This window comes from Variovorax sp. YR752 (assembly GCF_943372545.1).
Genome location: NZ_CALRZC010000001.1, coordinates 56,004 through 99,618 on the forward strand (window position 1 = coordinate 56,004; position 43,615 = coordinate 99,618).

A 43,615-nucleotide genomic window follows, 5' to 3' on the forward strand; every position below is an offset into this window, starting at 1 on the left:
CAGCACCGCCGAGACGTCGCTGCGCACCAGCCCGCGGCCGAGCGAGATCTTCTGCTTGGCGTCGGCCGCCAGGCCCGCGGCGCGCTGGTTGAGTTGGCCGCTCATGTCGAGCATTTCGGCGATCTCGCCAACGCGCTTCTTGATCTGGTCTTCGGGCACCTTGCGGTTGCGCAGCGGGAACGCGAGGTTCTCGGCCACGGTCATGGTGTCGTAGATCACCGGGAACTGGAACACCTGCGCGATGTTGCGTTCCTGCGGCGTGGCGCGCGTCATGTCGCGGCCGTCGAAGCTCACGCTGCCCTGCGAGGGCACGAGCAGGCCCGAGATGATGTTGAGCATGGTCGTCTTGCCGCAGCCCGAAGGGCCGAGCAAGGCATACGCGCCGCCGTCGCGGAAGCTCATCTTGAGCGGGAGCAGCGCGTAGTCGCTGTCCTGCGTGGGGTTGGCGCGGTAGGCGTGGGCCAGGTCGAGATCGATGCGTGCCATGACTAGCTTCCTTTGCGCCATGCCGGCGCGAGCGCCAGCTTTTCGCTGGCATCGAACACATAGGCCTGCGACGCGCTGAAGTACAGCGTGATCGCGGCGCCCAGCTCGAAGCGGTGCACGCCGGTGAGCTGCGCCACCAGTTCGCCCACCGCCGTGTCGACGTGCACGAAGGTGTCGGAGCCCGAAATCTCGGCCAGCTCCACCTTGCCGGACAAGGCGATGTCGCCCTCCCCTCCACCCACATTCAAGGCACTCGCGCGCAGGCCGACGGTGACGGGGCCCGACACGCTTTCAGGCAGGGCCAGCGTGAGCGCGGGCCCGCCCGCGAGTTGCACCTGGCCGGCGGTGGCCGTGCCCGCCAGCAGGTTCATCGGCGGATCGCTGAAGGCGCGTGCCACGCGCAGCGACTGCGGCGCATGGAACACCTCGGCGGTCGGGCCGTACTGCAGCAGTTCGCCGGCGTCCATCACGGCCGTGTAGCCGCCGAGCAGCAGCGCTTCGCCGGGCTCGGTGGTGGCGTAGATGACGGTCGAGTCGCCGGTGGCAAAGAGCTGCGTGAGTTCTTCGCGCAAGCCTTCGCGCAGCTTGTAGTCGAGGTTGACCAGCGGCTCGTCGAGCAGCATGAGCGGTGCGTTCTTGGCGAGCGCGCGCGCCAGCGCCACGCGCTGTTGCTGGCCGCCCGAGAGTTCGGCCGGCAGGCGGTCGAGGAACATGCCGATGTGCAGCTTGTCGGCCAGCGCCTTCACGCGCGCCTCGATGTTCGATTCGCCGCGCAGCTTCAGCGGCGAGGCGATGTTGTCGAACACCTTGAGCGAGGGGTAGTTGATGAACTGCTGGTAGACCATCGCGACGTTGCGCTCGCGCACCGGCGTGCCGGTGACGTCCTTGCCGTCGACCAGCACACGCCCGGTACTCGGCGTGTCGAGCCCGGCCATGAGACGCATCAGGCTGGTCTTGCCGGCCTGCGTGGCGCCGAGCAGCACGGTCACCGCGCCGCTTTTGGGCGCAATGCTCTGCTCGTAGAGCCAGGTGTGCGCGCCGACCTTCTTGGTGACGCGCTCCAGAGTCAGCTGCATCAGCTCACCTCCACTTCCACGGTGTCGTTGTTGTTCGTCGCGTGGGCCTGCAGCCAGATCGCCACCTGCTCGCGCTCGGCGGGCGTGTAGTGCAGGCCGAGCTTGGTGCGGCGCCAGAGCACGTCGTCCGAGCTCACGGCCCATTCGCGTGCCTGCAAAAAGCGCAGCTCGCGCTCGTAGAGGCCGGGCGCCACCTCGGTGCCCATGTCGGCCAGCGACTGCGCTTCGCCGACCAGTTCGGCCAGGCGCGCGCCGTAGCCGCGCGCCAGCCGCAGCGCGACCTTGGCGTCGAGCCAGGGGTACTTCGCCTGCACGGCCGTCACGAAGCGGCCGAAGTCGTCGTCGGGGCGCTTGGGGGCCCCGATCCAGGCCGACAGGTCGCCGCCCGCGAGGAAAGCGCCGTCGGTCCATGCCGGGCGCTGCGCACCGGACTGGCCGAGCATCTTTCCGACCTCGTCGGCCGCGTCTTCCGCGAGCTTGCGGAAGGTCGTGATCTTGCCGCCCCACACCGACAGCAGCGGCGCGGCGGTGGTGTTCGATTCGAGCAGGTAGTCGCGCGTGACGGCCGAGGGGTCGCCCGAGGCGTCGTCCAGCAGCGGGCGCACGCCCGAATAGGTCCAGACCACGTCGGCCGGCACGATGGCCTTGTCGAAGTAGCGGCTGGCCTGCGTGCAGAGGTAGTCGATTTCTTCCTGCGCGATGCGCGCGCCGCCGGGGTCGTCGCCGCTGATCTCGATGTCGGTGGTGCCGATCAGCGTGAACGCGCCCTGGTAAGGAATGGCGAAGATGATCCGCTTGTCGGGGTTCTGGAAGATGTAGGCGTGGTCGTGGTCGAACAGGCGCGGCACGATGATGTGGCTGCCCTTCACGAGCCGCAGGCTCTTGGTGGCCAGCGCCTCGCCGCGCGCCGACTGGGCCACGCCACGCAGGAAGGATTCGGCCCACGGGCCGGCCGCGTTCACCACGGCGCGCGCACGCACGGTGCGGTGCGCGCCGTCGGGGCCTTCGAGCGTGGCGACCCAGCCGTCGGCGCCGCGTTGCGCATGGATGCAGCGCGTACGCGTGAGCACTTCGGCGCCCTTCGAGCGCGCATCGATGGCGTTGAGCACCACCAGCCGCGCGTCGTCGACCCAGCCGTCGGAGTACACGAAGCCGCGCTTGTACTGCGCCTTGAGCGGCGCGCCGGCCGCGTGCTGGCGCAGGTCGATGCCGCGCGACGGCGGCAGCACCTCGCGCTTGGCGAGGTGGTCGTACATGAACAGGCCGATGCGGATCATCCAGGCCGGGCGCATCGACGGGTCGTGCGGCATCACGAAGCGCAGCGGCCACATGATGTGCGGCGCGCTCTTGAGCAACACTTCGCGCTCCTGCAGCGCCTTGCGCACCAGCGAGAACTCGTAGTACTCCAGGTAGCGCAGCCCGCCGTGGATCAGCTTGGTGGAAGAAGAAGAGGTGTGCGAGGCCAGGTCGTCCTTCTCGCACAAGACCACGCGCCAGCCCCGGCCGGCCAGGTCGCGCGCAATGCCGCACCCGTTGATGCCGCCGCCGACGATCAGCACATCGCAATCGGTGGCCGGCGCGGCCGCTGGAGAAGAGAAATCGGTCACAGGCTGGGGGTCCGTAGGTTCGTGACTTTTGTCAGCAAAGGCCGAGATTGTATTTTCGAGTTTTTTCATTTGGATTCCTTTTGGCGCGATTTTCCTCCGAGTTTTCCCTTACTAAGATTCGTTTTCTTTCGTTTTAAAGTGACGCGGCCTGTACCCTCGAGCCCAGTCTTTCCGCTTTCCACGACGTCTCTGTGAACTCCAATCCGCGCCAGATCAACCTTCTCGACACCGTGCGCGCGCGCGGCTCCGTCACCGTCGAACAGCTCGCCGACATGCTGGGCGTGACGCTGCAGACCGTGCGCCGCGACGTGCAGCGGCTGGCCGACGCGGGCTTGCTGACGCGTTTCCACGGAGGCGTGCGCGTGCCCAGTTCGACCACCGAGAACATCGGCTACCAGCAGCGCGAAACGCTCAACGCCGACGGCAAAGCGCGCATCGCGCGCCGCGTGGCCGAGCTGGTGCCCAACGACTGCTCGCTGATCCTCAATATCGGCACCACCACCGAGGCCATCGCCAAGGCGCTGATGCGCCACACGGGCCTGCGCGTGATCACCAACAACCTGAACGTGGCGACCATCCTGAGCGGCAACACGGCCTGCGAGGTGATCGTGGCCGGCGGCTCGGTGCGCCCGCGCGACCGCGCCGTGGTGGGCGAAGCCACCATCGACTTCATCCGCCAGTTCAAGGTCGACATCGCGCTCATCGGCGTGTCGAGCATCGAGGTCGACGGGTCGCTGCGCGACTTCGACCTGCGCGAAGTGAAGGTCGCGCAGACCATCATTGCCCAGGCGCGCGAGGTGTGGCTGGCGGCCGATGCGAGCAAGTTCAACCGGCCGGCGATGATCGAGCTGGGCACGCTCTCGCAGATCGACCGCCTGTTCACCGACGCCGCGCCGCCGCCGCCGTTTCCCGACCTGCTGCATGCCGCGCAGGTGCGGCTGGAAATCGCGCGCGACATCTGATTCCAGAAACATCCACCGAATGACCACCTACCTGCTCGCCCTCGACCAGGGCACCTCCAGCTCGCGCAGCATCGTGTTCGACCGCGAAGGCCGCATCGTCGCCATCGCCCAGAAGGAACTCACGCAGATCTACCCGCAGCCCGGCTGGGTCGAGCACGACCCGATGGAAATCTGGCGCAGTCAGCTCGCCACCGCGCGCGAGGTGCTGGCCAAGGCCAAGCTGCAGCCCACCGACATCCACGCCATCGGCATCACCAACCAGCGCGAGACCACCGTGCTGTGGAACCGCGCCACCGGCCTGCCAGTGCACCACGCCATCGTCTGGCAAGACCGCCGCGCCGAACCGCTGTGCGCGCAGCTGCGCGACGAAGGCATGACGGACACCATCCGCGACAAGACCGGCCTCGTGATCGACGCGTACTTCTCGGGCACCAAGCTGCGCTGGTTGCTCGACCACGTGCCCGGCGCGCGAGCCCAGGCCGAGCGCGGTGAGCTGGCTTTCGGCACCGTCGACAGCTGGCTCATGTGGCAGCTCACCGGCGGCAAGGTGCACGTGACCGACGTGAGCAACGCCTCGCGCACGATGCTGTTCAACGTGCACACCAACGATTGGGACGCCGACCTGCTCGCCGCGCTGAAGATCCCCGCCGCGCTGCTGCCGAAGGTGCAGCCGTCGAGCTCGCACTTTGCCGACACCGACGCAGCGCTGCTCGGCCACACGCTGCCCATCGGCGGCGTGGCCGGCGACCAGCAGAGCGCCCTCTTCGGCCAGGCCTGCTTCGAAGCCGGCATGGCCAAGAACACCTATGGCACCGGCTGCTTCCTGCTGATGCACACAGGCGGCGCGTTCCAGCCGTCGCACAACGGCTTGCTGGTCACCAGTGCGGCGCAGGTCGATGCGACGCCGCAGTACGCGATGGAAGGCAGCGTGTTCGTCGGCGGCGCGGTGGTCCAGTGGCTGCGCGACGGCCTCAAGGCCATTAAGGGCAGCGCCGAGGTGCAGTCGCTCGCCGAGAGCGTGCCCGACGCGGGCGGCGTGATGATGGTGCCGGCCTTCACCGGCCTGGGCGCGCCCTACTGGGACGCGGATGCGCGCGGCACGATCACCGGGCTCACGCGCGGCACCACGGTCGCGCACATCGCGCGCGCCGCACTCGAAAGCATCGCGTACCAAAGTGCCGCACTGCTGCAGGCCATGAGCCGCGACGCCGTGGCTGCAGGCGGCAAGCCCGTCGCCGAGCTGCGCGTGGACGGCGGCGCGAGCGTGAACGATCTGCTGATGCAGTTCCAGGCCGACCTGCTGGGCATTCCGGTGGTGCGACCCGAGGTGATCGAGACCACCGCGCTGGGCGCGGCCTACCTTGCCGGGCTGTCGACCGGCGTCTACACCGACGCGCGCCAGCTCTCGAAGCTGTGGAAGATCGAGCGCCGCTTCATGCCGACCATGGGCCGCGCGCAGGCCGAGGAATCGATGGCGCGCTGGGAGCGCGCCGTGCGCCAGGCCACCGCGACCTGAACGCCCTCGGCTTCACCAGCCCCAGAGGGAGCGCTTCAGCACCCAGCCGGTGGTGCCGCCTTCGTGGCGCACCTTCACCCAGTCACCGCGGCGCTCGAGGGTGCGCAGCACGTCGCCGTACACGGCCCGCTTCACGACCGGGCTGCGCGCGCCGGGTGCGCGGCGCAGTTGCGCGGTCTTCGCCTTCACCACGTGGTGCGGCGTCTTGTTCGTCATCGAACGGAAGACCCAGGCCTTGTCGTTCTCGAAGTCGGTGACCCGCAGCCAGTCGCCCTTGCGGCCGATCACGCGCAGCGGATAACCCCGGCTCACCGTCCAGTGCGCCTCGGCGCGCTGGCTGGGGGCGGTGCGCATGTTCAGCGTCTTGACCGCGACACTGACCATCTGCGGCTGCGCGGCAAAGGCGGACGGCAGCACCATCCACGAGAAGAAGAATGCGAGCAGGAGCGCGGGCAGTCGGCGGCTGAATCGGGCCATGGGGCGAGGGTTCCTTTCAAGAAGACACGGGTCCGGCAAACACCGGGCGAAGCCCCTCTGGGACGCTGGGCGCGAATAAGTTCCGCGGGGATATCCCTGAGGCGGCACTCAAAGACCCCGCAAGGGTCGGGACACTGAACGTGCAGCGGCAGGGTGCGGGGCAGAATTCGGCCGCCTTCGACTCCCCCACGCCGCGTTTGACACACCCCCACACCGACGCCCCGCGTCACTCCTCCAGTGCCCTGCTGGCCTGCGGCGTGGTCGGCGCGACGCTGCTGGCGCTGATCGCCCTGGGCCATGACGGCCGCCGCATCGCCCAGCTCGCGGTGCTCGCCGCCCCGCCCGTGCTCTGGCTGCTGTGGCCGCTGCACAGCGCGCGCCTGCGGCGCTGGCGCACGGCGCTCGTGTGGCTCTGGGTCATGGGCTTCGGGCTCGACGCCGTGGTGCGCGCTTACCTGCTCGACACCTACCAGGCCGCACCCGACAGCGCCATGGTGCTGGGCGCGGCAGCCAACACGAATGCACGCGAAAGCGCCGAGTACCTGCGCATGCACTGGCGCTCCGCCGTCGTCTGGTCGGCCGCACTCGCGGCGGCAGGCGTGGTGGCGGGCCTGTTCGCGCGGCGCGGTGCCGTGGCGCCGCGTGCGCGTCGGCCGTTCTGGGTGCGCTCTTTGCTGCTGTTGATCCTGCTCGCGGCCTGCGTGGCCTATGTGAGCAAGCCCTGGCGCCGCCTGCACCCGGTCGTCTTCTGGACCCAGTGGTCGCAGTCGCTGCAGGACCAGCGCGCCGCCTGGGCCGGTCAGGAAAAAACCCGCGATGCGCAGCTGGCGCAGGCCCGGCAGATCGCCCCGGTGTTCTCGCGCGAAGGGCCGTCCACGGTCGTGCTCGTCATTACCGACAGCATCAACCGCGACAACATGGGCCTGTACGGCTACGGCCGCCCGACCACGCCGCGCCTGCAGGCGCACAAGGCACAGGAAGGCGACCGCATGGCCGTGCTGCAGAACGCGTGGTCAGTAGACGCAAGCACCCTGCCCGCGCTGCGCAACATGTTCCATTTCGGCCAGCCCGCGAATGAAAGCTCACCCCATCTGCTGGCCCTGGCGCGCGCCGCCGGCTACAAGGTCTGGTGGATCAGCAACCACGACGACCTGGCCATCGAGCAGGAGCACGCGCGCTATGCCGACGTGGTCGACATGGTGAACCGCACGCCGGGCCGCGCCAGCGCCTCGCTCGACGGCGAGATCCTCGACTGCGTGCAGGAAGCCTTTGCCGACACGAGCACCGATCGCAAGCTCATCGTGGTCCACCTGATGGGCGCGCACCCGCACTACAGCCTGCGCTTTCCCGAGAACGCCAACCCCTTCGACGACAGCGTCGATGCGGTCGAGAACGGCCTCATGAAGGACGGCCGATCGGCCTGGGTGCGTCACTTCCGCCAGGAGTACGACGCCGCGCTGCTGTACCACGACTTCGTGGTGTCGGAGCTGCTGCAGCAGACCCGCAGCACGGGCCGCCCCGAGGACTACCGCGCCTGGATGTACCTGTCGGACCACGGTCAGGAAGTTGGCCACGGCAGCGACCGCGCAGGCCACAGCCCCGCCACTGCCTCGGGCTACCGCATCCCGGCGATCGTCTGGCGCAACCGCGAGGCATTGCCCACCGGCGTCGCGGCGCAGCAGCCCTTTCGCGCGGACTGGGCGGGTTGGAGCCTGATGGACCTGCTGGGCATTCGCTGGAGCGGGCAGAAGGCGGAGCGCAATGTGCTGGGTGATGCCTACCAGTGGCGGGCGCCAGAGATTCCGGTGGTGGTGGAGTCGTTCTCCCGCTAGGACGCCGAGGCAGCCGACAGCCTGCGGTGCAGCGCGCTCAAACGGCTTTGCCGTACATCACATCGGAGCGCAGCACGTACTTGGTTCCGGACTCGATGGCGGCGCCTTCGTGCCACGTGTCGTGGATGAACAGCAGGGCCGCGCCGGCTTCCGGCTTGACGCGGAATTCGCGGAAGTCGGTGTCGCCGCCCGTGAAGCCGTCGTTCAGGTAGACCAGCAACGTGAGCTGGCTCGTCAGCCCGTCTTCATGCCACGGCCCATCCTTGTGCATCTTGAAGCGCTGGCCGGGCGAGTATTTGTAGAAGCGCAATTCCTTCGGCAGGCCCTGGGGCACCTGTCCGGCGACCTCGGGCAATGCGACCTGCCCCAACCGCGCCCACAGCAGTTCAACCCAATCCGGCGAGGGCAGCATCGCGCGTTCGTTGTTGCGGATGGCCGGCATGGCCTTCGGTCCGTCGGCGGTGCGAACGCCGGCCGAGGCGAAACCTTCGCGCTCGGCCAGAGAGATCAACTGCTCGCACTCTTCGGGTGCGAGAAAGCCCTCGATGGAAAAGGCCTGTGGCGAATGGGCCGTCACCCGCATCGGCACAGGCGTCGCGATCCGTTCGCTCAGTGCGCCGGCACCAGGAAGTCCTGGCTGATGCGCCCACCCAGCTCGTTCACCCGGTCGAGGAACTGCGTGAGGTAAGCATGCAGCCCGGTCGCCAGGATCTCATCGACCCGCGCGTACTGCAGGTCGGCCAGCAGCTTGCCGGCGCGACGTTGGGTTTCGGCGCTCTGCTCGTTCTGCACCTTCGCGAGGTTGCTGACCACCTCGACCAGGCTCGCGTGCAGCGAGCGCGGCATGTCGGCGCGAAGAATGAGCAGCTCGGCCACGCGCTCGGGCTTGATCACGTCGCGGTAGACCTTGCGGTACACCTCGAAGGCCGAGACGCTGCGCAAGATGGCGCTCCAGTGATAGAAGTCGTACTCCTGGTCTTCCTCGGTGGCGGCACCGAAGAACTCGCTGTTGAGCGCGTGGAACTTCACGTCGACCAGGCGCGCCGTGTTGTCGGCACGCTCCAAAAAGGTGCCTAACCGCGAGAAGTAGAACGCCTCATCCTGGAGCATGGTGCCCAGCGTGACGCCGCGCGACAGGTGCGAGCGGAATTTGACCCACTCGAAGAACTGCCCCGGGTCGCGCTCGAAATCGCCCGCGCGCAGCATGCGGTTCACTTCGAGCCAGGTGGTGTTCTGCGTTTCCCAGGCCTCGGTGGTGAGCGCGCCGCGCACGGCACGGGCGTTCTCGCGGGCAGCCTTCAGGCAGGAGACGATCGACGACGGATTGCTCTCGTCCTTGACCATGAACTCCATGACCTCATTCGGTGCGATGTGGTCGTATTTGTCGTTGTACAGCGGCAGCAGCTCGCTGATGGACAGCACGCCCTGCCAGCCGTACTTGGCGACCTCGGCCGACTGCGGCAGCAGCGAGGTCTGGTAGTTGACGTCGAGCATGCGCGCCGTGTTCTCGGCACGCTCGGTGTAGCGCGACATCCAGTAGAGGTGGTCTGCGGTGCGGGACAGCATCGTGGGTGCTCCTACTGCGATTGGCTTTGCGACTGCGTTCCCGCCTTCGGCTTGGCCGTGCGGTCCGCTTCGAGAATCCAGGTGTCCTTGGTGCCGCCGCCCTGCGACGAGTTGACCACCAGCGACCCCTCCTTGAGCGCCACGCGCGTGAGGCCGCCGGGCACCATCTGCACCTCGCTGCCCGAGAGCACGAAGGGGCGCAGGTCGATGTGGCGCGGCGCGATGCCGGCGTCGACGAAGGTCGGCGAGGTCGACAGGCTCAGCGTGGGCTGGGCGATGTAGCCGTCGGGCTTGGCGATGACGGCTTTCTTGAAGTCTTCGATCTCGGCCTGCGTGGCGGCCGGGCCGATGAGCATGCCGTAGCCGCCGGCGCCGTGCACCTCCTTGACGACCAGGTCCTTCATGTTGTCGAGCGTGTACTGCAGCTCGTCTTTGTTCCGGCACATGTAGGTCGGCACGTTCTTCAGGATCGGCTTCTCGCCGAGGTAGAACTCGATCATTTTCGGCACGTACGGGTAGATCGACTTGTCGTCGGCCACGCCGGTGCCCACGGCATTGCAGATGACGACGTTGCCCGCGCGGTAGGCGCGCATGAGGCCTGCCGTGCCGAGCGTGGAGGTCGGCCGGAACACGTCGGGGTCGAGAAAGTCGTCGTCAACGCGGCGGTAGATCACGTCGACCCGCAGCGGGCCGCGCGTGGTGCGCATGTAGACGAAGTCGTCCTTCACGAACAGGTCTTGCCCTTCGACCAGCTCCACGCCCATCTGCTGGGCCAGGAAGGCGTGCTCGAAGTAGGCGCTGTTGTACATGCCGGGCGTGAGCACCACCACCGTGGGCTCGGCCGTGGCCGGCGGCGCGCTGGCGCGCAGCGTTTCGAGCAGCAGGTCGGGGTAGTGGGCGACTGGCGCGATGCGGTTCTGGTTGAACAGCTCGGGGAAGAGCCGCATCATCATCTTGCGGTTTTCGAGCATGTAGCTCACGCCGCTGGGCACGCGCAGGTTGTCTTCGAGCACGTAGTACTCGCCGTTGCCCTGGGCATCGGGGGCGCGCACGATGTCGATGCCCGAGATGTTCGAGTAGACGTTGTGCGGCACGTTCACACCCATCATCTCGGGGCGGAACTGGGCGTTGTTCAGGATCTGCTCAGCCGGAATGATGCCGGCCTTGATGATGTCCTGGTCGTGGTACACGTCGTACAGGAAGCGGTTGAGCGCGGTGACACGCTGCACCAGCCCCTTTTCCATGCTCTCCCACTCGTGGGAGGGAATGATCCGGGGCAGCAGGTCGAACGGGATCAACCGCTCGGTGCCGGAGCCGTCCTCGTCCTTGGCGCCGTACACCGCGAAGGTGATGCCGACCCGGCGGAAAATCATTTCCGCCTCTTCACGCCGCGATCGCATCACCTCACCGGGTTGCTTCGCAAGCCATTGGTCGTAGCGTTTGTAGTGTTGCCGGATTGCAGCGCCCGCATAGGGGAGCTGCTCATACATCTCGTCGAATTTGTGCATGGAACGACCAATCTCCTTGAGCCATAGCTTAGCAAGTTCAAGGCCAGTAGAAGCCCTAGGTTTGAACGCGATGCGAGGGCATTTGGCGTTTCGGTCCTTCAGGGCATCCGGTGGCGCCAGTAGCGCAGATCATGCGCGCGTTCACACGTCACCTCGGCCGGCCGCGGGCTCGCCCAGTGCGCGGCGCCGCAGCGCGGGCTGTCGATCACCTGCACGCCGCGTTCGACGTAGCGCGCCACCACCTCGGGCGCCGGGTGGCCGAAGCGGCTGCGGTAGCCGGCCTGGACCAGCGCGATGCGCGGTTGGACCGCGTCAAGGAAGGCCTCGCTCGACGAAGTCTTGCTGCCATGGTGAGGCACCAGCAGCACGTCGGCCTGCAGCCCGGGCGTGCGCGCTACCAGCGCGGCCTCCTGCAGCCGTTCGATGTCGCCGGCCAACAACGCCGTGGCGCGGCCATTGCCGATGCGCAGCACGCACGACACGGCATTGGGCCGCGTGAAGCTGCGGTAGTCGCTTTCATAGGGAAACAGCACCTCGAAATCGACGCCGTCCCAGGTCCAGCGCTGGCCGGCCTCGCAGCGCCGCGCGGGGCGCAGTGCCTGCAGCGGATGTCCGGCCTCGATGGAACTCAGCAGCGCGGCCTGCGGCTGCGTGGCGAGCACGGCGGGCGCACCGCCCGTGTGGTCGATGTCGCGGTGGCTCAGCAGCAGCGTGTCGAGCCGTTCGCCGCGTGCGCGCAACAGCGGCACGAGCACGCGGTGGCCCGCATCGCTGTCGAGCCCGTAGCGGGGCCCGGTGTCGTACAGCAGGCTGTGCGTCGCGGTGCGCACGAGGACCGCATTGCCCTGCCCGATGTCGGCGGCGAGCAGGTCGAACTCGCCCACGGCGGGTCGCACCGGCTGCCACAGCAGCACCGGCAAGAGCAGCGGCAGGCCAAGCGCGCGCATCGACCACGGCAGGCGCATCGCCAGCAGCACGCCACCCGCCACGCCGCCCGCGGCCAGCCACGGCGGTGGCGCGGCCATCGACAGCGTGGCGAACGGCAAGCCCGCGAACGCTTGCAGCAACAGGGCGAACAGCTTCACGGCGCCGGCGGCCACGTCCCACAACGGCGGCACCGCCACGCCGAGCATCGCCAGCGGCGTGATCACCAGCGTCACCCACGGGATCGCGATCGCATTGGCCACCAACCCGACGGCCGACACCTGCTGGAACAGCAGCAGGCTCAGCGGCGCGAGCGCCAGCGTGATGGTCCATTGCTCGCGGAAGAAGCGACGCAGCCTCGTGAGCGCCCCCACCCTGCCCTCGCCCGGCACGGCCGTCGCCGAGGCGAACAGCACCGCCACCGCGACGAAGCTGAGCCAGAAACCGGCCTGCAACAGCGCCCACGGGTCGGCGGCCACCACGACCGCCGCCGTCAGCAACCAGACATGCGGCCACGGCCAGCGCCTGCCGGTGAGGCGCAGCAGCGCCACGGCCGCGAGCATCCAGACTGTGCGCTGCGAGGGCACGCCCCATCCGCTGAAGAGCGCATAGAGCGCGGCCAGCAGCAGCCCACCCGCGAGCGCGGCCTGCTGCGCGGGCAGCCACAGCATGAGCCGGCTGCTGCGCCGCCAGAGCGCGCCCACGACATGTGCCGCGAACCACGCGAACAAGGTGATGTGCAGGCCCGAGATCGACATCAGATGCGCCACACCGGTGGCGCGGAACACGTCCCAGTCGGCACGGTCGATGGCGCCCTGGTCGCCCGTGACCAGGGCGGCGATCACGCCGGCCTGCCGCCGGTCGTCCACGCGTGCGAAGACCGCATCGCGCACGGCCTCACGCGCTCGCTCGATGGGATGCAGCCACGTGGTGCCCAGGAGCTGCGGCGCGGGGTCACGAGCCCCAACGCGCACATGGCCCTGGGCATGCACGCCCTGCTCCCACGCCCACAGCTCGCTGTCGAAGCCGTGCGGATTGAGGTTGCCGTGCGGCGCGCGCAGGCGCACGGTCAGTTGCCAGCGCTGACCGGCGTGCACCTCGCCCACGGGGCGCGCCGTGGACGCGCGCCGTTCGACGGGCTGCTCCCACACACCGCTGTGTTCGCCGTACCAGGCAAGCGCGATGCGTGAGGGCACCACAGGCGGCACAGCGCCGCGCGAGGCCTCGGCCCATTGCGCCGTCTCCACATCGAAACGGAAGCGTGTTCCGATCTCGCTGTGCTGCGGCATCTGCGAGACCACGCCCGTGAGCCGCAGGTCGCGCCCTTCGAGCTGCGGGCTCAGCGCCCCATCCGCATAGGCCGTCGCGCGCCATCCGGCCAGCCCTGCACCGGCCATCGCGCCACAGGCCAGCGACAGCATCAGCACGATCAGCCGACTCCCACGCCATCGCCACAACAGCCATCCGCCGCCGAGCCCCACGAGCAGCAACGCGGCGTAAACGCCGGCCTCCCACAGCTGCGGCTGGCGCAGCTGCAAGGCCGCGCCGAGCAGCGTGCCGCCGAGCGCAACGAAGGCCCCCGACCCACCCGCCACCGCGCCGGACGCACGCCGCGACCGACCTTCAGACACCTCTGAAACCATGATGCAAACCCTCCCCCAACTCGCGCTCGATGGCGCGTTAATTGCTTGGCAACTGGGCTAGTATGCGTCTCACCAGAGACATCTTTTCGATGCAACCTCGCTGCACTGCACGCCCCTACGCATGTCCATTCACGCCGCACTCCACCACGTCACCCACTACACATACGACCGCCTGGTGCAGTTGGGCCCGCAAGTCGTGCGACTGCGCCCCGCGCCCCATTGCCGCAGCAATGTGATCTCGTATTCGCTGCGGGTCGAACCGGCCGAGCACTTCGTCAACTGGATGCAGGACCCGTTCGCCAACTACCAGGCGCGGCTCGTGTTCCCCGAAAAAACGCGCGAGTTCAAGGTCACGGTCGACCTCGTGGTCGAGATGGCGGTCTACAACCCCTTCGACTTCTTTCTCGAGCCGCAGGCCGAGAACTTCCCGTTCAAGTACACGGCCTCGCAGGCCGAAGAGCTGGCGCCCTACCTCGTGGCCGACCCGGTCACGCCGCTGCTGGAGGCCTACCTCGACAAGGTCGATCGCAAGGAGCAGCGCACCATCGACTTCCTGGTCGGCATCAACCAGCAGGTGCAGCAGGACGTCAACTACCTCATCCGCATGGAGCCCGGCGTGCAGACGCCGGAAGAAACGCTCACCAATGGCAGCGGCTCGTGCCGCGACTCGGGCTGGCTGCTGGTGCAGCTGCTGCGCCACATGGGCCTGGCCGCGCGCTTCGTCTCGGGCTACCTGATCCAGCTCACGCCCGACGTGAAGGCCCTCGATGGCCCGAGCGGCACCACAGTCGACTTCACCGACCTGCACGCCTGGTGCGAGGTGTTCCTGCCGGGCGCCGGCTGGATTGGCCTCGATGCCACGTCGGGCCTCATGGCCGGTGAAGGCCACATTCCGCTGGCCTGCACGCCCTCGCCGTCGAGCGCCGCGCCCATCGAGGGCGGCGTCGACGAATCCGAGGTCGAGTTCAGCCACGAGATGAAGGTCACGCGCATCTACGAATCGCCGCGCGTCACCAAGCCCTACACCGAAGAACAATGGGCCGAGGTGCTCGCGCTCGGCGACGCGGTCGATGCGCGCCTGAACGCCGGCGACGTGCGCCTCACGATGGGCGGCGAGCCGACCTACGTGGCCACCAGCGACCGCGACGCGCCCGAATGGAACACCGACGCGCTCGGCCCCACCAAGCGCGGCTACGCCACCGAGCTCGTGCACAAGCTGCGCGCCGAGTACGGCCAGGGCGGCTTCCTGCATTTCGGCCAGGGCAAGTGGTACCCGGGCGAGCAGCTGCCGCGCTGGGCACTGTCGATCTTCTGGCGCGCCGACGGCCAGACGCTGTGGCACGACCCCGAGCTGTTCGCCGACGAGCGCGTGCCCACGCACTACACGAGCGAAGACGCACGCCGTTTCACCACCGTGCTGGCGCACAAGCTGGGCCTCACCGAGCGCTACATGCAGCCCGGCTACGAAGACACCTACTACTACCTCTGGCGCGAACGCCGCCTGCCGGTGAACGTCGACCCCTTCGACTCCAAGCTCGACGACGAACTCGAACGCGTGCGCCTGCGCCGCGTGTTCACGCAGAAGCTCGACGCAGTCATCGGCTACATGCTGCCCATCGAACCCGGCAACGCGAACAGCGACACGCCCGCGCTCGCCGGCCCCGGCTGGAAGACCGGCCCCTGGTTCCTGCGCGACGACCGCCTGTTCCTGATCCCGGGCGATTCGCCCATGGGCTACCGCCTGCCGCTCGACTCGCAGCCGTGGGCCAGCAAGGGCGACTACCCCTACCTCATCGAGCGCGACCCGACCGCGCCGCGCGGCGCGTTGCCGAGTGCCTCCGACTACCGCGCGCGCTATGCCACCGCCACCACGGCAGCCGGCGCCGAGCTGGGCGACGTGCCCTACACCTTCGGCACGCCGCCCGTGGTGGCCGCGTCGCTGCGCATGCAGAGCCCCGGCGATGCGGCGAAGGGCGATGCGGCACATGGCGATGCAGCAGCAGCAACGGCCGCTGATGCCGCGAGTGCCTCCGCCACACCCGCCACGCGCCAACCGTTGCGCGGCGAATCCGCCCACTGGGTCACGCGCACCGCACTGTGCGTCGAGGTGCGCGACCCGCGCCGAGCCAACGGCCCCGCGGCCGAGAAGAAGGGCAGCGCCTCGGGCGTGCTCTACGTCTTCATGCCGCCGCTCGCGCGCCTGGAGGACTACCTCGACCTCGTCGCCGCCATCGAAGCCACCGCGAAACAGCTCGGCGTGCGCATCGTGATGGAAGGCTACCCGCCGCCGCGCGATCCGCGCCTGAAGATGCTGGCCGTGACGCCCGACCCGGGCGTGATCGAAGTCAACATCCACCCGGCCCACAACTGGAAGGAACTCGTCGACCACACCGAGTTTCTCTACAACGCCGCGTTCGAAACGCGCCTGTCGGCCGAGAAGTTCATGACCGACGGCCGCCACACCGGCACCGGCGGCGGCAACCACTTCGTGATGGGCGGCGCCACGCCCGCCGACAGCCCGTTCCTGCGCCGGCCCGAGCTGCTGGCCAGCCTGCTGCTGTACTGGCACAACCACCCGTCGCTGAGCTACCTGTTCTCGGGCATGTTCATCGGCCCGACCAGCCAGGCGCCGCGCGTCGACGAAGCACGCAACGACCAGGTCTACGAACTCGAAATTGCGCTGAAAGAAATCGCCAAGAACCGCGAGATCTATGGCCAGAACATGCCTGCGTGGCTGGTCGACCGCACGCTGCGCAACATCCTGATCGACGTGTCGGGCAACACGCACCGCAGCGAGTTCTGCATCGACAAGCTCTACTCGCCCGACTCCAGCACCGGCCGCCTCGGCCTGCTTGAACTGCGCGCGTTTGAAATGCCGCCGCATGCCCGCATGAGCATCGCGCAGCAGCTGCTGATTCGCGCCCTCGTCGCGCGCTTCTGGGACGCGCCCTACCAGGCGCCCGTCACCCGCTGGGGCACCGAGCTGCACGACCGCTTCCTGCTGCCGACCTTCGTCAAGATGGACTTCGACGACGTCATCAGCGAGATGCGCCAGGCCGGCTTTGCCTTCGATGCCGACTGGTTCGCCCCGCACTTCGAGTTCCGCTTCCCGCTCGTGGGCCAGATGCAGTCGATGGGCGTGGAGCTGTCGCTGCGCAACGCGCTCGAACCGTGGCACGTGATGGGCGAGGAAGGCTCGGCCGGCGGCACGGTGCGCTATGTCGATTCGTCGCTGGAGCGCATCGAGGTGCGCGTGACCGGCCTGAACGAAAGCCGCCACGTCGTCACCGTCAACGGCAAGGTGCTGCCGCTGCAGCCCACCGGCGTCACCGGCGAGTTCGTGGCCGGTGTGCGCTACAAGGCGTGGAACCCGCCCTCGGCGCTGCACCCGAGCATCCCGGCCCACGCACCGCTGACCTTCGACCTCGTCGACACCTGGATGAAGCGCTCGCTGGGCGGCTGCCAGTACTTCGTCGCCCACCCGGGCGGGCTCAACTACGACACCTTCCCGGTCAACGCCTACGAGGCCGAAAGCCGCCGCCACTCGCGCTTCACCCGCATGGGCCACACGCCAGGCCTGCTGCGCACGCCACCGGCCACCATCGACCTGCCGGGCAGCCGGGAGTTTCCGTTCACGCTGGACCTGCGGCGCTGATTGAAGATTGAAGTGGACTCTGTTCGCACGCAGCACTTATTTCTGCTGCGCGCGTTCGGGGTCTTCTTCTCTTCAGCGACAACACGCCTTGCCCGGTGAGCACCTAAGGTGCTGTGCGTCGACTACTGCGGCCGTTGTTTGACGTCACAGTTTGTGACCTCAAAGCTGCCCACTCCCTGGACGCGAGCTATGCCTGAAATCGGCCAGAAACCGCTCGGCCTTTCGCTGGACCGCTTCGCGCGCCCAAGCCCCGGTGACGGTGATGTGACAATCCCCCCCCTGTGGAACCCCTGAACGAATCCCTGTTCGACGCCCAGGCCCCGGAGCATCCGGCGGCGCTGGCGTCTTCGCTCGCGCCGGCGGCGCTGCCTGGGCATTTCGATGAATTGCGCGGGCAGGCGACGCCTGCGACGCCCTCGCGACCGGTGTCGGGCGCGGCCCCGGCGCCCGCCGCGGCACCGCTGCTGTACGACGCCGCTGGCGAGCGACCGGCTCCATCGCAATCGCAATCCCAGTCACAGTCCCCCTCGTCCTCCCAATCCCAGTCGCAGGGACCGGAACCCTCCTCTTCCAGCGACCAGCCCCCCCTCACCCCCGCCTGGAACGCCTTCTTCGAACAGCTCGGCCCCGGCGGCTTCAACGACCTGCCGCGGCGTGCGGTCAGCCTCGAGCGGCAGATCCGCGACAACGGCGTCACCTACAACGTGTACGCCGACGCCAATGGGCCGCAGCGGCCGTGGTCGCTCGACCTGTTCCCGCTGATCGTCTCGCCCGAGAGCTGGGCGCAGATCGAAGACGGCGTGCAGCAGCGCGTGCGCGTGCTCGACCGCGTGATGGCCGATGCCTACGGCCCACAGCAACTGCTGGCAGAGGGCCTGCTGCCGCCGGCGCTGGTGCGCGGCCATCCGGGCTATCTGCGCGCGCTGCACGGCGTGAAGCCGGCGGGCGACACCTGGCTGCACATCGCCGCCTTCGACCTCGCACGCGGCCCCGACGGCAACTGGTGGGTGGTCTCGCAGCGCACGCAGGCGCCTTCGGGCCTGGGCTACCTGCTGGAGAACCGCCTCGCCATCGCGCGGCAGTTCCCGCAGGCCTTCGAGGCGCTGCAGGTGCAGCGGCTGGCCGCCACCTACAGCGCCATGATGGAAGGCCTGCAGCGCATGTGCCCCTCGGGCTCGCCGCCGCACATCGCGCTGCTCACGCCCGGCCCGTACAACGAGACCTACTTCGAGCACGCCTACCTGGCGCGCTACCTCGGCCTGACGCTGGTCGAGGGCAGCGACCTCACGGTGCGCGACCAGCGCGTGTACCTGAAAACGCTGCAGGGCCTGCGCCCGGTGCATGGCCTCATCAAGCGGCTCGACGACCAGTTCCTCGACCCGCTGGAGCTGCGCCCCGACTCCACGCTCGGCGTGCCGGGCCTGCTGCAGGCGATCCGCGCGGGCAACCTGCTGGTGGCCAACATGCCGGGCTCGGCCTTTCTTGAGTCGCCCGCGCTGCTCGGCTTTTTGCCGGGACTGGCGCTGCGGCTCATCGGCGAGAAGCTCAAGCTGCCGGCGCTGCCGACCTGGTGGTGCGGCGAACGCGCCTCGCTCGAAGCCGTGCTGCCGCAGCTGGGCGAGAGCGCCATCAAGCCGACCTACCCCGGTTTCGAGGGACGCGCCAGCTTCGACGCGGTGCTCGGCAGCCAGCTCGGCCGCCGCGAACTCGACGAATGGGCCGGGCGCATCGTGCGCGAGGGCGACGTCCACACGGTGCAGGGCTACCTGCCGCTGTCGCAGATGCCGACCTGGGCCAGCGACCTCGGCCCCGGCCACATCGCACCGCGCGCGCTGATGCTGCGCGTGTTCGCAGTGAGCGACGGTCCGCAGTCGTGGCGCGTGCTGCCCGGCGGGCTCGCGCGCCTCGCAGGCCCCGATGCGCAGATCGCTTCGATGCAACGCGGCGGCAGCAGTGCCGACGTCTGGGTGCAGACGCACGGCGAGGTCGACCGCACCACGCTGCTGCAACCGCACGCCACGCCGGCTTCGCTCGCGCGGCACCGCGCGCCGGTCACCAGCCGCGCGGCCGAGAACATGTTCTGGCTCGGCCGCTACACCGAGCGCGCCGAGAACGCGGTGCGGCTGGCGCGGCTCACGCTCAACCTGCTGGGCAGCGAAGACCAGTCGTCGCGCCCGCTGCTCGAATGGCTGCACCGCATGGCGGTGCGCAATTCGCTGGTGCCGGCCGAGGCGCCGGGCAGCGCGCCATCACAAGACACCACGCGGGCGACGCATTCGCGCCGCGTGTTCGAACGCGCACTCATCGCCGAGCTGGGCGACGTCGACGACGGCGGCAGCGTGGGCTACAGCCTGCGCAGCATCCGGCAGGCCGCGGCGGCCGTGCGCGAACGGCTGTCGCAGGACAACTGGAACCAGATCGTGCGCGCCGAAAGCGACTTTCTGCGGCGCGCGGCCGAGCAGGCCGGCGAAGGCAGCTTTGCGGCCGGCGCCGCCTTGCGCGCGCTCGAATCCGCCAGCACCGCATTGGCCGCCATGACCGGCGCGCAGACCGACCGCATGACGCGCGACGACGCGTGGCGGCTGCTGTCGATCGGCCGCCACATCGAACGGCTGGCTTTCTTGTCGAGCGCGCTCGAGGCCGGCTTTGCCAACGGCGCCGTGCACGAGGTGAGCGGCTTCGAGGCCATGGTGGCGCTGTTCGACAGCACCATCACCTTCCATGCGCGCTACCAGCAGCGCCGCGACGTCGCCACGCTGGTCGACCTGCTGGTGCTCGATGCCGAGAACCCGCGCTCGCTGGCCTGGGTCACGCAGACGCTGCGCGGGCGCATCGCGCGGCTCGCAGGCAGCGCGCCGGGCAAGCTCACGGCCCTGTCGTACGAGCTGCCCGACCCCGCCACCTGGACGCTCGAACACCTGTGCGCAGCCGGCCCCGGCGCCGACTACCCCGCGCTGGTGCAGCTGCTCGCCACCTGCGAGACGGCGGCGTACCACGTGTCGGACGCCATCGGCACGCGCTACTTCACGCTCACGTCGGAATCGCTGCGTTCCGTCGGGGCCTGATTCCGCAGACACACACATACAACGATATTTCGAAGGAGGCATTTCCATGCCAGGCATCGCCCTCAACCGCCGTCTCACACTGACCGCCGCCAGCCTGCTGGTCGGCCTCGCGCTCGCCGGCTGCGGCAAGCAGGAATCCACCGCGCCCGCGGCCGCATCGGCACCACCGCCCGCTGCCGCGCCGCGCGTGCTGGTCGTCGGCACCGACGCGGCCTACACACCCTTCGAATCGCAGAATGAAAAGGGCGAGGTCGTGGGCTTCGACATCGACGTGGTGAAGGCCGTTGCGCAGAAGGCCGGCATCGAGGTGAAGTTCGTCAACACGCCGTGGGAAGGCATCTTCAACACGCTCGACCTGGGCGACCGCGACCTGCTGGTGTCGGCCATCACGATCACGCCCGAGCGCCGCCAGACGATGGACTTCTCGCAGCCCTACTTCGAGGCCCGCCAGCTCATCGCCGTGAAGAGCGATTCGACGGTCACGAAGTTCGACGACATCAAGAAGCTCAAGGTCGGCGTGCAGAACGGCACCACCGGCGACGAGGTGGTGGGCAAGCTGCTCGGCAAGTCGAGCACCGACATCAAGCGCTTCGAGTCCACGCCGCTGGCGCTCAAGGAACTCGAAGCCGGCGGCGTGCAGGCCGTGGTGGCCGACAACGGCGTGGTGGCGCACTACCTGGCCAACAACCCGGGCGGCGGTTTCAAGACCGTGAGCGACGCCGGCTTCTCGGCCGAGCAGTACGGCATCGCCGTGAAGAAGGGCAACGCCGAGCTGCTCGCGAAAATCGACAAGGGCCTGGCCGACATCAAGGCCGACGGCACCTACGCCAAGATCTACGCCGCGCACTTCGGCGCCGAATCCAAGTAAGCAACAGGCCCGCGCGATGCTGCTGCACGTCACCCACGAAACGCGCTACGCGTACGCGCCGGCGGTCGAGACGGCGCAGCACCTGGCGCACCTGCGCCCGCTGGCCACCGCGTCGCAGGAGCTCGTGAGCCACCAGCTCACGATCGACCCCGCGCCCGCGCAGCACACCGAAGTGCCCGACCTGTACGGCAACACGCGCGCCTTCTTCGCGCTCGAAGCCACGCACGACCACCTCATCGTCACGGCCGAGAGCGTGGTGAAAACGTCGGAGCCCGTGCTCTCGCCTGCCGTGGCGCGCGAGCTGCCCTGGGAGACCGTGCGCGAGCGCTTCCGCTTTCGCAAGGACGCGCCGTTCGACCCCGCCTCGGAGTTCGTGTTTCCCTCGCCGTACGTGCCGCGCCATGACGACTTCGTCGCCTACGCGCGCGCCAGCTTCGTGCCCGAGCGTCCCACCTTCGACGTGGCGATGGACCTCACCGAGCGCATGTACCGCGACTTCGCCTACGACGCCGACAGCACCGAGATCAACACCCCCGCCGTCGAAGCGTTGGCGCAGCGCAAGGGCGTGTGCCAGGACTTTGCCCACATCCTCATCGCGTGCTTTCGCGCCATGGGCCTGCCGGCACGCTACGTGAGCGGCTACCTGCTCACGCAGCCCCCGCCGGGCCAGCCGCGCCTGGTGGGCGCCGACGCCTCGCATGCGTGGGTGTCGGTGTATTTGCCTGGCGAGGGCGAAGGCCCCGAGAGCGCAGGCGGTTGGGCCGACTTCGACCCCACCAACGGCCGCCAGCCCGGCGAGGACTACGTCACGCTCGCCATCGGACGCGACTACTCCGACGTCTCGCCGATGCGCGGCGTACTGCATGGCGGCGCACGCCACACGCTGCATGTCGGCGTGACCGTGCAACCCGTGGGGGAAGTGGTCGCGTTGCCGCAGTCGCCGGCGCAAACACAGACACAATCACACCTGTCACCGTTATCCCCAGATCAGGAGTCTTCATGAGCGTTTACGACAAGCTTTCCAGCCTCGGTATCACCCTGCCCCCGGTCGCCGTGCCCGCGGCCGCCTACCTGCCCTTCGTGCAGACCGGCAACCTCGTGTTCCTGTCGGGCCACATCGCCAAGAAGGACGGCAAGCCGTGGGTGGGCCAGCTCGGCGCCAACATCACCACCGAAGAAGGCAAGCTGGCCGCACGCGCCATCGCCATCGACCTGCTCGGCACGCTGCACGCCGCCGTGGGCGACCTCAACAAGATCAAGCGCATCGTCAAGCTGATGAGCCTCGTGAACTCGGTCGGTACCTTCACCGAGCAGCACCTGGTGACCAACGGCGCGAGCGAGTTCTTCGCCGAAGTGTTCGGCGCCGAAAAGGGCGCGCATGCACGCAGCGCCTTCGGCGTGGCACAGGTCCCGATGGGCGCCTGCGTCGAGATCGACCTGATCGCCGAGATCAGCTGATCTTCTTTGGGGCGGCTCAGCCTCAATGAATGAGCCGCCCTCCGTTGCCGATCATCGAGAGCGTCACTGGATGCGGACGCACCCCAGGGTCGTCGCCTCCCGACACCGGAATCCCCTCGATCTCACGCCGCAGCATCAGCTTCATGGCGTCCTGCATCGAGCGACGTGGTGAAGCGGCCAGCGCCGTGCGCGCCGCCTCCACCGTCACCATCGCCACCACATACCCTTCCAGCGAAAAGTAGCTGAACTCGTCGCGGCCCATGTGGCTGCGCATGTCCTGCTGGTAGCGCTGCACCAGCGGCGACGTTGCCAGGCGCGGGTTGGGCATGACCTGCGAGATCACGGTGCCGCGCGCCGCCGGGCCCACGCTTTTGGCGAGCGCTTCGCCGTTGACGATCGAGAGCATGTACGGCGTCGGCCGTGCGATGCCAGCCTCCGCCGCCAACCTCGACAACAGCTTCACCCCGCACGGCGTCACGCACAGCGCGAACAGCGCATCGGGCTTCGCCGCACGCACGCTCGCGGCCAACGCAGCACCGTCCATCTGCGCCAGCGCCACGCCCTGCTGCCCCACGAGTTCGATGCCTGCGCCGCGCAGCGCGATCTCGAGCGCAGCAAACGCATCGCGCCCCAGCCCGTCGTCCTGCCAGACCGCGAACGCGCGCCGCTGCCGCACCGACACCGCCTGCGCGACGAGCTGACGCACTTCGTCCGCATAGCTCGCGCGCAGGTGATAGATGAGCGAGCGCTGCGCGCCGTGCAGCGCCGAGGCGCCGGTCATCGCGCCGATCAGCGGCGTGCCCGCCTCGCGCATCGTCGGATAGGCCGCGTCGATGTGCGAGGTGCCGGCCGACAGGCCCAGCGCATCGACCTTGTCCTGCACCACCAGCTGCCGGATGTTCTGCGTGTGGCGCTCCACCGAGTAGCCGTCGTCCAGCGCGCGCCACACCAGCTTGTGGCGCCCGAGCAGGCCGTCGCGCTGCGCGCGCGCGAGGTAGGCGTCGATGCCGTCCTTCACGTTGCGCCCGGCCTCGCCGAGCGGCCCGCTCAGCGGCAGCGACTGCCCCACCACGATCTCGTCGGCGCGGCCCGGCAGGCCGAGGAAGAGAAGACCCAGAAGCGCAAGCCAGCGGTAGACCATCGTCGTGTCGTCCTTGCCAGCGTCGCCGGCCATGGGGCAGCCTGAAGCAGGCGGGCCCCGATCTTGGCGGCGCACCGCACGCCGCGGCCATCGGACATTTCCGGCCGACGCTACGGGGAACCGTGCTGCTCGCAAACCCTCGGGCGCGGGGTGCGTGGCGCGGCCCGCGTCCTATCATGCAGCGCGCCACCGCCCACCCCATGATCGATCCCGCACCCGAGCGCCTGCCGGACATTCCCTTCGACACCATCGTGGAACAGATGGTCGCGGGCATCTACGTGATCCAGGACGATCGCTTCGTGTACTGCAACGCGACCTGGGCCGGCATCGCCGGCTACACGGCCGAAGAAGCGACCGGCATGTCGCTCGCGCAGATCGTGCCGCCCGACTTCCTCGAGGTCGTGCGCTCGCGCATCAGCGCCCGGCTGGCGGGGCTGCCGCCGAGCATGCACTTCATCACGCGCGGCCTGCACCGCGACGGCCGCGTGCGCTTTGTCGAAGTGCACGGCTCGCGCATCACCTACCGTGGCCGCCCGGCCGTGATGGGCGTGGGCGTCGACGTGACCGAGCGCGTGCGCCACGAGGAAGAACGCCAGCGCTCGCGCGAGCAGCTGCAGGCGCTGGCCGCCTACACCGCCAACAAGCTCGAAGAGCAACGGCTGGCGCTGTCGCGCGACGTGCACGACGTGCTCGGCGGCATGCTGACCTCGATCAAGATGGACGCCACGCGCATCCAGCGCCGCGCCGACAACCCCGAGGTGCAGGCGCTCACGCAGGGCCTCATCGCGCTCACGCAGCAGACCATCGACACGGTGAAGCAGATCTCCGAAGCGCTGCGCCCCAGCGCGCTCGACCACCTCGACCTGTCGGTGGCGCTCGCGAACGAGCTGCAGGCCTTCACGCGGCGCTCGGGCGTGCCGCATTCGCTGGACGCCGACGCGCCCGCGCTGCGCCTCGCGCCCAAGCACGCGACCGCGGTCTACCGCATCTTCCAGGAAGGCCTGACGAACGTCTCGCGCCATTCGCAGGCGCAGCACGTCGATGTGCGCTTGCGCGTGGAAGGTGAGCGCCTGCGGCTCACGCTGCACGACGACGGCTGCGGCTTCGACGTCGACGCGCCCGAGGGCAGCGCGCTCGGCCTGTTGAGCATGCGCGAGCGCGCACGCGAGATCGGCGGCGAGCTGCACATCCGCTCGGCGCCCGGCGCGGGCACGCGGCTCGCGCTGAGCGTGCCGCTGCACCAGGAGAGCAGCGCCGCATGATCGACATCCTGATGGTCGACGACCACACGATCTTCCGCTCGGGCCTGCAGCGCCTGCTGCTCGACGAGACCGACCTGCGCACCACGGCCGAGGCCGGCAACGGCGCCGAGGCGCTCGAGCTCGTGCGCCAGCGCCGCTTCGACGTGGTGCTGCTCGACATCAACATGGAAGGCCGCAACGGCCTGGAGGTGCTGGCCTCGATGCGCGCCGCGCAGCCCGCGCTGCCGGTGCTCATGCTGTCGATGTACGCCGAGGAACAGTACGCGCTGGTCGCCATCCAGGCCGGCGCGCGCGGCTACATCGCGAAAGATGCGGAGCCCGCCGAGCTGGTGCGCGCGATCCGCTGCGTGGCGGCCGGTGGTCAGTACCTCAGCGCGCGCGCCGCCTCGCAGGTCAGCGGCCAGCTCGAAGGCCGCGACGACCGCCCCGCGCACCAGCGGCTCACGGTGCGCGAACACCAGATCATGCTCATGATGCTCAAGGGCATCTCGCTCACCGCCATCGGCGACGAGATGCTCATCAGCGTGAAGACCGTGAGCACGCACCGCAGCAACATCCTCGACAAGCTGGGCGTGGCCAGCACGGCGGAGCTGGTGCTCTATGCAGTGCGCCACGGGATCATTCAGTAGATCGATCGCTTCAGGAACTCAGCGTGTGCCGTTGCGCAGCGGATCGACGGAGTCGGGCAGCGCATTGAAGTCGATCTGCTGGAACAGAAACTCGCGCTGCTGCGGCGACAGCAGCGAGTAACGCGGCCAGAAGAACAGGTAGTCGTCGGCCGACATGCGCGGCTGGTTGTCGAAGACCATCCGCTTGCTGCACAGCAGGCACACGAAGTTGGTCCAGTTGTTCCAGGTCGTCTGGCCGTCGAACATGCGGCTCGGTGCGCCGTAGCGGGCAAAGCTCGCCGTGTGGCCGATGAACTTGTCCGACAGCGCCTTGCGGCTGCTGGCGTTCGCGGGGCTCCAGGCAAAGCGCATGAAGTTCGGCTCGTCGGTCACGAAGTTGCCGAACAGCGCCGCCACGTCGATGCCATGGAACGCGCCGAAGGTGTCCTTCCAGGGCTGCGGCGTGTCGTCCCAGTTGTAGTTGTAGCGGTAGATGTCGCCGTTCTGCAGGCGCAGCACGCGGATCACGTTGTCGATCACGTTGTCCAGCGCGTAGCTGATCACTTCATGGGTCTGCGTGTAGATCGGCTGGAACTCAGGCTTGATCAGCTGATTGAAGGTGACCGTGCCGGGCGCCGCGTAGTTGGCGAGGTTCCAGAACTCCTGCTGCGACGGCTGGCCCATGCCGAACAGGAAGGCGAAGTAGGAGCCCTCGTCGTGCGTGGAGCCGATCATCAGCGGCATCTTGTTGTAGTTGCCCGCGAGCAGGCCGGGCAGCCCGCTCGCGCGGATCACGGTGCCGTCGGTGAAGTGGCCCGGCACCACGGGGCTGGGCGTGAACTTCATGATCTGCGCCGCGCTCGCACTGCGCAGCAAGGCGGCGATGTCGGCCTGGCTCATGGTCAGGCGCTGCGCCGCGGCCTGCAGCGCGGTCGAGGCGCGGCCGGTGTCGACCAGCAGGCTGTCGATGAGCGAGTCGGCCGCCAGCGTGCCCACCACCGGCGGGTAGGCGTTGGGCACGCCCGACATGCACACCGCGCGATGGAACTTGCCGTCGGCCAGCGGCGACTGCAGCAGGCCCCAGGTGTTGATGCAGCCGGCCGACTGGCCCGCCACCGTCACCAGCCCCGGGTTGCCACCGAAGGCGCGGGCGTTGGCCTTCACCCAGTCGAGCGCACGCACGAGATCGAGCGTGGTGAAGTTGCCCGAATCGTCCAGCGCGTTGCCGGTCTTCATCGCCGGGTGGTTCAGCCAGCCCAGCATGCCCATGCGGTACTGCACCGTGACCACCACCATGTTGGCCTTCTGTGCCAGGTAGGCCCCGTCGTAGGCCGGCTCGCGCGCCGAGCCCTTCGTGTTGCTGCCGCCGTGGATCCAGAAGAACACCGGCAGGTTCTCGGCGCTGGAGTTCGGGCGCCACACGTTCAGGTACAGGCAGTCTTCGGTGCCCACGGGCTGGCCGAAGGTGGCCGGATCGGGCTCGCCGAAGGGGTTGCCGACCTGCGCGCACATGCCGGCCAGCGTGGTCGCGGCGCGCGCGCCGGTCCACGGCTGCGGCGGCTGCGGAGCGCGCCAGCGCAGGCTGCCGACCGGCGGCTGCGCGAACGGAATGCCCAGGAAGGCGTGCGTGTTGTTGGCGGCAACCTTGCCGTAGATCTGGCCGGCGTCGAGCGCGCGCGTGAGGCTCTGGTTGTAGGCGGCCAGCGCGGGCGCCGCGAGCACGGCGAGCGTCCACAGGACCGTGGTGCGAAGCAGCAGGCGGATGAGGCCTGCGAAAGAAGGGCAGCGATGCATGGCGGTTGTCTCCTCGAGGTGGATGCGGCAGGCTCTGACGGCCAGGGTCATGCATCGATTCTCGTGAGCACCCTGCCCCGCCGCCTCGGTGTCATCGGAGGGCCGCAGCAAGAATCCGCCGATTGACATCCGGGCCGCAAAGGGCCATGCAAGGCCGGTCATCCGTTCGGCATACTCGACGGCGTCCCTTCGTTGCCTTGCCCCATCGCCATGCATTCACACGACGCGCCTCCCGCCCCCGACAACGCCCTGCGCGCACTGGAAGAAAAGCTCGGCACCGCCCTGCCCCCGGCCCTGCGCGGCTGCTATGCCACCGCCAACGGCGGCCGCTTCGGCGATCCGCAGCGGCGCGATGCCGAGTGGCAGCTGCACCCGGTGCGCGACAGCAGCGACCGCAAGCAGCTCAAGCGCACGGCGGAAGACGTTCTGCACTTCACGCAGATCGCGCTGCGGAACACGAGCTTTCCGCGCCACGGCCTCAGCATCGCGCACCACTACACGATGAGCCGCCAGCTGCTGGTGTTGCGCGACGAAGCCACTGGCGCCCTCGGCGACGAGATCTTCCTGTTCGAGGCCCACACCGCCCGATGGTCTGCGCCCTACGCGAGCGACCTGCGTGCGGCCATGGCGCAGCAGCGAATCCCCGAAGCCGTGCAGCCCGACCCGTCGCGCGCGCTGCCGGTCTTCCGCTACTACGCAGACCCCTTCGCATCCGGCGTGATGCGCGCGGCAAGCGACACCTGCGAATGCTGCGACCAGGCGACCGGCTACATCTACGACGGCAGCTTCTACGCCGTGGGCGATGCCTCGCAGTTCTGCCCCTGGTGCATCGCCGACGGCTCGGCCGCGGCGAAGTTCGATGGCGAATTCAACGATGCCGCCTCCGTCGGCATGGGCGAGGTCGCGCTGCCGCCGGCGGTGGTGGACGAGGTGTCCCGGCGCACGCCCAGCTTCTTCAGCTACCAGCAGGAGCAGTGGTGGGCGCACTGCAACGACGCGGGGTGCTTTCTCGGCGAGATCGAGCATGTCGACCGCGCGCTGCTGGCCTCCGAGTCGGCGCGCGCGTTCAAGCAGGACATGCAGGCACACGAACAGCTGCCGACCGAGGCCGAGTGGCAGTGGCTGCTTGCCACGCCCTCGCGCGATCGCCACGCCGCCGTTTACGTGTTCCGCTGCCTGCACTGCGGCACGCTGGGCGGCTACAGCGATTGCAGCTGAGCCGCCGGGTTCGCAGCAGCGGCTGTTGCTGTTGCTACTTGCGCTTCCAGCTCGCCACGGTGATGAACACGCCGGTCTCCTTCGCGTCGCGCAGGCGCACGCTGTAGCGGCCCGCGCCGTCGGTGCCGTTGAAGACGACCTCGCGGCCCTCTTCGTCCAGCGTGGCGCCCTTGGTGAGTTCGCGGTAGGTGTCGACCAGCTTGGCGATCGGCTCGTAGCTGCGCAGCGTGACCTCGGCATCGGGCAGCTGCGCTTCGGGGCGTTGCGAGCGCTCGTAGGCCGTGCGCATCGGCAGGCCAGCCAGGCCCTTGGGCAGCACGATCTTGCCGGCGCTGGCCGAGCTGTTCACCTCGGCCGTCTGCACGAGCATCGGATGCAGCGACGCGGGGAAGCCCGGCGGCAACTGCGCGACGCGCCAGCCCGGCACATTGGGCTGGCCGGTGATGTATTCGACGCTCGCGATCTTCTGCGCGGCGGCCACGTCCGCCGGATCGTCGCTCTCGGCCATGGCCGCGAGGTACGAAGGCAGCTGCTTGCTCCAGGCCACCAGCGGCGCGGCGTCGGCCTGGCTGGCACCTGCGTGCTGAAAGACCGACAGCACGGTCTGCGGCAAGGGGTTGCACACCTTGGGGTCGTCGCGCTTCGCGGCCGCGCGGCAGTGGCCGTTGACCAGCCCCACCGCCTGCACGCGGCCGTCGGCATCGATCAGCATCGCCGCGCGCTCTTCGCCGTGACCACCGCCGCTGACGGACGCAATGACCTGGCGGCCGTCGGGCCACACGGTGCGCGTGACGTCGAACTTCGAGCGCATGCCTTCGAGCAGCTGCTGCGCGATCAGCGTGTCGGGCTCGGTGTAGCTGCCGCGCGCGTAGCCGACCAAGCCGATCACGGCGCTGCGGATGCGCGTCTGCTCGCTCAGGCGCAGTGAGGGCGGGGGCAGCTCCGTCGTGACCGGCGCGGCGGCGTCTTGTGCGTGGGCGGTGAGCGCGCAGGCGAACACCAGCGACGCAAGCGTCGACTGAATCAAGGTCTTCTTCATTCGGAAATTTCCACTTCGATGTTCGTGATCGCGGGCATGTCGCGCGGGATCGTCGTGCTGACGGAGAAGCTCAGGCCGTTGCGGCTGCCGGCGATGAAGCCGTTGCTGGACTCGATGTCCTTCAGCGGCGGCGACAGCTGCTTGTAGAACGCCAGCACCTGCTCCGGCGTATCGACGGTCTGCAGGCGCAGCACGCGCTTGGCCTTGGCGTCGCTCAGCGCGTCTTGCGCGGTGCCGTAGATCAGCGCCTTGGGGTACAACGGCACCTGCGCGGAGAAGGCCTTGTTGGGCCGCACGATGGGCCGTGCCGTGGTGCGCGCGGCGTCCATCGTGACGTACTCGGTGGTGGCGATCTTCTCGCCCACGCCCTCGCCGCCCTGCATGCGGTCGGGAACCTGCTGGCTCCACGCGACCAGCGGTTGCGCCTTGGTGCGGTCGAAGCCGGGGCGCAGGAAGATCGAGAGCACGGCGTGCTGATCGTCGAGACAGCCGCTCGACGACGAATCCTTGCCGCAGCTGCGATGCACCAGCGCGGCAGCCAGCACGTCGCCGCTGCGGTCGTCGACCAGCACGGCCGCGCGCTCGCCGCCGTCGTAAGGCCGGCGGTACGACGAAAGCAGTCGTTGGCCGTCAGGCAGCGCCTGCTGCTTGCGGTCGGGGCGCGAGGCCAGGCCGGAGATCAGCTGCTCGGCCAGCAGGCCTTCGGGCCAGTAGTACGAGCCCGAAGCCATGCCGGCGAAGCGCGTCACGGCAAGGTCGAGTGCGGGGGCCTGGGATGTTTCCTTCACGCGCTCGTGGTTCGGTACGAGGACGAGTTGGGGTGTCGCATTCTGTTGTGCGACAGCGCCGAAGGAAGAGAGAAGAACGAAAGCGAGGAAAGCGGAACGCGGTCGAAAGTGAGGCATGAAAAAAGAAAACGAACGATGCGGCTTGCCCGATGTTTGCGAGCAAGTGTGTCGTTTGATTCTAGAAGGCGTTCATTGCCACAACGCCTCGCACCTCATCGACGCGAGCGCGAAAAGATCACGTCACGGCGTGACCGCGAGCTTCGAACACAGCAGCCGCATCGCGGCGCCGATCGGTGCGATCACCGGCACTTCGAAGCGCGGTGTCAACGCGAGTGCGGCCTGCCCGAGTGGACCGCCACCGATGATCACGGCCTGCGCGCCGTCGTCGTCGATGCAGCGTTGCACGGCCTGCGCCAACGCCTCTTCGAGCGCGTGCGCATCGGCCGCGAGCGCAAGCGGATCGCCCTGCGTCAGGCGGATGCCGCTGTACTGCGCGCGCAGTCCGAGCGCCGCGGCACGCGCCTCGATCGGCACCACGAGATCGGGCGTAACGGTGGCAATGCCGAAGCGCCGGCCGCCCTCGCCCGCCGCGAGCATCGAGGCTTCGGCAATGCCGACCACGGGCACGCCGGCTTCGCGCCGCAGCAGCTCCACACCGGGGTCGCCGAAGGCGCTGACGATCACGCCGTCCCAGCCCTCGCCCGCTGCCGCGCGCCATACCTTCAGCACCTCGAACGCGGCCGCGTTCAGCTCGTCTTCGTTGACGATCATCGGCGGGCCCTGCATCGCCGTGCGGCCGGTCACGCGGCAACCGGCGGGGGCTTCTGCGGACGCGATGCCGACCATCATGTCGGTGGTCGCAACGGATGCGTTGGGGTTGATGAGCAGGATGTCGGGCATGCGGAAAGGCGCTTTCTTTTGGCTTGGGAGATCGGTCGTTGCGCGGCTCAGTTCGAGCGGGCCAGCGTCGCGTCAGGCGCACGCGCTTCAGGCTCGGCCTCACCGGGCAACGGCAGCGCGTCGGGCGACTGGCCGTAGGTCTCGGGCACGCACTGCACGCTGATCACGAACACCGCATACATCGCGGCGGCCAGGCCGAACACGCCGACGAGCCCGAAGCTGTCGAACAAGCGGCCTGCCACCAACGGCATCAGCGCGCCTGCCGCCGTGCCCGTGGCGAGGATGAAGGCCGTGCCGAAGGCGCGCACGCGCGTCGGGTACAGCTCGGGCGCGAAGATCCAGATGGTGGTGTTCAGCAGCAGCACGAAGAACTGGAACACCGCGCCTGCAATGAGGATCACGACGATGCTCTTGGCCACGAAGCCGATGGTCAGCGCCGCGAGGCAGGCGCACACGGCGCCGGCCGTCAGCACGCGCTTGCGCGGAAAGTGAAAGCCCAGCAGCGACGCCGCAATGGCGCCCAGCAGGCTGCCGCCCTGCATCACCATCGTGAACAGCAGGCTCTTCGACATGCTGTAGCCCAGCGTCACGAGGATGGTCGGCATCAGCGTGAGCACCGAGATCTGCGCGCCGTAGGTCATCCAGATCGTGATGCACAGCGGCACCGTGCGCCGCGCCAGCGCGCCGCGGAAGATCTCGGTCACGCGCACCTTCGGCCGGGCGGCCTGCGCGAGCGTGCCGTCGTCGGTGATGTATTGCCTGGGCGCCGCCGGCTTGCCCGACAGCCGCCCCGAGGCGAGGCGCGACAGCACGGCATTCGTTTCCTTCACGCGGCCTTGCGACAGCAGGAAGCGCGGCGTCTCGGGGATGTAGCGACGATAGAACGCGCCGAGCAATGCCGGCACCATGAGACAGGCGAACAGCCAGCGCCAGGCGTTGTCGCCCGGGAACATCCAGAACACCAGCAGGCCGAAGCCCGGTGCGAGGAAATTGCCGAGACCGCCCGCGCCCACGTTCACCATCCCCACGGCCGTGCCGCGGAACTTGGTCGAGCAGAACTCGGCCAGCATGGTCACGGCAATGGCGATCTCGCCGCCCAGCCCGAAGCCCACGACCGCGCGGCCCAGCGCCATCACCGTGAAGTTGGGCGCCATCGCGCAGATGCCCGCGCCGAGCGTGAACAGCAGCAGGTCGATCGACAGCATCACGCGGCGGCCGTAGCGGTCGGCGACGAAGCCCGAAATGATCCGCCCGATGGCCGCGCAGGCAAAGGTGACGGTGTTCAGGAAGCCGATGTCCGACGCGCTCAGCCCCCACTGCTCGCGCAGCATGGGGCCGACGATGCCCACCGCGTTCTGTTCGAAGGCGTCGAACAGGCAGCCGATGAGGATCAGAAAAATGATCGTGTGGTGCGAGCGCGTGACGCCGATGGTGTCGAGCGCGCGATCGAGCTCGGCGACTCGGGGCGAGTCGGGCCCGGAAGAGAGTGCAGGTCCAGCCATGAGAAACCTCTGAAGAAGGAATGAAGTGCTTGCTTGCGCGTGGCAGCCCGATGTCGCGGATCGCATCGTAGGCGGCTGCGCGCCTGAATGGCATATGGATTTCACCTATTTTGAATAATTGAAATTCAGATTTCATTCAATTGCGAGCGTTTGCAAGCTTCATGCCGGCTGTTTTCCTCCTTCGAAAGTCGGCTGCCAGGTGCCAACGCACGAACGCCCGCTGCAGGCGCACCTGCAACGGGCGTTCGCGCACCGGCGCGGGGCGGCTCAGGCCAGCGCGAGCGCCTCGACCTGGCCCAGCGCACGCGACGCGCCGCCCAGGCGCGTCGCCAGGTGCTGCGCGCGCTTCAGGTACAGGTGCGCGTCGTGCTCCCAGGTGAAGCCCATGCCGCCATGCACCTGGATGGCCGTGCGCGTGGTCTGCTGCGCGCCTTCGATGGCCGTGAACTCGGCCGCGGCACAAGCGAAGCGCCAGTCCGGCAAGCCGCCGTCGAGTGCGGCGGCGGCGTAGCGCACGGCCAGGCGCGCGTTGTCGACGCCCATCCAGGCATTGGCGAGCTGGTGCTTGATGGCCTGGTAGCTGCCGATGGCCTTGCCGAACTGCACGCGCTCGCGGGCATAGGCACAGGCGAGGTCGAGCGCAGCTTGTGCGGTGCCGACGAGTTCGGCAGCGAGCGCAAGGCGATGGACGGCGCGCACGCGGGCACGGGCTTCGGGAGCGATGGGCAGCGTCTCCCATCCGAGTGACGGCGCGGGAGTCGCCGGCGCTTGTCGCAGCGTGGGGTCGAGCGCATCGGATGCAACGCCCGCGGGCATCGGCTGCAGCGCCACGCGCAGCGGCACTGCGTCGTCGTGCCAGCCCTGCACCACCACAAGATCCGAAGCCTGCCCCACGTGGTCGATCCAGCCGTCACCCTCCGCGACGCAATGGAAGGCACGCTCACCCGCCATCGCCGCGCGCACCCAGTCGCGCAACGCATCGGGCGCGGCGTCGCCACACGCCTGCAACCACAGCGGCAACAGCACCGCACTACTGGCCAGCGGCAGGTTCAGCAGCTGCTGGCCGGCGGCCTCGGCCACGATGCAGGCCTCGCTCATGCCGAGCCCCAGGCCGTCGTGCGCCTCGGGCACCAGCAGTGCCATCCAGCCCATGCCGGCCATGTCGACCCACAGCGACTGCTGCGTTGCATCGGTCCAGGGCAAGGCACTCCGTGCGCGCGTGAGCGGGTGGTGGTCGGCGAAGAAGCGGTGGGCCGACGCGTGCAGCATCTGCTGCTCGTCGTTCAATGCGAAATCCATGGCGGGTCGTGTCGTCGTCGTTTTCAGTTCTTGGGCAGGCCCAGCATCTGCTCGGCCAGGATGTTGCGCTGCACTTCGGAGGTGCCCGCCAGGATGGTTTCGGCGCGCGTCCACAGGTAGTCGCGCACCCACGCCGCGGCCTGCGGGTCGGCGCCCGTGGGCTCGGGGCCGGCCAGCGCGCGCTCGCCCAGCACTTCCATGGCCGTGGCGAGCAGCTTCTGGTGCGACTCGCTCCAGTGCAGCTTGGTCGACGAGCCCTCGGGACCCGGCGGCCCGCCGCGCATCGCGTGCGTGAGCGCGCGGTACGACTTGAGCTTGAGCACGTGGCTGTCGACCGCCAGCCGCGCGAGGTCGCGCCGCAGGTGTGGGCAGTCGAGCGCGGGGCGTCCGCCCTTCTGCACACTGGCCGCCAGCCGCGTGAGCGCGCCCAGCTCCTGCGTGAAGCGGACCTGGCGCGGAATGAAGTAGGTGCCGCGCTCGAAGCTCGCGGCGGCCATCGCCAGGCGCCAGCCGCCGTTCTCTTCACCCACGAGTGCGTCGAGCGGCACCTTCACGTCGTCGAAGAAGACCTCGTTGAAGTCCGACTCGCCCGTGATCTGGCGGATGGGTTCCACGCGCACGCCGGGGCTCTTCATGTCGACCAGCAGGAAGCTGATGCCCTTGTGGCGTGCGGCCGCGGCGTCAGTGCGTGCGAGCACGAAGCAGTAGTCGGCAATGTGCGCGAACGAAGTCCACACCTTGTGCCCGTTGAGCACGTAGTGGTCGCCGCGCCGCTCGGCGCGCGTGGACAACGCCGCCAGGTCGGAGCCCGCGCCGGGCTCGGAGTAGCCCTGGCACCAGATCTCGCGGTTGCTCAAGATGCCCGGCAGAAAGCGCGCCTTCTGCGCCTCGCTTGCGAAGTGGATCAGCGTGGGCGCCAGGATGCCGTGGCCGATGATGTTCACGCCCAGCGGCGCGCCGATGCGGGCCTGCTCCTCGTGGAAGATGGCCTGCCGCGTCAGCGGCCAGGCCTTGCCGCCGTGGGCCTCGGGCCAGCCCAGGCCCGACCAGCCGGCCTGGCACACGTGGTCTTCCCAGGCGCGGCGCCAGCCCAGCTCGTTGGCGTCGGGCGCGCCCCCGGGCCAGGCCGCGACGAAGCGCGGATAGTGCGTCTCGAACCAGTCGCGCAACGTGAGGCGGAAGGCTTCGTCTTGCGCCGAGTAACCCACTTGCATGCTTGTCTGCTTTCTCGTTCTTGCTGATGGATCGCGGATGTCAGTCGGCCTTTGCGCCCGAGTCCTTGATGACCTTGGCCCACTTCACGATGTCCTTGCGCAGGAAGGCGGCGAACTCGTCGGGCTTGTTGCCGATGATGTCCAGGCCCAGGCTGCGGAACTTGTCCTTCACCTCGGGTTCCTTGAGCACTTCCTGCAGCTCGTCGTGCAGCTTGTTCACGACCGCTGCGGGCGTCTTGGCCGGTGCGACCACGCCCAGCCACGGCATGGCTTCATAGCCGGGCAGGCCCGACTCGGCGACGGTGGGCGTGTCGGGCAGCGATTGCGAGCGCTGCGCGGTGGTCACGGCCAGCAGGCGCACCTTGCCGTCCTTGATGAACGGGCCCGAGGACGCGTATGCGTCGAACATCACCTGCAGCTGGCCGCCGATCATGTCGGTGAGCGCGGGCGCGCTGCCCTTGTAGGGGATGTGCTGCATCTTCACGCCGGCCACGCTGTTGAAGAGCTCGGCCTCCAGGTGCGTCGACGTGCCCGCGCCCACCGAGCCGTAGTTGGCCTTGTTGGGGTTGGCTTTGAGCCAGCTCACGAGTTCGCCCACGTTCTTGGCCGGAATGCTCGGATGCACCACGAGCACGTGCACCACCGAGGCCACCTGAGAGACGGGCGCGAAGTCTTTCACGGGGTCGTAGTTGACCTTGCTGTAGAGGCTCGGCGCAATGCCCAACGACGAGGCCGCGAGCAGCAGCGTGTGGCCGTCGGGCGCAGCCTTGGCGACGTACTCCGACGCGATCATGGTGCCGGCGCCGGGCTTGTTCTCCACCAGCACGGGCTGGCCCAGGCGCTTGTGCAGCCGCTCGGCGAGCAGGCGCGACATGATGTCGGCCGCGCCGCCCGGCGAGAACGGCACGACGAGCGTGACCGGCTTGGTCGGGTAGGTCTGCGCCACAGCTGTACTGGCCGCAAAAGCGGTGGCGGCCAGGGCCACGCAGGCCAGTGCTTTCTTGAACATGGGATGTCTCCTGTCTCTGTCGATGGTTGTGGTTTTGTCTACGAAGCCAGGACCAGCGCGTCGAGCGCGCGCACGCCCTGGCCCTGTTCCTTCACGAGCAGCGGGTTGACTTCGACCTCGTCTGCCTGTTCCTGCAGCGCCAGCACGGCGCGTGAAAATCCGGCGATGGCGCGGCATGCGGCCTCGACGTCGCCCAGCGGCCGGCCGCGGTAGCCCGTGAGCAGCGGAAAGGCCTTCAGCTCGCCGAGCATGTCGCGCGCCATGGCAGCGTCGACGGGCAGCACGCGGTGGCTCACGTCCTTGTACAGCTCGGTGAGCACGCCGCCCAGGCCCACGGTGAGCGTCATGCCGAACACCGGGTCGCGCGTGGCACCGAGGATCAGTTCGGCCTGCCCTGCTTCCATCTTCTGCAGCAGCGCGCCGTCGATCTGTGCCGTGGGCGCGTAAGCGCGTGCCGAGGCCATCACTTCGTCGAAGGCCTTGCGCACCTCTTGCGCATTGCCCAAGCGCAGGCGCACGCCGCCCGCCTCGGTCTTGTGCGCGATGTCGGCGCTGAGCACCTTCAGCACGACCGGAAAGCCCAGCCGCTCGGCCACGGCCGCGGCTTCATCCGCCGTGCGCGCTACGGCCTCGTCGACCGGCTGCACGCCGAACTCGGCGAGGTAGCGCTTGGTGGTGTGCTCGTCGGCCCGCCCCGCCAGCGTGGCACGCGCGGGCGCAGGCTGGCTGCGCACCTGCAGCCACGGGTTGTGCTTGCGCCGCTCCTGCCACAGCAGGAAGGGCGACAACGCCGACACGGCCACGCCGATGTCCTCGAACACCGGCACGCCGCCCGTGCGCAACTGCTCGCGCGTCTTGGCCGCGCCGGTGTCGATGGCGACGATCAGGCGCGGGTGCTTTTCAGCCACGGCGCACAGGTCGTCGGCCATGCGGTCGAGCATGTAGCCCGGTGCGTAGACCACGATGGCGTCGATGGCGTCGGACACCGCCAGCGCTTCCATTGCTGTGCGCACAAAGCCGGGGTCGTTCACCACGTTGCCCGTCACGTCGACCGGGTTGGAGACCATGCCGTAGTCGGGAATGCCGGCGCGCAGCTGGTCTTGCAGCGGCTGCGGCAGCGTGGGCACGTCGAGTCCCTGGCCGATGAACTTGTCGGCCAGGATCGCGCCCAGCGCACCCGAGATGGTGATGATCGCCACGCGCTTGCCCGCGCTGCGCTGCCGGTAGCCCGCCAGGTGCGCAAGCTGCGCCATCTGCGCGAAGTCGTGGCTCTGGATGATGTTGAGCTGGCGAAACGCCGCCTGGTAGATCTGCTGGTCGCCCGCCAGCGCCGAGGTGTGCGAGCGCACGGCCTCGGAGCCCTTCTCGGTCTCGCCGGCCTTGTAGAGGATGAGCAGCTTGTCGCGGCGCACGAACTCGGCCGCGGCCTCCATGAAGCGCGGGCCGTCGCGCAGCTCTTCGATGTAGCCGATGCCCACTTCGGTGGCGTCGTCCTGCGCCAGGTACTCGAGGTACTGCGCGAAGTCCACGCAGGCTTCGTTGCCGGTGTTGATGAAGTGGCTGAAGTCCACGCCCAGCCGCCGCGCAATGGCGTACACCGCGGCGCACACGTTGCCGCTTTGCGTGAGCAGGCTCACGCGGCCCGGGCCCTGCTGCATCGGCGCGGTGTTGAACACCGACGCGAAGTTGGTGTGGGCCTGCGTGTTCAGGTTGGCAAAACCCATGGCGTTCGGGCCCGCGACCACCATGTCGGTGGTGGCCACGAAGGCTTCCAGCTCGGCCTGCAGCGCAGCGCCCGCGTCACCGGCTTCGGCAAAGCCCGCGGCGTAGACGATGACAGCACGCACGCCGCGCGCCTGGCAGCGCTTGAGCATCGGTGTGACCTCGGCCGCGGCCAGCGCCAGCACCACCAGGTCGAGTGCGGCGGGCAGCGCTTCGAGGTCGGGCCAGCAGCGCAGGCCGAAGACTTCTTCGTACTTCGGATTGATCGGGTAGATCGCGCCTTGGTAGCCAAATTTCGTGAGGTGCGCGAGCGGCATGCCGCCGATGCGCGCGGCATTGCCGCTGGCGCCGACCACGGCGATGGAGGCCGGGTTCAGCAGGGGTTCGAGACGGTGCAAGGTCATCTTGATTCAGGCGGAGGCGGGGTTCTTCTGGATGGCCGAGGCCAGGCCGCGGTCGCGGGCCGTGAGAAAGCCCTCGCTCAGGTGCGAGAGCTGGTGCGTGTCGAAGTGCGCGGCCAGCGCGGTGCGCAGGCCCTGCGCGTCGAGCGTGCGGTTGATCGAGCGCTTGATCAGGCGCAGCCCGAACGGCGGCGCCTTGGCGATCTGCTGCGCGAGCGCCAGTGCGGCGTCGGCCAGTTCGGCATCGGGCACCACGCGGTTCACCATGCCGATGGCATGCGCCTCCTGCGCCGACAGCTTGCCGCCGGTGTAGAGCATTTCCTTGGCCTTGCGCGCGCCCATCACCCACGGGTGGATCAGCACCTCGGTGGCCGCCGCGCCCAGCGTGTGGCCCACGGGGTCGCTGAAGAAGGCCGACTCGCCCGCAACCACCAGGTCGCACATGTTGGCGATCATGAAACCGCCCGCCACGCAGGCGCCCTGCACCTGCGCGATGGTGGGCTTGGGAAAGTCCCAGATGCGCATCGAGTAGTCGAAGTAGCGCAGCTCTTCGTAGGCCCAGCGCTCTTCGACGGTGAAGTTGGCGCGCTCGGCCTGCGCCTGCTTGAGGTCGTGGCCGGCCGAGAAGTGCGCGCCCTTGCCGCCGAGCACCACGACGTTCACCGTGTCGTCGCGCGCGGCGTCGTCGAAGGCGGCCATGAGCTCGTCCAGCATCTGCTGGCTCTGGGCGTTGCGCTGGGCGTCGCGGGCCAGCAGGATGCGGCGCACGGCGCCGTGGTGTTCGATTTCGAGGGTGTCGTACGCCATCGTGTGTCTCCGGGTCTGTGTCTGGTCTGGGTCTTGGGCGGGGGCAGTTTAGACTTCGAAATTCCTGCATCCCAAACACTAATTCCAATTTTTCCCACTATATGGACGAACCCAGAGAGACCGCCGGCGCCCAGAGCCTGCGGCGCGCTTTGCAGTTGCTGCGCCTGCTGGCCGAGCACCACGAGGAAGGCATCAAGCTCACCGAGGTGATCGCCGCCTCGGGGCTGGAGCGTTCCACCGTGCACCGCCTGCTCTCATGCCTGGCCGAGGAACAGTTCGCCGAGCGCGACCCCGACGGCAAGGCCTACCGCCTGGGCATCGACGCCATGCAGCTGGGCTTTGCCTCGATGCGCCGCGTGCCGCTGGTGGACTCGTGCCGCGCCCTCATGCAGAAGCTCGCGCGCATGTCGGGCGACACCGTGTTCCTCGTGATCCGCCAGGGCGATTACTGCGTGTGCCTGCACCGCGAAGAGGGCCACTTTCCGGTGAAGGTGTTCACCACCGACGTCGGCGGGCGCCGCCTGCTGGGCCTGGGCGCGGGCGGCCTGGCGCTGATGGCCGCGCTCACTGATGCCGAGATCGACCGCATCCTCGAGCGCCACACCGCCGAGTACGCGCAGGCCGGCTTCACCCGCGAGCGCATGAAGCAGGCCGTCAAGCGCACGCGCGCGGCGGGCCATGCCGACATCGTGGACACGCTCACTGAAGGCGTGTCGGGCGTGGGGCGCACCTTTGCGGCGTCGGCCACCACGTTGGCGGCGATCAGCTTCGGCGCGATCACGCCGCGGCTGCCGCCGGCGCGCAAGAAGGAGATGGCGCTGTTGTTGAAGGCGCAGTTGCCGCGCAACGAGGCGGCGAAGTAATCAGCGAGAGGCCGCGCGCGGCCTCTTAAAGCTCGTCGTTTTCCTCGTGCCCCAGCTCGATCGCCGCCAGCCGCTTGCGGCCGGCCGAGCCCGCAGCCTCGATCACCATCGTGGCGATCAGGTCGCACACGCCCATCACGGCCGCGTGGTTGTCGAGCAGCCCCGGGCCGCGGCAGTCGCATTGCAGCGACCACGTGGCGCCCGCGAAATCGGGCGAGGCGCGGTCGCTGATGTAGACGATCTTCGCGCCGACGCGCTGCGCGCCGGCGAGCAGCGTGTCGAGCTGGCGCGTCTGGCGGCGCGTGCCGAACACGATCACGCAGTCGCGCTCGCCCAGCCCCGCCAGGTGCTCGGCCAGCGTTTCGCCAGGGCCCGGAATGGCCGTGACGCGCGGCACCACCTGGATGATCTGCCAGCGCAGGTACAGCGCAAACGCGTGGCTGCTGCGCGTGCCGAAGATCAGCACCTGCCCCGCGCCGATGATCGCCTTCACGATCTCGGCCATCTGCTTGTCGCTCAGGCGCTCGAAGGTGCTCGCGAGGTTGGCCTGCGACTGCTGGAAGTGCGTGGCCACGAGGTGGCCGCGCTTCGAGGCTTCGGTCGCGTTCTGGAACAGCGGCGAGCCCGTCTGCTTTTCTTCCCGCACCTGGCGCCGCGCCTCTTCGTAGTTCTCGTAGCCGATGCGCCGGATGAAGCGGCTCACCGTGGAGGGCGACACGCCCGCAAGCTCCGCCAGTTCGTTGCCCGCATAGCTGGCCAGCTCGCCGGGAAACTCCAGGACGAAATCGGCAAGCTGTCGTTCGGTCGCGGACAACTGGTCGAGCTGGCTGCGAACGCGGCGGACGAAGGAATCGGCGGACATGGGTGGGTGCTGGGGAGTGGCGCACGATGATGCCATGCCCCACCCATGCGACAGAACCCACGAGCCAGAAAGCCGGCCGTGCGCCGCGTTCACACGGCAGCGGCCGCGATCTCCAACTGGGTCAGCCGCCGCGCCATGCGGCCGACAAAGTTCTGCGTGACGTGCGGCAGCACGCGCTGCGACGGCACCACGATGCCGACCTGCAACTGGTCGAGCGCAGGCAGCTCGAAGGGTCGCCAGATCAGGTCGCCGCGCTTCAGGTCTTCGATGAAGGCGATCTTCGAGAAGCACGAGATGCCCTTGCCCGCCATGATCAGCCGCTTGAGCATCGGCGTCGAATTGCAGGTGGCGGCCGGTTCCATGTCGTCCCAGAACGCGGCGAACTCGGGCGACAGCCCGGCGCTGATGACCGGGTGCGAACTGGAACGCAGGAACGGGTAGCGCGCGCACTCCTTCAGCGACACGCTGGCGTGGTTGGCCAGCGGATGGCCCGGCGGCATCACCACGCCGATCGGCAGGTTGGCCAGCGCCACCGCGGCCACGCCGCCCGGCAGCCGGCTCACGAAGGTCATGCCCACGTCGACCTGCCCCGACATCACCATCTGCGGCACGTCCATCGGCTGCACTGCGGTGATGGTGTACGTGACGGCCGGGAACACCTGCAGAAAATCTTCCACCGCCGAAGGCAGCATCTCTTCGAAGAAGGAGTCCATCGCGGCCACCTTCACATGGCCGGTGCGCTCGCCCTTCAGCGCATCCAGCTCGGTGCGCATGACCTGGTACTGGTGCAGCGTTTCCTGCGCGTGCTTGAGCAGGCGCTCGCCGGCCGCATTGAGCCGCAGCCCGTTGGGCATGCGGTCGAACAGCTCCACGCCCAGCTCGTCTTCGAGCTTGTGGATCTGCCGATTGACGGCGCTGGCCGCCACGTAGAGCCGCTCGGAGGCCTTGCGCACCGAGCCGCAACTCGCGACCTCGATGAAGTACTTGAGGATGCTGGCGTGCATCAGCCGGCCCTCCCCCGCGGCACCGGCTCAGGCCTGCGCGCGCGGATATGCGGCAACGGCCGGATGGTCGCAGGGCACGCGCTTCGCGTCGGCGCCGCCGGGCGAACCGAGCCCGCTGACGTTGGCCGCGAAAAATTCGCGGTTGATGGCCGTGAAGTGTTCCATTTCGGGCGGCAGCCGAAGGTCTTCGTAGATGGCCTGCGTGGGACAGGCAGACACGCAAACGCCGCAGTCGATGCATTCATCCGGGTGAATGTACAGAGTGCGCTCGCCTTCGTAGATGCAATCGACCGGACAGCACTTGACGCAGGCGCCGTCCTTGACGTCGATGCAGGCAGCGGTAATGACGTAGGCCATGGCATGAAGGGCCGGCGCCTAGCGGCCCAGCCACTGCGGCTTGCGTTTCTGCTGGAACGCCAGCACGCCTTCGTTCGCGTCTTCGGACTGCAGCGCCGCCACCAGCGCGGGCAACCGCATGCGGTGCGCGTCGGCCGGTGCCAGCGTGCCGGTGCGCCGCACCACCTGCTTGATGGCCTTGAGCGACAGCGGCGCGCAGGCCAGCATCTGCTGCACCCAGCGGTGGACGGCGGTGTCGAGCTCGGCGCGCGGCACCACCTCGTTGACCAGGCCCATCTCGAGCGCGCGCGGCGCCTTCACGCGCTGGCCGGTGAGCATCATGCCCATGGCCTGGCGGTAGGGAATCTGCCGCTGCAGCAGCAGCATGCCGCCGTCCAGCGGCAGGCGCCCCACCAACGGCTCGGGCAGGCCGAAGCTGGCTTCTTCGCAGGCCACCACGATGTCGCAGCCCAGCACCATCTCGAAGCCGCCGCCAAGCGCCAGGCCGTTGACACGCGCGATCACCGGCACGTCGAGCGTCTCGCGCAGCGCGATGCCGCCGAAGCCACCGGTGCGGGCTGCGGCCCAGTACTCGACGCCTTTCAGGTTCGAGGTGTTCTTCAGGTCGGCACCCGCGCAGAACGAGCGCTCGCCCGCACCGGTGAGCACCACCGCACGGATGTCGTCGCGCGATTCGATGTCGGTCCAGATGCGCTGCAGCTCGGCCTCGGTCGGCAGGTCGACCGCATTGAGCACCTCGGGCCGGTCGATGGTGACGGTGGCGACGTGGTCGACGACGTCGTAGAGAACACTCATGCGTCGGCCTCCTCGATCAGCGCGCGCGCCTCGGCCAGCACTTCTTCGGTGTGCTGCCCGAGCTTCGGCGGCTCGCGCCGCAGGCCGGCCTTGGCGCCCGACATCTGGATCGGGCTGGCGATGAATTTCAGCGGACGGCTCGACGACGCATCGCCTTCGAGAATCATCGCGTTGTGCAGCGTCTGCGGATCGACCAGCGCCTCGCGCATGTCGCGCACGGGGGCCGAGAGCAGGTCTTGTTCCTCGAGCTTTGCCAGCCAGTGGTCGCGCGTGTTGCTGGCAAAGCGCTCGCGGAAGATCGCATGCAACTCGGCCTTGTGGGCGAACTGCGCCGCCATGCCCGAGAAGCGCGCATCGCCCGACAGGTCGCCGATGCCCAGCGCGGTG

General features: G+C 68.7%; 36 protein-coding genes (1 of these 36 running past the window's edge). 12 read left to right on the plus strand and 24 right to left on the minus strand.

The window, feature by feature from the left end; all coding sequences use genetic code 11:
• The 3 genes in view from AAG801_RS00265 to glpD are tightly spaced (at most 2 nt apart) and all read right to left on the minus strand, a layout consistent with a single transcriptional unit that may run on beyond the window.
• Positions 1 to 486, minus strand: partial view of an ABC transporter ATP-binding protein gene (locus tag AAG801_RS00265; protein WP_341886622.1) — the 5' portion only. 585 nt of this gene lie to the left of the window's left edge; 486 of the gene's 1,071 nt are visible here — the first part of the coding sequence; its start codon is at positions 484 to 486; the stop codon falls past the left edge of the window.
• Between the two features lie 2 nt (positions 487 to 488).
• Positions 489 to 1,562, minus strand: a complete 1,074-nt coding sequence (locus AAG801_RS00270; protein ID WP_341886623.1) for an ABC transporter ATP-binding protein — start codon at positions 1,560 to 1,562, stop codon at positions 489 to 491.
• A complete protein-coding gene (glpD, locus tag AAG801_RS00275) occupies positions 1,562 to 3,238 on the minus strand; it encodes a glycerol-3-phosphate dehydrogenase (protein ID WP_341886624.1) in 1,677 nt (558 codons plus the stop codon). The genes AAG801_RS00270 and glpD overlap by 1 nt, the downstream gene beginning before the upstream one ends.
• A 122-nt stretch (positions 3,239 to 3,360) precedes the next feature.
• On the opposite strand from glpD, the gene AAG801_RS00280 reads away from it, so the two are divergent.
• Together AAG801_RS00280 and glpK are read left to right on the plus strand one after the other, a co-directional pair.
• On the plus strand, positions 3,361 to 4,131 hold the full coding sequence (locus tag AAG801_RS00280; protein WP_099796344.1) for a DeoR/GlpR family DNA-binding transcription regulator: 771 nt from the start codon (positions 3,361 to 3,363) through the stop codon (positions 4,129 to 4,131).
• Positions 4,132 to 4,150: 19 nt separating this feature from the next.
• A complete protein-coding gene (glpK, locus tag AAG801_RS00285) occupies positions 4,151 to 5,647 on the plus strand; it encodes a glycerol kinase GlpK (protein ID WP_341886625.1) in 1,497 nt (498 codons plus the stop codon).
• Positions 5,648 to 5,659: 12 nt separating this feature from the next.
• On the opposite strand, the gene AAG801_RS00290 is transcribed toward glpK, so the two are convergent.
• Positions 5,660 to 6,124 carry an SH3 domain-containing protein gene (locus AAG801_RS00290; RefSeq protein WP_341886626.1) on the minus strand — a complete coding sequence of 155 codons (465 nt, stop codon included), beginning with the start codon at positions 6,122 to 6,124 and terminating at the stop codon, positions 5,660 to 5,662.
• A 197-nt stretch (positions 6,125 to 6,321) separates the two neighbouring features.
• Between AAG801_RS00290 and AAG801_RS00295 the strand changes: the two genes are divergently transcribed.
• Positions 6,322 to 7,956, plus strand: a complete 1,635-nt coding sequence (locus AAG801_RS00295; protein WP_341886627.1) for a phosphoethanolamine transferase — start codon at positions 6,322 to 6,324, stop codon at positions 7,954 to 7,956.
• A gap of 37 nt (positions 7,957 to 7,993) precedes the next feature.
• On the opposite strand, the gene AAG801_RS00300 is transcribed toward AAG801_RS00295, so the two are convergent.
• The 4 genes from AAG801_RS00300 to AAG801_RS00315 form a co-directional block, all read right to left on the minus strand.
• Positions 7,994 to 8,539, minus strand: coding sequence for a 2OG-Fe(II) oxygenase (locus tag AAG801_RS00300; protein WP_341886628.1), 546 nt, complete (start codon positions 8,537 to 8,539; stop codon positions 7,994 to 7,996).
• Between the two features lie 26 nt (positions 8,540 to 8,565).
• Positions 8,566 to 9,522 carry an alpha-E domain-containing protein gene (locus AAG801_RS00305; protein WP_101492361.1) on the minus strand — a complete coding sequence of 319 codons (957 nt, stop codon included), beginning with the start codon at positions 9,520 to 9,522 and terminating at the stop codon, positions 8,566 to 8,568.
• A gap of 11 nt (positions 9,523 to 9,533) precedes the next feature.
• Complete coding sequence (locus tag AAG801_RS00310) at positions 9,534 to 11,030, minus strand: circularly permuted type 2 ATP-grasp protein (protein ID WP_341886629.1); 1,497 nt, start codon at positions 11,028 to 11,030, stop codon at positions 9,534 to 9,536.
• Between the two features lie 98 nt (positions 11,031 to 11,128).
• Positions 11,129 to 13,549: a DNA internalization-related competence protein ComEC/Rec2 gene (locus tag AAG801_RS00315; protein WP_341886651.1), complete on the minus strand. Its 2,421-nt coding sequence runs from the start codon at positions 13,547 to 13,549 to the stop codon at positions 11,129 to 11,131.
• A gap of 169 nt (positions 13,550 to 13,718) precedes the next feature.
• Between AAG801_RS00315 and AAG801_RS00320 the strand changes: the two genes are divergently transcribed.
• The 5 genes from AAG801_RS00320 (at position 13,719) to AAG801_RS00340 (ending at position 22,643) form a co-directional block, all read left to right on the plus strand.
• Positions 13,719 to 17,252 (plus strand): transglutaminase family protein, encoded by a 3,534-nt coding sequence (locus AAG801_RS00320; RefSeq protein WP_341886630.1) that lies wholly within the window; start codon positions 13,719 to 13,721, stop codon positions 17,250 to 17,252.
• A 281-nt stretch (positions 17,253 to 17,533) separates the two neighbouring features.
• Positions 17,534 to 20,317 (plus strand): circularly permuted type 2 ATP-grasp protein, encoded by a 2,784-nt coding sequence (locus AAG801_RS00325; protein ID WP_341886631.1) that lies wholly within the window; start codon positions 17,534 to 17,536, stop codon positions 20,315 to 20,317.
• Positions 20,318 to 20,363: 46 nt separating this feature from the next.
• Entirely contained in the window at positions 20,364 to 21,185 is an 822-nt protein-coding gene (locus AAG801_RS00330) for a basic amino acid ABC transporter substrate-binding protein (RefSeq protein ID WP_341886632.1), read from the plus strand.
• A gap of 16 nt (positions 21,186 to 21,201) precedes the next feature.
• On the plus strand, positions 21,202 to 22,188 hold the full coding sequence (locus AAG801_RS00335; protein WP_341886633.1) for a transglutaminase family protein: 987 nt from the start codon (positions 21,202 to 21,204) through the stop codon (positions 22,186 to 22,188).
• The gene (locus tag AAG801_RS00340) at positions 22,185 to 22,643 is read left to right on the plus strand and encodes a RidA family protein (RefSeq protein WP_101492354.1); all 459 of its coding nucleotides are present in this window, start codon (positions 22,185 to 22,187) and stop codon (positions 22,641 to 22,643) included. Before AAG801_RS00335 ends, AAG801_RS00340 begins: the two co-directional genes overlap by 4 nt.
• A 22-nt stretch (positions 22,644 to 22,665) precedes the next feature.
• Here the strand turns inward: AAG801_RS00340 and AAG801_RS00345 are convergent, their stop codons facing one another.
• The gene (locus AAG801_RS00345) at positions 22,666 to 23,817 is read right to left on the minus strand and encodes an ABC transporter substrate-binding protein (protein WP_341886634.1); all 1,152 of its coding nucleotides are present in this window, start codon (positions 23,815 to 23,817) and stop codon (positions 22,666 to 22,668) included.
• Positions 23,818 to 23,984: 167 nt separating this feature from the next.
• Between AAG801_RS00345 and AAG801_RS00350 the strand changes: the two genes are divergently transcribed.
• Positions 23,985 to 25,046: a PAS domain S-box protein gene (locus tag AAG801_RS00350; protein ID WP_341886635.1), complete on the plus strand. Its 1,062-nt coding sequence runs from the start codon at positions 23,985 to 23,987 to the stop codon at positions 25,044 to 25,046.
• Entirely contained in the window at positions 25,043 to 25,675 is a 633-nt protein-coding gene (locus AAG801_RS00355) for a response regulator transcription factor (RefSeq protein WP_101492351.1), read from the plus strand. The genes AAG801_RS00350 and AAG801_RS00355 overlap by 4 nt, the downstream gene beginning before the upstream one ends.
• 18 nt (positions 25,676 to 25,693) lie before the next feature.
• Here AAG801_RS00355 and AAG801_RS00360 read toward each other — a convergent pair whose 3' ends face one another.
• Positions 25,694 to 27,448, minus strand: a complete 1,755-nt coding sequence (locus tag AAG801_RS00360) for a carboxylesterase family protein (protein WP_341886636.1) — start codon at positions 27,446 to 27,448, stop codon at positions 25,694 to 25,696.
• 210 nt (positions 27,449 to 27,658) lie between these two features.
• Here AAG801_RS00360 and AAG801_RS00365 point away from each other — a divergent pair, with 210 nt between their 5' ends.
• A complete protein-coding gene (locus tag AAG801_RS00365; protein ID WP_341886637.1) occupies positions 27,659 to 28,666 on the plus strand; it encodes a CbrC family protein in 1,008 nt (335 codons plus the stop codon).
• A 34-nt stretch (positions 28,667 to 28,700) separates the two neighbouring features.
• Here AAG801_RS00365 and AAG801_RS00370 read toward each other — a convergent pair whose 3' ends face one another.
• From AAG801_RS00370 to AAG801_RS00410, 9 genes are all read right to left on the minus strand, one after another.
• The gene (locus AAG801_RS00370; protein ID WP_341886638.1) at positions 28,701 to 29,705 is read right to left on the minus strand and encodes a hypothetical protein; all 1,005 of its coding nucleotides are present in this window, start codon (positions 29,703 to 29,705) and stop codon (positions 28,701 to 28,703) included.
• Positions 29,702 to 30,493, minus strand: a complete 792-nt coding sequence (locus AAG801_RS00375) for a hypothetical protein (RefSeq protein ID WP_341886639.1) — start codon at positions 30,491 to 30,493, stop codon at positions 29,702 to 29,704. The genes AAG801_RS00370 and AAG801_RS00375 overlap by 4 nt, the downstream gene beginning before the upstream one ends.
• Before the next feature lie 240 nt (positions 30,494 to 30,733).
• Positions 30,734 to 31,393 carry an aspartate/glutamate racemase family protein gene (locus AAG801_RS00380; protein WP_341886640.1) on the minus strand — a complete coding sequence of 220 codons (660 nt, stop codon included), beginning with the start codon at positions 31,391 to 31,393 and terminating at the stop codon, positions 30,734 to 30,736.
• A gap of 47 nt (positions 31,394 to 31,440) precedes the next feature.
• On the minus strand, positions 31,441 to 32,895 hold the full coding sequence (locus AAG801_RS00385) for an MFS transporter (protein ID WP_341886641.1): 1,455 nt from the start codon (positions 32,893 to 32,895) through the stop codon (positions 31,441 to 31,443).
• 267 nt (positions 32,896 to 33,162) lie between these two features.
• Positions 33,163 to 34,194 (minus strand): acyl-CoA dehydrogenase family protein, encoded by a 1,032-nt coding sequence (locus tag AAG801_RS00390; protein WP_341886642.1) that lies wholly within the window; start codon positions 34,192 to 34,194, stop codon positions 33,163 to 33,165.
• Positions 34,195 to 34,217: 23 nt separating this feature from the next.
• Complete coding sequence (locus AAG801_RS00395) at positions 34,218 to 35,408, minus strand: acyl-CoA dehydrogenase family protein (protein WP_341886643.1); 1,191 nt, start codon at positions 35,406 to 35,408, stop codon at positions 34,218 to 34,220.
• Between the two features lie 40 nt (positions 35,409 to 35,448).
• Entirely contained in the window at positions 35,449 to 36,417 is a 969-nt protein-coding gene (locus AAG801_RS00400; protein WP_341886644.1) for a tripartite tricarboxylate transporter substrate binding protein, read from the minus strand.
• Positions 36,418 to 36,455: 38 nt separating this feature from the next.
• Positions 36,456 to 38,543 carry an acetate--CoA ligase family protein gene (locus AAG801_RS00405; protein WP_341886645.1) on the minus strand — a complete coding sequence of 696 codons (2,088 nt, stop codon included), beginning with the start codon at positions 38,541 to 38,543 and terminating at the stop codon, positions 36,456 to 36,458.
• A 6-nt stretch (positions 38,544 to 38,549) separates the two neighbouring features.
• On the minus strand, positions 38,550 to 39,347 hold the full coding sequence (locus AAG801_RS00410; protein WP_341886646.1) for an enoyl-CoA hydratase: 798 nt from the start codon (positions 39,345 to 39,347) through the stop codon (positions 38,550 to 38,552).
• Between the two features lie 101 nt (positions 39,348 to 39,448).
• Between AAG801_RS00410 and AAG801_RS00415 the strand changes: the two genes are divergently transcribed.
• The gene (locus AAG801_RS00415; RefSeq protein ID WP_341886647.1) at positions 39,449 to 40,210 is read left to right on the plus strand and encodes a helix-turn-helix domain-containing protein; all 762 of its coding nucleotides are present in this window, start codon (positions 39,449 to 39,451) and stop codon (positions 40,208 to 40,210) included.
• Between the two features lie 25 nt (positions 40,211 to 40,235).
• Here AAG801_RS00415 and AAG801_RS00420 read toward each other — a convergent pair whose 3' ends face one another.
• From AAG801_RS00420 to AAG801_RS00440, 5 genes are all read right to left on the minus strand, one after another.
• Positions 40,236 to 41,072: a MurR/RpiR family transcriptional regulator gene (locus AAG801_RS00420; RefSeq protein WP_101492418.1), complete on the minus strand. Its 837-nt coding sequence runs from the start codon at positions 41,070 to 41,072 to the stop codon at positions 40,236 to 40,238.
• 89 nt (positions 41,073 to 41,161) lie between these two features.
• On the minus strand, positions 41,162 to 42,076 hold the full coding sequence (locus tag AAG801_RS00425) for a LysR family transcriptional regulator (RefSeq protein ID WP_101492417.1): 915 nt from the start codon (positions 42,074 to 42,076) through the stop codon (positions 41,162 to 41,164).
• 27 nt (positions 42,077 to 42,103) lie between these two features.
• Positions 42,104 to 42,433: a ferredoxin gene (fdxA, locus tag AAG801_RS00430; protein ID WP_341886648.1), complete on the minus strand. Its 330-nt coding sequence runs from the start codon at positions 42,431 to 42,433 to the stop codon at positions 42,104 to 42,106.
• Between the two features lie 18 nt (positions 42,434 to 42,451).
• A complete protein-coding gene (locus AAG801_RS00435) occupies positions 42,452 to 43,228 on the minus strand; it encodes an enoyl-CoA hydratase-related protein (RefSeq protein WP_341886649.1) in 777 nt (258 codons plus the stop codon).
• A partial coding sequence (locus AAG801_RS00440) for a CoA transferase (RefSeq protein WP_341886650.1) occupies positions 43,225 to 43,615 on the minus strand: 391 nt, incomplete at its 5' end. The genes AAG801_RS00435 and AAG801_RS00440, both read right to left, overlap by 4 nt.

Bases quoted from the DNA above. Each gene is read 5' to 3' on its own strand.
- AAG801_RS00385 (WP_341886641.1), bottom strand. From the start codon at position 32,895: ATGGCTGGACCTGCACTCTCTTCCGGGCCCGACTCGCCCCGAGTCGCC.
- AAG801_RS00390 (WP_341886642.1), bottom strand. From the start codon at position 34,194: ATGGATTTCGCATTGAACGACGAGCAGCAGATGCTGCACGCGTCGGCC.
- AAG801_RS00370 (WP_341886638.1), bottom strand. From the start codon at position 29,705: ATGAAGAAGACCTTGATTCAGTCGACGCTTGCGTCGCTGGTGTTCGCC.
- AAG801_RS00400 (WP_341886644.1), bottom strand. From the start codon at position 36,417: ATGTTCAAGAAAGCACTGGCCTGCGTGGCCCTGGCCGCCACCGCTTTT.
- AAG801_RS00410 (WP_341886646.1), bottom strand. From the start codon at position 39,347: ATGGCGTACGACACCCTCGAAATCGAACACCACGGCGCCGTGCGCCGC.
- AAG801_RS00310 (WP_341886629.1), bottom strand. From the start codon at position 11,030: ATGCACAAATTCGACGAGATGTATGAGCAGCTCCCCTATGCGGGCGCT.
- AAG801_RS00420 (WP_101492418.1), bottom strand. From the start codon at position 41,072: ATGTCCGCCGATTCCTTCGTCCGCCGCGTTCGCAGCCAGCTCGACCAG.
- AAG801_RS00335 (WP_341886633.1), top strand. From the start codon at position 21,202: ATGCTGCTGCACGTCACCCACGAAACGCGCTACGCGTACGCGCCGGCG.
- glpK (WP_341886625.1), top strand. From the start codon at position 4,151: ATGACCACCTACCTGCTCGCCCTCGACCAGGGCACCTCCAGCTCGCGC.
- AAG801_RS00380 (WP_341886640.1), bottom strand. From the start codon at position 31,393: ATGCCCGACATCCTGCTCATCAACCCCAACGCATCCGTTGCGACCACC.
- AAG801_RS00435 (WP_341886649.1), bottom strand. From the start codon at position 43,228: ATGAGTGTTCTCTACGACGTCGTCGACCACGTCGCCACCGTCACCATC.
- AAG801_RS00270 (WP_341886623.1), bottom strand. From the start codon at position 1,562: ATGCAGCTGACTCTGGAGCGCGTCACCAAGAAGGTCGGCGCGCACACC.
- AAG801_RS00345 (WP_341886634.1), bottom strand. From the start codon at position 23,817: ATGGCCGGCGACGCTGGCAAGGACGACACGACGATGGTCTACCGCTGG.
- AAG801_RS00350 (WP_341886635.1), top strand. From the start codon at position 23,985: ATGATCGATCCCGCACCCGAGCGCCTGCCGGACATTCCCTTCGACACC.
- AAG801_RS00360 (WP_341886636.1), bottom strand. From the start codon at position 27,448: ATGCATCGCTGCCCTTCTTTCGCAGGCCTCATCCGCCTGCTGCTTCGC.
- AAG801_RS00320 (WP_341886630.1), top strand. From the start codon at position 13,719: ATGTCCATTCACGCCGCACTCCACCACGTCACCCACTACACATACGAC.
- AAG801_RS00405 (WP_341886645.1), bottom strand. From the start codon at position 38,543: ATGACCTTGCACCGTCTCGAACCCCTGCTGAACCCGGCCTCCATCGCC.
- AAG801_RS00300 (WP_341886628.1), bottom strand. From the start codon at position 8,539: ATGCGGGTGACGGCCCATTCGCCACAGGCCTTTTCCATCGAGGGCTTT.
- AAG801_RS00365 (WP_341886637.1), top strand. From the start codon at position 27,659: ATGCATTCACACGACGCGCCTCCCGCCCCCGACAACGCCCTGCGCGCA.
- AAG801_RS00425 (WP_101492417.1), bottom strand. From the start codon at position 42,076: ATGCACGCCAGCATCCTCAAGTACTTCATCGAGGTCGCGAGTTGCGGC.
- AAG801_RS00330 (WP_341886632.1), top strand. From the start codon at position 20,364: ATGCCAGGCATCGCCCTCAACCGCCGTCTCACACTGACCGCCGCCAGC.
- AAG801_RS00415 (WP_341886647.1), top strand. From the start codon at position 39,449: ATGGACGAACCCAGAGAGACCGCCGGCGCCCAGAGCCTGCGGCGCGCT.
- AAG801_RS00340 (WP_101492354.1), top strand. From the start codon at position 22,185: ATGAGCGTTTACGACAAGCTTTCCAGCCTCGGTATCACCCTGCCCCCG.
- AAG801_RS00305 (WP_101492361.1), bottom strand. From the start codon at position 9,522: ATGCTGTCCCGCACCGCAGACCACCTCTACTGGATGTCGCGCTACACC.
- glpD (WP_341886624.1), bottom strand. From the start codon at position 3,238: ATGAAAAAACTCGAAAATACAATCTCGGCCTTTGCTGACAAAAGTCAC.
- AAG801_RS00395 (WP_341886643.1), bottom strand. From the start codon at position 35,408: ATGCAAGTGGGTTACTCGGCGCAAGACGAAGCCTTCCGCCTCACGTTG.
- fdxA (WP_341886648.1), bottom strand. From the start codon at position 42,433: ATGGCCTACGTCATTACCGCTGCCTGCATCGACGTCAAGGACGGCGCC.
- AAG801_RS00355 (WP_101492351.1), top strand. From the start codon at position 25,043: ATGATCGACATCCTGATGGTCGACGACCACACGATCTTCCGCTCGGGC.
- AAG801_RS00290 (WP_341886626.1), bottom strand. From the start codon at position 6,124: ATGGCCCGATTCAGCCGCCGACTGCCCGCGCTCCTGCTCGCATTCTTC.